This is a genomic window from Pseudarthrobacter sp. L19, assembly GCF_050859435.1.
GTDB lineage: Bacteria > Actinomycetota > Actinomycetes > Actinomycetales > Micrococcaceae > Arthrobacter.
Genome location: NZ_CP193935.1, coordinates 3,021,133 through 3,078,673, shown reverse-complemented (window position 1 = coordinate 3,078,673; position 57,541 = coordinate 3,021,133). Strand labels below are relative to the sequence as shown.

The window sequence follows — 57,541 nt, the reverse complement described above, 5'->3', positions numbered from 1 at the left end:
GGGCCGCTATGCCGGCGCGGCCATCCTCTACGGGACGCTGCCCTTCGACGCCGGAGTCCCCGTGACCCCGGGCCTGCTCGACGGGACACCCGTCTTCGTCGCCCAGGGCGAACAGGACCGGGTGATCCCCGCCGAACTGCTCGACCGCACCTGGCAGTACCTGCTGGGCGAATCATCCGCGGCCACCCGCTCCCGGCGGGACCCGGGCGGCCACGGCATCTCGGCCCGGACCCTGACGGAGCTGGGCTCCTGGATCGATGAACTCGCGGCGGGCGCCGCGCGGACAGCGGACCGTGACGCCCCGGAGGCCCCCGCCCGGGCTTAGGCTTCCCCTGAAAGAACACGGCGGTGAAAGAATACCGCGGTGAAAGAACTGCGAGGCGGGGAACTCATGAAGTGGGATGCGGCCAAATATGAACAGTTCGGCGACCACCGGGACCGGCCCTTCTTCGACCTGACCGGGCGGATCCGGGCCGAGGAGCCGCGGCAGGTGGTGGACCTCGGCTGCGGACCGGGCAACCTGACGGCCGCCCTCGCCGCCCGCTGGCCCGGCGCCGACGTGGTGGGGATCGACTCCTCGCCGGAGATGCTGGAGCGTGCGGCGGCGCTGGCCGGCGGCGGCCTCCGCTTCGAGCGGGCCGACATCGCCGGCTGGCAGCCGGGCCCTGAAACCGATGTCGTGGTCACCAACGCGGCCCTGCAATGGGTCCCGGGCCACCGGGAGCTGTTGAAGGGGTGGCTGGCCGCACTCCGTCCCGGCGCGTGGTTCGCCCTCCAGGTCCCGGGCAACTTCGACGCCCCCTCGCACGCGCTGATGCGCTCCCTGGCCGGGACGGGGGAGTGGGCCGCCCCGCTCGCCGGTGTCCTCCGGCACGACGACGTCGTCGGCCAGCCCGCCGATTACCTGAAGCTGATGCTCGATGCCGGCTGCGACGCGGACGTCTGGGAGACCACCTACCTCCAGGTGCTCCAGGGTCCGGACGCCGTCCTGGAATGGGTCCGTGGCACCGGATTACGGCCGGTCCTCGACGCACTCGACGGCCCGGACGCCGAACGTTTCGAGGCGCAGTACGGCGAGATGCTCCGTCAGGCCTACCCGCGGGGGCCGCACGGGACGGTCTTCGAGTTCCGCCGGGTCTTCGCCGTCGCCCGCAAACGAGGCGGCCCCCTCGTCGATTGACGGATGTGACACGCCGCGTGACAACTTCCGGTGAGTCGTAGGCATACAATGACAAAGCGGTCTGGGGGCGGCCGCTTGACTCTCCGCTTCCGGGTACCGTTCCGCCGCCAGGCCGGGGACGGTACCGGCCCGGCGGGCGACGGCTACGACGCCCGCCATCACGCTGCGTGACCCGACGTTGGAGGTTCTATGCTGTTTGCCCTGATCAGACGGGCGCTGGCCGCGCATCGGGGCGCGGTCGCGGCCATCATCGGGCTCCAGCTGCTCCAGACCACCGCCAACCTGCTCCTTCCCACCCTGAATGCGGCGATCATCGACCAGGGCATCGTCGCCGGCGACACCCCGGCCATCCCGCAACTTGGGGCCATTATGGCCGCAGTCGCCGCGGTGCAGGTGGTAACGGCCCTCGCCGCCGGCTACCTCGGTGCCGTCGTCGCCATGCGGGTCGCCCGGGACCTGCGCAGCGACCTCTTCGCCACCGTGCAGACCCTCTCCTCCCAGGACATCGCCGGCTTCGGCGCGTCCAGCCTGGTCACCCGGGCCACCAACGACGTCGTCCAGATCCAGAACCTCACCCTGCTGGTCCTGACCATGCTGGTGGCGGCGCCGGCCAGCTTCGTCGGCGGCATCGTGCTGGCCGTTCACCAGGACGTGGCGCTCTCCGGCATCGTGGTTGCCGTCATCCCGCTCCTGGCCGCGATTATGTTCCTGATCGTCCGCCGGCTGATCCCGCTGTACCGGGCCGGCCAGCAGCTCATCGACCGCGCCGGCCGGACGCTGCGGGAGCAGATCATTGGTGCCAACGTGATCCGCAGCTTCGTGCGGCAGGAGCACGAGATGCGGCGCTTCGACGCGGTCAACCGGGACCTCACCCGCAACAACCTGGATTCGGCGCTGCTGGTGGCCGGAATGAATCCGCTGATCATGATCGTGGTGAATCTGTCCTCGGTGGCGGTCGTCTGGTTCGGCGGGCACCGGATCGCCGCCGGGCAGATGAAGGTGGGGGCCCTGGCCGCGTTCATCGCCTACATCCTGCAGATCATGATCGCGATCGTCATGGCCATGTACGTATTCACGACGGCGCCCCGGGCGGCCGTCTGCGCCGAACGGATCCAGGCGGTGCTGGACACCGAGCCGTCCATCGCCGACCCTGGCGCCGCCGTCGTCCCCGCTGCAGTCCGGACGGCCGAACCCCGTGCCGCCGCAGGGACGGTCGAGTTCCGCGACGTCGGCTTCGCCTACCCCGGGGCCGAGAAGCCCGTGCTCTCCGGGATCAGTTTCACGGCCCGCCCCGGCACCACGACCGCAATCATCGGGGCCACCGGCAGCGGAAAGACCACGCTGGTGAACCTCCTGCCACGCTTCCTGGACACGACGCACGGCACCATCTCCCTGGGCGGGGTGGATATCGCCACGCTGCCCCTGGACCAGCTGCGCGGCAGGATTTCGCTGGTGCCCCAGCACTCCCACCTTTTCGGCGGGAGCGTGGCGCGGAACCTCCGGGTGGGCGGGCCAGACGCCACCGACGCCGAACTCTGGGAGGCGCTGGAGGCCGCGCAGGCCGACGTCTTCGTCCGGGAACTCGACGGCGGGCTCGACGCCCCGCTCAGCCAGGGCGGAGCCAACCTCTCCGGCGGCCAACGGCAGCGGCTCTGCATCGCCCGGGCCCTGCTCCGCCGCGCCGAGGTCTACCTCTTCGACGACAGCTTCTCGGCCCTGGACTACGGCACCGACCACCGGCTGCGCCGCGCCCTGCAACCCCTGCTGGCGGACGCCACCGTACTGGTGGTGGCCGAACGGGTGGCCAGCATCGCGGACGCGGACACCATCCTGGTGCTGGAGGAGGGGCGCGTCACGGCGCAGGGCAGCCACGACGCGCTGCTGGCCGGCTCCCCGGCGTACCGGGACATCGCCGCCTCCCAGCTGATCCTGGCGGACAGCCAGTGACCGCCGCCGGCGTCGACGGCGCCGAAACCGACCCGGCCGTCACCCCGCCGCCCCCGCCGCGGCGGCGGACCGCCGCCCGGCTGCTCGGTTTGCTCCGGCCCGTGCGGCTCAGGATGGCCGGCGTTGTCGCGGCGACCTGCGGTTTCGCCGCCTTGAACGTCGCCGCGCCGAAGTACCTGGGCGACGCCACCGACATCGTGGTCCGCGGCGTCATGGGCCGGGGCTTCGACGAGGCGCACCTGGGCCGGCTGCTGCTGGCGGTGGCGCTGATGTACCTCGGCGCCTCCCTCTTCAGCTGGATCCAGGGCGCCCTCACCGCCACCGCCGTGCAGCGGCTCAGCTACGGCCTCCGGGCCGCCGTCGAACGCAAGATCCACGTCCTGCCCTCCGCCCACTTCGAGGGCCAGCACCGCGGCGACGTGCTGAGCCGGGCCACCAACGACGTCGACAACGTCTCCCAGTCCCTGAACCAGCTGCTCAACCAGCTGATCATGTCCGTCCTGATGCTCACCGGCGCACTGACCATGATGATCTGGCTCTCGCCGCTGCTGGCGCTCATCGCCCTCGTCTCCGTGCCGGTGTCCACCCTGGTCACCGTCCTGGTGGCACGCCGGTCGCAGGCGCACTTCGGCGAACAGTGGAGCAGCACCGGCGCCGTCCAGGCCCACCTCGAGGAATTCTTCTCCGGGCACGAGGTGGTCAAGGCCTTCGGCCGCCAGGAGGCCGCCGCCACCGTCTTCCGCGCCGGGAACGAGCGGCTCTACCGGGCCGCCTCCAGCGCCCAGTACCTCTCCGGCATGGTGCAACCGCTGATGCTGTTCGTCGCGAACCTCAACTACATCGCCGTCGCCGTCATCGGGGCACTCCAGGTGGCCGCGGGAACCATGAGCCTCGGCGGGGTCCAGGCCTTCATCCAGTTCAGCCGGCTCTTCAGCCAGCCGATGGGCCAGATCGGCGGCATGCTCACCCTGATCCAGTCCTGCCTGGCGTCCGCCGGGCGGGTGTTCGCCCTGCTCGACGCGGACGAAATCCCCGCCGACACCGCCGGCACCGTGCCCGCAGCCGGTTCTCGCGACGGAGGGTCCCTTCCCGCCAACGCCGTCCTTCCGGCCGGACGGATCCGCTTCGAGGGGTCAGCTTCGGCTACCGCCCCGACGCCCCGGTGGTCCGCGACGTCAGCTTCACGGCCGAACCCGGCCAGACGGTGGCGATCGTCGGCCACACCGGCGCCGGGAAGACCACGGTGGTCAACCTCCTGATGCGCTTCTACGAGCCCGACGCCGGCCGCATCACCATCGACGGCGTCGACATCGCGGAACTGCCCCGGGACGTCCTCCGCGCGGGCATCGGCACTGTCCTGCAGGATGCCTGGCTCTTCACCGGCACCATCCGCGACAACATCGAGTACGGCCGGCCCGGCGCGTCCGACGCGGACGTCATCGCCGCCGCGAAGGCCAGCCACGTCGACCAGTTCGTCCGCGCCCTACCGGACGGGTACGCCACCGTGCTCGGCAACGACGGCGGCTCGCTCAGCCGCGGCCAGCGCCAGTTGATCTCGATCGCCCGCACCCACCTGGCCGGCGGCAGCATCCTGGTCCTGGACGAGGCCACCAGCTCCGTGGACAGCAGGACCGAGCTGCAGATCCGGGAGGCGATGGCACGGCTCCGGGAGGACCGGACCAGCTTCGTGATTGCCCACCGCTTGTCCACCGTCCGGGACGCTGATCTAATTCTCGTCATGGACCAAGGACGCATCGTTGAGCAGGGCACCCACCAGGAACTGACCGGACGGGGAGGCCACTACGCCGCGCTGTGCCGCGCCCAGTTCGCCGGGCTGCCGGCCGCCGAGGACGCCCTGGAGTCCGGCCGGTGACGGCTCCGTCCGCCGGCACGGCCGCCTATCCGGGCACCTGGAAGCCCAGCACCGCCAGTTCCGTCCCGCTGTTCGAGCAGCTGCGGCTGAACATCATCGAACGGGCCGACGACGGCACGCTCGCCCCGGAACCCGGCTCCCCGCCGTCCGCAGCCTGGCCGTCGAGCTGGGCGTCGCGCCGCACACCGTGGCCCGCGCCTACAAGGAACTCGAGGCCGCCGGCGTCGTCAGCACCCAGGGCCGCAACGGCACGGTGGTCTGCGCGCGGGACGAGGCCTGGGGGTCCCTCGCCGAGTCCGCCGCCGACTACGCCGCCGCCGCCCGGGCCAAGGGCGCCAGCTTCGCCGAGGCCGTCCAGCTGCTCGCCGCCGCCTACGACCGCCACTAACCGACGCTGAGCGTCGCGGACCGGAGTGCCCTAGCACACGCCCCGGCCGAATAGCGATTCGAAGAAGTTTTCGATTAGCATGGTAAGCGTGCCTAAAGCCGTAGCTGAAGAACCCGCCGTCGTTATCCAGCCTGACGCCACCGCGCCGGAGCCCGGAAAAACCGTGTCCCGGACCGAAGGAAAGACGGCCCGGGCGGCCACCGCGGTGCCGGAACGGCCCGACCTGTCCCGCCTGGTGGTCAAGGGCGCCCGCGAGCACAACCTGCGCAACGTGGACCTGGACCTGCCGCGCGACGCGATGATCGTCTTCACCGGCCTCTCCGGTTCCGGTAAGTCCTCCCTGGCGTTCGACACCATCTTCGCCGAGGGCCAGCGCCGCTACGTCGAGTCGCTCTCCGCCTACGCCCGGCAGTTCCTCGGCCAGGTGGACAAGCCCGACGTCGACTTCATCGAGGGCCTCTCGCCCGCGGTCTCGATCGACCAGAAGTCCACGAGCAAGAACCCCCGCTCCACCGTGGGCACCATCACCGAGATTTACGACTACATGCGCCTGCTCTGGGCCCGTGTGGGGCGCCCGCACTGCCCTGTCTGCGGCGAGCCCGTCACCAAGCAGACCCCGCAGCAGATCGTCGACCAGCTGCAGGAATTGCCCGAGGGCACCCGGTTCCAGGTCCTCGCACCCGTGGTCCGCGGCCGCAAGGGCGAGTTCGTCGAGCTCTTCAAGGAGCTCAGCGCCAAGGGCTACTCCCGCGCCCGGGTGGACGACAAGCTGGTGCAGCTCAGCGACCCGCCCAAGCTGGGCAAGCAGTTCAAGCACACCATCGAGGTGGTCGTGGACCGTCTGGTGGTCAAGGAAGGCATCCGCCAGCGCCTGACCGACTCGGTGGAGACCGCCCTGGGACTCGCCGAGGGCCGTGTCCTGGCCGAGTTTGTGGACCTCGACGCCGACGATCCCGAGCGGATCCGCGCGTTCTCCGAGCACCTCGCCTGCCCCAACGAGCACCCCCTCGCCCTGGACGAAATCGAGCCCCGCTCCTTCTCCTTCAACAACCCCTTCGGCGCCTGCTCGGTCTGCAGCGGCATCGGTACCCGCCTCGAGGTGGACGAGGAATTGCTGGTTCCCAATCCCGAGCTGTCCCTGGCCGAGGGCGCGATCGCCCCCTGGTCGCTGGGCGCCGCCACCACCGAGTACTGGGTCCGGCTCCTCAGCGGCCTCGCCAAGGACGTCGGCTTCTCGATGACCACCCCGTGGGAGAAGCTCTCCAAGGACGCCCGCCAGACCGTGCTGCACGGCAAGGACCACAAGGTGGTCGTGCAGTACCGCAACCGGTTCGGCCGGGAACGCAAGTACAGCACCGGCTTCGAGGGCGTCGTGCAGTACGTGCACCGCAAGCACACCGAGACGGACTCCGACTCGGCCCGCGACCGCTACGAGGAATACATGCGGCAGGTCCCGTGCCCGGCCTGCAACGGCGCCCGCCTTAACCCGGCGTCGCTGTCCGTGCTGATCAACGGCAAGTCCATCGCCGAGGTTGCCGCCCTGCCGATGCGCGAGTGCGCCCACTTCCTGGACACCCTGGTGCTCACCGGCCGCGAGGCCCAGATCGCCAACCAGGTGCTCAAGGAGATCCAGGCCCGCCTGACCTTCCTGCTCGACGTCGGCCTCGAATACCTGAACCTGGAACGCTCCTCCGGCACCCTGTCCGGCGGCGAGGCCCAGCGCATCCGCCTGGCCACCCAGATCGGCTCCGGCCTGGTGGGCGTGCTCTACGTCCTCGACGAGCCCTCGATCGGCCTGCACCAGCGCGACAACCGCCGCCTCATCGAAACCCTCACCCGGCTCCGGGACCTCGGCAACACCCTGATCGTGGTCGAACACGACGAGGACACCATCCACGAGGCCGACTGGGTGGTGGACATCGGACCCGGCGCCGGCGAGCACGGCGGCGAGGTGGTCCACTCCGGCTCCTACCAGGACCTGCTGAAGAACACCGAGTCCCTCACCGGCGACTACCTCTCCGGCCGGAAGTCCATCGCGGTGCCGAAGAAGCGCCGCAAGTACGACAAGAAGCGCGAGCTGAAAGTCGTCGGGGCCAAGGAAAACAACCTCCTCAACGTGGACGCGTCCTTCCCGCTGGGGCTCTTCACCGCCGTTACTGGCGTGAGCGGCTCCGGCAAGTCGACGCTGGTCAACGAGATCCTCTACAAGGTCCTCGCCACCAAGCTCAACGGCGCCAAGCAGGTGGCCGGCCGGCACAAGAGCGTCCAGGGCCTCGAGCACCTGGACAAGGTGGTCCACGTCGACCAGAGCCCCATCGGCCGCACGCCCCGGTCCAACCCGGCCACCTACACCGGCGTCTTCGACCACATCCGGAAGCTCTTCGCCGAGACCACGGAGGCCAAGGTCCGCGGCTACCTGCCCGGCCGGTTCTCCTTCAACGTCAAGGGCGGCCGCTGCGAGGCGTGCTCCGGCGACGGCACCCTGAAGATCGAGATGAACTTCCTGCCGGACGTCTACGTCCCCTGCGAGGTCTGCCACGGCGCCCGCTACAACCGGGAAACGCTCGAGGTCCACTACAAGGGCAAGACCATCGCGGACGTGCTGAACATGCCGATCGAGGAAGGCGCGGAGTTCTTTGCCGCGTTCTCGCCGATCGCCCGGCACCTGCGCACCCTCGTCGACGTCGGCCTCGGCTACGTGCGGCTGGGCCAGCCCGCCACCACCCTCTCCGGCGGCGAGGCGCAGCGCGTCAAGCTCGCCGCGGAGCTGCAGAAGCGCTCCAACGGCCGCAGCGTCTACGTCCTGGACGAGCCGACCACCGGCCTGCACTTCGAGGACATCCGAAAGCTCCTCATGGTGCTGCAGGGCCTCGTGGACAAGGGCAACACCGTGATCACCATCGAGCACAACCTCGACGTGATCAAGAGCGCGGACTGGATCGTGGACCTGGGCCCCGACGGCGGCTCCGGCGGCGGACGGATCGTCGCCTCCGGCACCCCCGAACAGGTCGCCAAGTCCAAGGACAGCCACACCGCCGCGTTCCTCGCCGAAATCCTCGGCTAGCAGCGGCGGGCCCTGGCGGCGGGCAATACGCACATGCCCTGTGGCACACGGAATACCGGGCGCCACAGGGCATGTGCGCGTCGCATGGCGATCGGAGCGGCGACCGGCGATCAGTTTCCCGTTCGTTTGGACGAATTTCGGCCTTCCCGGCCCTCGTGAGAAACTAAGGCCCGTGATGCCTACCCCCGTGCCCGTGATCTTCGACCTGGACGGCACCCTGGTGGACCCGGCGGGCGGCATCACCGGAGGCATCGCCGCCGCGCTGCGGCAACTCGGAATGCCCGTTCCGGCGCCCGCCGACCTGGACGCGATGGTAGGGCCCAAGCTCAGCCACTCCCTGCTGGAGATCGCCGGCGTCCCCGCCGAGCGGCTCGACGACGTCATCCGGCTCTACCGGGCGCACTACCTCGCCGAGGGCATCGCCCGCAGCCGGGTCTACGACGGGATCCGCGAACTGCTGGAGACCTTCGCCGCCGACGGCCGGCCCGCAGCCGTCGCCACCCAAAAACCCGAGCACCTGGCCCGGATCGTTCTGGACCACCACGGCCTGACCGATCTGTTCCACACCATTCGGGGCTCCGCCGCGGACGAGTCCGCCGCCGCGCATGGGCCGGCCGGGAAGGCCGGGATCGTCGCCGCCGCCCTCGCCGACCTCGGCACCGGGCATGCCGTCATGGTGGGGGACCGGGCCCAGGACGTCGCCGGAGCGGCTGCCAACGGTCTGGAGTGCATCGGGGTAGGGTGGGGTTTTGCGCTCGACGGCGAACTCGCCGGGGCGGGCGCGGTGGCGGTCGTGCACAGCACCTCCGACCTAACCGACACGATTACCCGGCTGGACGCCGTCCGGACCGGTGCCCTGCAGGCCCTGAACGAGGTGCACACCGATGGCAATGTTTGACGCGATCCGCTGGACCACGCGGGGGCTGGTCAGCTCGACCTGCCGCCCCACGGTCATCGGACTCGAGAACGTCCCCACCACCGGGCCGTTCATCGTGGCGCCGAACCACCTGTCCTTCCTGGACAGCGTGATCGTCCAGGCTTTGATGCCGCGGCCGGTGGCGTTCTTCGCCAAGGCCGAATACTTCACGACCAGCGGCGTCAAGGGCCGCCTGATGAAGGGCTTCTTCGAGGCCGTCGGTTCCATCCCGGTGGAGCGCGGCGAGCAGGCCGCCAGCGTCCAGGCACTCAAGACGCTGCTGGACATCCTCGAAGCCGGCAAGGGCATCGGCATCTACCCCGAGGGCACCCGCTCCCGCGACGGCATCCTCTACCGCGGCCGCACCGGCGTCGGCTGGCTCGCCCTGACCACCGGGGCCCCGGTCATCCCGGTGGGCCTGATCGGCACCGAGAACCTGCAGCCGGCGGACAGCAACAAGGTCCGCCCCCAGCACTTCACCATGAAGGTGGGGGAGCCGCTCTACTTCGAGAAGACCGGCCCGGACCACTCGCTCCCGGCCCGGCGCCAGGTCACGGACAAGATCATGGACGCCATTGCCGAGCTGAGCGGCCAGGAACGCGCCACCACGTACAACCAGAGCAAAACCGTCGAGTAGCACCAACCCCCAATACGGGAGTGCGCCGGCCCCGATGCGGGGGCGGGGCGTACCGCTCAGTAGAATGAACTAGTGGCACATCCAGCGAGTTACCGCCCCAAGACCGGGAAATCCCCACCAATCCGGGCGTCTACCGTTTCCGGGACCCGCACGGCCGGGTCATCTACGTCGGCAAGGCCAAGAACCTCCGCTCCCGGCTGAACTCGTACTTCGCCAACCCCGCGGGCCTGCTGCCCAAGACCCACGCCATGGTGCACACCGCCAGCAGCGTGGAGTGGACCGTGGTCGGCAGCGAACTGGAATCCCTGCAGCTCGAATACACCTGGATCAAGGAATTCAAGCCGCGGTTCAACGTCATGTTCCGCGACGACAAGAGCTACCCCTACCTCGCGGTCACCATGTCGGAAAAGTACCCGCGCGTGCAGGTGATGCGCGGCGACCGGCGCAAGGGCACCCGCTACTTCGGCCCGTACACGGCCGGCGCCATCCGCGACACCATGGACACGCTGCTGCGCGTCTTCCCGGTCCGCAGCTGCAGCCCCGGGGTGTTCAAACGCGCCGAAGCCAGCGGCCGGCCCTGCCTGCTCGGGTACATCGACAAGTGCTCCGCCCCCTGCGTCGGCCGCATCTCCCCGGAGGACCACCGGGTCCTGGCCGAGGACTTCTGCGCCTTCATGGGCGGCGAGGCCAAGCGCTTCGTCTCCCGGCTGGAAAAGGACATGGCCGCCGCGGTGGCCGAACTGGACTACGAGCTGGCGGCGCGGGTGCGCGACGACATCGTCGCCCTGAAAAAGGTCTTCGAACGTAACGCCGTCGTCCTCGCCGAGGACACCGACGCCGACGTCTTCGCCCTCTACGAGGACGAGCTGGAAGCGGCGGTCCAGGTCTTCCACGTCCGCGGCGGCCGGATCCGCGGCCAGCGCGGCTGGGTGGTGGAAAAGGTCGAGGACTCCACCACCCCGGACCTCGTCGAACACCTCCTGCAGCAGGTCTACGGCGCGGAGGGCGAGGTCCAGGGCAGGCTCCCGCGCGAGGTGCTGGTCCCCGCCGAGCCCAGCAACGCCGAGGAACTCGCCCAGTGGCTCAGCGGCCTGCGAGGCGCCCGGGTGGACATCCGGGTCCCGCAGCGCGGGGACAAGGCCACGCTGCTCTCCACCGTCCGGGACAACGCCGAACACGCCCTCAAGCTGCACAAGTCCCGCCGCGCCGGTGACCTGACCATGCGGTCCCAGGCGCTGAACGAACTCCAGGAGGCGCTGGACCTGCCGGTGGCGCTGTTGCGGATCGAATGCTTCGACATCTCGCACGTCCAGGGCACCAACGTGGTCGGTTCCATGGTGGTGGTCGAGGACGGCCTGCCGAAGAAGTCGGACTACCGCAAGTTCTCCGTCACCGGCCCCGCCGCCAACGACGACACCGCGGCCATGCACGACGTACTGACCCGCCGCTTCCGCAACTACCTGCAGGAGCAGGCCGTCACCGCCGGCTCGGACCCGGAGCCCGGCGCCGGCCCGCTGGCGGCCGCCCAGGCCGCCGCCGTTGCTCCCGCCGCCGGAGCCCCTTCAACCACCACCGGCTCCGGCCCGGTCACCGACACCACGACGCCGGCGCCCAAGGCGAAGTTCGCCTACCCGCCCAACCTCGTCGTCGTCGACGGCGGCAAGCCCCAGGTGAACGCCGCCGCCAAGGCCCTCGCCGACCTCGGCATCCCGGACGTCTACGTCGTCGGCCTGGCCAAGCGGCTCGAGGAGGTGTGGCTGCCGGACAGCGACTTCCCGGTCATCCTGCCCCGCGCCTCCGCCGGGCTCTACCTGCTGCAGCGGATCCGCGACGAGGCCCACCGCTTCGCCATCACCTTCCACCGGCAAAAGCGCGGAAAGGCGATGACCGTCTCCGTGCTCGACGGCGTTCCCGGCCTCGGCGAATCCAAGCGCAAGGCACTCCTGAACCAGTTCGGCTCGGTCAAGAGCATCAAGGCCGCCAGCATCGAGGAGCTCACCGCGGCCAAGGGCATCGGCCCCGCGCTGGCCGCCGCGATTGTGAAGCATTTTGACGCCGGCGACGGCGGGGACGAACCCGCCGCGCCCGCGATCAACATGACGACCGGCGAAATCCTGGAAACTTAGCCCGCACCGGCAAACTTGGCTAGGGTTAGAGGCTGATGCACGACGCGCGGCCGGCAGCACTTGCCCCGCGCGCCGTGCCGACGGCAGAGCAGACAGCAGAGATGGGGCACGACCGATGACAGATTCACCTGCGGGAACCGGAGCAGAGGACGACCTGACCCCGGTGAAACCCGTCGAGGGGGAGCTGCTGGTGGTCACCGGCATGTCCGGCGCCGGGCGCAGTACCGCCTCCGACGCGCTCGAGGACCACGGCTGGTATGTGGTGGAAAACCTCCCGCCGCAGATGCTCGGCACCCTCGCGGAGCTGGTTTCGCACGCCCCGGGCTCCATCTCCAAGCTCGCCGTCGTGGTCGACGTCCGCAGCAAGGACCTGTTCGCGGACATCCGCGCCGCGCTGCGCAACCTCGAGGCCAGCGGCGTGACCTTCCGGGTGCTGTTCCTCGACGCCAGCGACGACGTCCTGGTCCGCCGCTTCGAACAGGGCCGCAGGCCGCACCCGCTGCAGGGCGGCGGCCGGATCCTCGACGGCATCGCCGCCGAACGGGAACTCCTCCGCGAACTGCGCGAGTCCTCCGACATCGTCCTGGACACCTCCCCGCTGAACGTCCACGGCCTTGCGACCGCCATCACCGAACTCTTCAGCGAGACCGGTCCCGTCGCGCTGCGCCTGAACGTCATGAGCTTCGGCTTCAAGTACGGCCTGCCAGTGGACGCGAACTTCGTCGCCGACGCCCGCTTCATCCCCAACCCGCACTGGGTCCCGCAGCTGCGCCCGCACACCGGGCTGGACAAGGACGTCAGCGACTACGTGCTGGAAGCCGAGGGCGTCAGCAACTTCGTGGAACGCTACGTGCTGGCCCTGGAACCGGTCCTGGACGGCTACCGGCGCGAGAACAAGCACTACGCCACGATCGCCGTCGGCTGCACCGGCGGCAAGCACCGCTCCGTCGCCGTTGCCGTCGAACTCTCCCGCCGGCTGGCCCAGTACCCCCGGGTCACGGTCACCACGACCCACCGGGATCTGGGCCGCGAATAATGGCGCTCCTCACCGGCCCCCTGCCCCTGGTCCCGGCCGCCAGTGCCGCCTCCGCCGGCCAGCAGGACAAGGGCCCCTCCGTCGTCGCGCTCGGCGGCGGCCACGGGCTCGCCGCCTCGCTCTCCGCGCTGCGCCTGCTGACCTCCGAACTCACCGCGATCGTCACGGTCGCGGACGACGGTGGCTCCTCCGGGCGGCTGCGCGAGGAGTACGGCGTGCTGCCCCCCGGGGACCTCCGGATGGCCCTCTCCGCCCTGTGCGACGACACCGACTGGGGCCGGACCTGGCGGGACGTCATGCAGCACCGCTTCAAGCCCGGCCGCGGCACGGGCGGCTCGCTCGACGAACACGCCATGGGCAACCTGCTGATCGTGACCCTCTGGGAACTCCTCGGCGACACGGTGGCCGGGCTGCAGTGGGCCGGCGCCCTGCTCGGCGCCCGCGGCCAGGTGCTGCCGATGTCCACCACCCCGCTGACCATCGAGGGCCAGGCCCGGGTCCCCGGACCGGACGGCACCCCCGTCCTGGAAACCATCCGCGGCCAGGCCCGCTGTGCCGTCGCCGGCACCCTCGAGTCCGTGAGGCTGCTGCCGGAGGCGGCCCCCGCCTGCGTCGAGGCGCTCACCGCGATCGAGCTCGCGGACTGGGTGGTCCTGGGCCCCGGGTCCTGGTACACCTCCGTGCTGCCGCACCTGCTGCTGCCGGAGATGCGCACCGCGCTCTGCAACACCGAGGCCCGGCGCTGCCTGACCATGAACCTGGCAACCAACACCAAGGAAACCGCCGGCATGTCCGCCGCGGACCACCTCCGGGTGCTGCGCGACTACGCTCCCGACTTCACCGTCGACGTCGTCCTCGCCGACCCCGCCTCCGTGCCGGATGTCGCCGACTTCGAACGGGCGGCCGCGATGCTCGGGGCCGAGGTGGTCTTGGGTAAGGTTAGGGCGTCGAGCCGCCGGCCCGTGCATGATCCGCTGCGCCTGGCGACGGCGTACCACGACATTTTTGGAAACAGGTAGGAAGGTGCCATGGCACTGACAGCATCGGTCAAGGAAGAACTTTCCCGGCTGGACATCAAGAAATCCTCGGTCCGCAAGGCTGAGGTCTCCGCCATGCTGCGCTTCGCGGGCGGCCTCCACATCATCTCCGGCCGGATCGTGATCGAGGCGGAGGTGGACCTGGCGTCCACCGCCCGCCGGCTCCGTGCCGCGATCGCCGAGGTCTACGGCCACCAGAGCGAGATCATCGTCGTCTCCGGCGGCGGCCTGCGCCGCGGCAGCCGCTACGTTGTCCGCGTGGTGCGCGACGGCGAGGCGCTGGCCCGCCAGACCGGCCTGCTGGACGCCCGCGGCCGTCCCGTCCGCGGCCTGCCCTCCGTCGTCGTCAACGGCTCCGCCGCCGACGCCGAGGCCGTCTGGCGCGGTGCCTTCCTGGCCCATGGCTCGCTGACCGAACCGGGCCGGTCCTCGGCGCTCGAGGTCACCTGCCCCGGTCCGGAATCGGCGCTGGCCCTGGTCGGCGCCGCCCGCCGGCTCGGTATCCAGGCCAAGGCCCGCGAGGTCAGGGGAGTGGACCGCGTGGTGATCCGCGACGGCGACACCATCGCCGCGCTGCTGACCCGGATGGGCGCGCACGACGCGCTCATGGTCTGGGAGGAACGCCGGATGCGCAAGGAAGTCCGCGCCACCGCCAACCGCCTGGCCAACTTTGACGACGCCAACCTGCGCCGCTCCGCCCAGGCTGCCGTTGCCGCCGGCGCCCGCGTGGACCGCGCCTTGGAAATCCTCGGCGACGACGTCCCGGACCACCTGAAGTACGCCGGCGAACTCCGCGTGGCGCACAAGCAGGCCAGCCTGGACGAGCTGGGCCGCCTGGCCGACCCGGTGATGACCAAGGACGCGATCGCGGGCCGCATCCGCCGCCTCCTGGCCATGGCGGACAAACGGGCCCAGGACCTCGGCGTCCCCGGCACCGAGGCCAACGTGACCCCCGAGATGCTGGACGAGTAGCCGCACCCGCTGATCAGCGACAGAATCGGATCCAGGGCACGGGAATACCTCGCCGCCGGCGGAGGCTATGCCCAACGGGTCCACCCACAATCTTCCGGATGTCCAAGCATCCGGAGGCACAATCCGAGAGTTAGCAAAACCGGACCGTCGGGTCCACGACATTGGAGGATTTTGTGACCGAGTACGTACTGCCAGAGCTCGACTATGACTACGCCGCGCTGGAGCCCCACATCTCCGCGAAGATCATGGAGCTGCACCACAGCAAGCACCACGCCACCTACGTCGCCGGCGCCAACAACGCGCTGGCCCAGCTGGCCGAGGCCCGCGAAAAGGGCGACTTCGCCAACATCAACCGCCTCTCCAAGGACCTCGCGTTCCACACCGGCGGCCACATCAACCACTCCGTGTTCTGGAAGAACCTCTCCCCGGACGGCGGCGACAAGCCCGAGGGCGAGCTGGCCGCAGCGATCGACGACGCGTTCGGTTCCTTCGACGCCTTCCGCGCCCAGTTCAGCGCCGCGGCGCTGGGCCTGCAGGGCTCCGGCTGGGGCTTCCTGGCCTACGAGCCGATCGGCGGCAACCTGGTCATCGAGCAGCTCTACGATCAGCAGGGCAACGTGGCTCTCGGCACCACCCCGCTGCTGATGCTGGACATGTGGGAGCACGCCTTCTACCTGGACTACGTCAACGTCAAGGCCGACTACGTCAAGGCGTTCTGGAACATCGTGAACTGGGCCGACGTCGCCAAGCGTTTCGATGCCGCCCGCAGCAACGCGACCGGCCTCATCACCCTCTAGCCGGACCACCGGCGGAAACCCGCGTGTAACAAACCTCACATTTTGTTGCGCAAAGGGCCGAATCACGGACGGCCCGCCCCTTTTGTTGCAGGGGCGGGCCACCTTAAACGTAAGATGGATCACGGAAGGCGGTTAGCCTTCAGCAACGTGGCTGGTCGCCCTCCGATCTGGTAATCATCTCTGCCCAATGGCGTGCGGGATCTGTTAGTTGGCTTGAACGCCTACTCAACTAATCGTGCTTGAGAGAGCACCAAGGAGACTGAAAACGTGACGACACGTATTGGTATCAACGGCTTCGGCCGCATTGGCCGCAACTACTTCCGCGCCGCCCTCGCACAGGGCGCAGACCTCGAGATCGTTGCCGTCAACGACCTCACCAGCCCGGAAGCCCTGGCCCACCTCTTCAAGTACGACTCCGTCGGCGGCCGCCTGGCCCAGTCGATCGAGGTCAAGGACGGCAACATCGTCGTCGACGGCAAGACCATCAAGGTCCTGGCCGAGCGCGATCCCGCTAACCTGCCCTGGGGCGAGCTCGGCGTGGACATCGTGATCGAATCCACCGGTTTCTTCACCAAGGCCGCCGATGCCAAGAAGCACATCGACGCCGGCGCCAAGAAGGTCCTGATCTCCGCACCCGCCTCGGACGAGGACATCACCATCGTCATGGGCGTCAATGACGGCCTGTACGACAACGATGCGCACCACATCATCTCCAACGCCTCCTGCACCACCAACTGCCTCGGCCCGCTGGCCAAGGTCGTCAACGACGCCTTCGGCATCGAGCGTGGCCTGATGACCACCGTGCACGCCTACACCGCCGACCAGAACCTGCAGGACGGCCCGCACAAGGACCTGCGCCGCGCCCGCGCCGCAGCCATCAACATGGTCCCCACCTCCACCGGTGCCGCCAAGGCCATCGGCCTGGTCCTCCCGGAGCTCAAGGGCAAGCTGGACGGCTACGCCATCCGCGTTCCCGTCCCCACCGGCTCCGCCACCGACCTGACCGTCACCGTCTCCCGCGAGACCACCGTCGAGGAAGTCAACGCCGCCCTCAAGGCCGCCTCCGAGACGCCGGAACTCAAGGGCCTGCTGACCTACACCGACGAGCCGATCGTCTCCTCCGACATTGTCGGCGACCCGGCCTCGTCGATCTTCGACTCCGGCCTGACCAAGGTCATCGGCAACCAGGTCAAGGTTGTGTCCTGGTACGACAACGAATGGGGCTACTCCAACCGCCTCGTCGACCTCACGGAGCTCGTCGCATCCAAGCTGGGCTAGGGTAAGAGCCATGACATTCCACACCCTCGACGAACTGATCGCTGAAGGTGTCCGCGGGCGGTACGTTCTGGTCCGAAGTGACCTGAACGTGCCGCTCGACGGCTCTACAGTGACTGATGACGGCCGGATCAAGGCCTCCCTCCCGGTCCTCACGAAGCTCACCGACGCCGGTGCGCGCGTGCTGGTCACGGCGCACCTGGGCCGCCCCAAGGGCGCCCCGGAGGAGAAGTACTCGCTCAAGCCCGCCGTCGCGCGCCTGGCCGAGCTCGCCTCCTTCCCGGTCACCCTCGCCGACGACACTGTGGGGGAGTCCGCCACGGCGGCTGCCGCCGCGCTGTCCGACGGTGCGGCGCTGGTGCTCGAGAACGTGCGCTTCGACGCGCGGGAGACCTCCAAGGACGACGCCGAACGCGGCGCCTTCGCGGACGAGCTGGTCGCCCTCACCGGCGGCAACGGCGCCTTCGTGGACGACGCCTTCGGTGCCGTGCACCGCAAGCACGCCAGCGTCTACGACGTCGCCACCCGCCTGCCGTCCTACCAGGGCGACCTGGTCCGGACCGAGGTCGAGGTGCTGCGGAAGCTCACCACGGACACCCAGCGGCCCTACGTGGTGGTCCTCGGCGGTTCCAAGGTTTCGGACAAGCTCGCCGTGATCGAGAACCTCATCGGCAAGGCCGACACCATCCTGGTGGGCGGCGGCATGTTGTTCACCTTCCTCGCGGCCGCGGGCCACAAGGTCGCCGGCAGCCTGCTCGAAGAGGACCAGATCCCCGTCGTCCAGGACTACCTGAAGCGCGCGGCCGACGCCGGCACCACCTTCGTCATCCCCACCGACGTCGTCGTGGCCGGCAAGTTCGCCGCCGACGCCGAGCACGAGACCGTGCAGGCGGACGCGATCGAGGAGAGCCGCTTCGGCACCTCCGGCATCGGCCTGGACATTGGACCCGACTCCGCTGCAGCCTTTGCCGCGAAGATCGCCGAGGCGAAGACCGTGTTCTGGAACGGCCCCATGGGCGTCTTCGAATTCCCGGCCTTCGCCGGCGGCACCCGTGCCGTCGCCGAAGCGCTGACCAAGACCGGTGCCTTCACCGTGGTGGGTGGCGGCGACTCCGCCGCCGCGGTCCGGACCCTCGGCTTCGCCGACGACCAGTTCGGGCACATCTCCACCGGCGGCGGCGCCAGCCTCGAGTACCTCGAAGGCAAGGACCTCCCCGGCCTGAGCGTGCTGGACCGCTAGACCCTTCCGGCCGGCCGGGCGCCCCAGGGGTGCCCGGCCGGCCCCTTTTCACCGCAACGACTTTTGGAGACCTCGTGACCACGTCAACCAACGGCAAGTTCGACCGGAAGCCCTTCATCGCGGGCAACTGGAAGATGAACATGGACCATGTCCAGGGCATCACCCTGCTGCAGAAGCTCGCCTGGACGCTCTCGGACGCCAAGCACGACTACAACCGCGTGGAGGTGGCCGTTTTCCCGCCGTTCACCGACCTCCGCGGCGTCCAGACCCTCGTCCAGGGCGACGACCTGCAGGTGGCCTACGGCGGCCAGGACCTGAGCCAGTTCGACTCCGGCGCCTACACCGGTGACATCTCCGGCCAGTTCCTCGCCAAGCTGGGCTGCATCTACGTCCTCGTCGGCCACAGCGAACGCCGCACCATCCACCAGGAGACCGACGAGGTCCTCAACGCCAAGACCAAGGCCGCCTTCAGCCACGGCCTCACCCCGGTGCTGTGCGTCGGCGAAGGCCTCGAGATCCGCCAGGCCGGCACCCACGTCGAGCACACCCTCGCCCAGCTCCGCGCCGGCGTCGAGGGCCTCACCGCCGAACAGGCCGCCGAACTTGTCGTGGCCTACGAGCCCGTCTGGGCCATCGGCACCGGCGAGGTCGCCGGACCGGAGGACGCGCAGGAAATGTGCGCCGCGATCCGCGCCGAGCTCGAAAAGCTCTTCGACGGTTCCGTGGCCGCGAAGACGCGCCTGCTCTACGGCGGTTCCGTGAAGGCCAACAACGCTGCCGCTATCCTGAAGGAACGCGACGTGGACGGGCTGCTGGTAGGCGGCGCCAGCCTGGACGCGGCCGAGTTTGCTAATATTGTCAGGTTCGAGAGCCACCTCACGGCGGAGTAGTCCGCCGCAGGCACCGGTTCCCGCAATCCCCTCTTTCGAAAGGCCGTCGTGGACGTTCTTCATGTCATCCTGCAGGTGCTGCTGGGTATCACCAGCCTCCTGCTGACCCTGCTCATCCTGCTGCACAAGGGTCGCGGCGGCGGTCTGTCCGACATGTTCGGCGGCGGCATGAGCTCCGGGCTCAGCTCCTCCGGCGTGGCGGAGCGGAACCTGAACCGGTTCACGATCGTCCTCGGCGTCACCTGGGGCGTGGTCATCATCGCCCTCGGCCTGCTGATGCGCTTCAGCACCGGCTCCGACTCCTAGCGCCGCCAGCGGACCCCCTCACCGGGGCCCGCGCAGACAATTTCATACGGGCCCTCCGGCCCTGACCGCATCGGGAACTTCCTGCTTACACTGTCGCTGGCAACCGCCAACGGACCATGACAGTAGCCAGGAGTTCCCGATGCTGCATTCTGCGACAGGTTTCAGGGGTATCCGCGTCGGCGCGGTCGCCGGCGCATCCGCCCGCCACGAGCCGTTCGACGGCGGCGCCAACCCGCCCCGGGTCAGCGTGTGCTTCCGCTGCGCAAAGGGCCACGAGACATCCGTCGTCTTCGCCCGGCTCCCCGAGGACCAGATCCCGGGAGTGTGGGACTGCCGCCGCTGCGGCTGCCCGGCCACGCGGGACGAGGCGCGCTTTGCCCTCGAGGACGAGCCGGGGGACAGCTACAAGACCCACCTCGAATACGTTAAAGAGCGGCGCTCCAGCCAGGACGCCGAAGACGTCCTGGCCGGAGCGCTGGAAAAACTACGCGCCCGACGCGCTCTTCCGGACCAGCTGCTCCGGGACGCGTGAGGCCGCCTCCTCGTCGATCAGCCAGAGCGTCTCCAGCCGTCCGCGCGGTCCCGCCGCCGGGACCTGGACGGGGTTGGCGCCGGCCAGGGCCAGGCCCACGGCTCCCGCCTTGTCGTCACCGGCCACCACCATCCACACCTCATCGGCGGTATTGATCGTCGGCATCGTCAGCGAGACGCGCAGCGGCGGCGGCTTGGGGGAGTTGCGGACCCCCACCACCGTCAGCTGCTTCTCCCGGATGCCCGCCTGCTCGGGGAACAGCGAGGCCACGTGGGCGTCCGGGCCGACGCCGAGAAGAACGATGTCCAGCCGCGGGAGGGTGCCCGGCTCTTCGGGACGATCATCGGACATGTCCGCCGCGTGTTCCGCGGCGGCGGCGTCGGCCAGCCGGCGCGCGTAGTCCGCGGCCGCCTCCTCCGGGGTGTCGAATTCGTCCGAGGACCCCGGGACGTGCACCCGGGCGGGGTCCACGTCGATGTGCGCGAGCAAGGCGTCCTGCGCCTGGCGGGCGTTCCGGTCGGCGTCGTCGCGGCCGACGAAGCGCTCGTCGCCCCACCAGAAGTTGACCTTCGACCAGTCCACCGCGCGGACCGCGGGGGATTCGGCCACGGCCTTGAGCGATCCGATGCCCATGGTGCCGCCGGTCAGGACCACCGTGGCCTGGCCGTGCTTGTCCTGGATGTCCACCAGCTTGGTGATCAGCCGGGCGGCGATCGCCGCCATCAGGACCTTGGAGTCGGGGTGGATGCTAACTCTGGGCTCAACGCTCACTGGGACGGACACTCCTTAGGTTGGTACGCGGCAGTCCAATGGTAATCACTTCGCCGAAGACCTCATCCGGGTCCAGGCGCCGAAGCTCCTCGGCCAGGCAGTCCTTGAGGCTGCGCCGCGGCAACGAGATCCGCTGCACGGGCTGGCCCGGCTGGCTCAGCTCGGCCACATCCAGGCCGGGCCGGAACAACTGCACGTCCCCGCTGGTCCGGCAGAGCCGAACCCGGCGAATACCGGTTCCGGCCGGGTCGGCGACGATCGTCACCGGTGCGTCAAGGGCCAGCGTCAGCCACGCCGCCAGCAGCAGCGTGCTGGGGGAGTCGGAGGCGCCCTCGACGGCCACAGCGGTCACCGGGGAGGCATCCACCTGGTCCAGTACGGCGGCCAGCTGGATCCGCCAGTTGGTCAGGCGGGTCCAGGCCAGGTCCGTGTCGCCGGCCTTGTAGGTGCTGCGGATGTTTTCCAGCGCCGCGTACGGATCCGGCTCGTTGGCCGAGTCCGTGATGCGGCGGTGCGCGATCCGCCCGATGGAGGTCTCACAGGCGTTGCGTGGGGCACCGTGCGGCCACCAGGCCACGATCGGCGCATCCGGCAGCAGGAGCGCGGCCACCAGGGACTCGCTCTCCTCGGCCAGTTCGCCGTAGCCGCGCAGCACGATCACCTCGGAGGCACCGGCGTCGCCGCCCACCCGGATCTGGGCGTCCAGCCGGGTCGGGGCGGAGGCGCCGGCGTCGGCAAGGACGATGATCCGGCAGGGGTGCTCCCGGCTGGCCTCATTGGCCGCCTGGATGGCTTCCTCCTCCAGGCCGGACTTGGTGACCACCACCAGGGTCAGCACACGGCCCAGGGCGATCACCCCGCCGCGCTCGCGCAGCGACATGATCTCCTTGGAGATCTTGGACGTGGTGGTATCGGGAAGATTGACGATCATGGCCTTCTCCAGGTCCGCCCGTCGCGGGCAAGCAGTTCATCGGCCGAGGCGGGGCCCCAGCTGCCGGGAGCGTACGGCTCCGGTTGTTCCTTCTTGGCGGCCCAGTGTTCCTCGAACGGGTCGAGGATCTTCCAGGACAGCTCCACCTCCTGGTGCCGCGGGAAGAGCGGCGGCTCACCCAGGAGCACGTCCAGGATCAGACGCTCGTAGGCCTCCGGGCTGGACTCGGTGAACGAGTGTCCGTAGCCGAAGTCCATGGTCACGTCGCGGACTTCCATCTGCGTGCCGGGAACCTTGGAACCGAAGCGGATGGTCGCACCCTCGTCCGGCTGGACGCGGATGACGACGGCGTTCTGCCCGAAGGTGTCCTCGCCGTGGTCGCGGAACAGCAGGTTGGGGGCGCGCTTGAAGACGACGGCGATTTCGGTCACCCGGCGGCCCAGGCGCTTGCCGGCGCGCAGGTAGAACGGGACCCCGGACCAGCGGCGGGTGTTGATGTCCACCCGGATGGCGGCGAAGGTCTCGGTGTTGGAGTCCTTGGGTATGCCCTCTTCCTCCAGGTAGCCGAGCACCTCCTCGCCTCCCTGCCAGCCGCCGGCGAACTGGCCGCGCGCCGAGTGGGCGGACAGGTCCTCGGGCAGCCGGACGGCGGCCAGGACCTTTTCCTTCTCCGCGCGCAGGTCGTCGGCGTTGAAGGAAATAGGTTCCTCCATGGCCGTCAGCGCCAGCAGCTGCAGCAGGTGGTTCTGGATGACGTCGCGGGCCGCGCCCACGCCGTCGTAGTAGCCCGCGCGGCCGCCGGTGCCTATGTCCTCGGCCATGGTGATCTGCACGTGGTCGACGTAGTTGGCGTTCCAGAGCGGCTCGAACAGCTGGTTGGCAAAGCGCAGCGCCAGGATGTTCTGGACCGTTTCCTTGCCGAGGTAGTGGTCGATGCGGAACACGGCGTCCGGCGGGAAGACGGACTCGACGATGTCGTTGAGCTGCCGGGCGGACTCCAGGTCGTGGCCGAACGGCTTCTCGATCACCACGCGGCGCCACTTGTCGCCCTCGGCCTGGGCCAGGCCGTGCTTGGACAGCTGCCGGCAGACCAGCTCGAACGCCTTCGGCGGGATCGAGAGGTAGAAGGCGTGGTTGCCCTGGGTGCCGCGCCGTTCATCGAGCTCGTTGATCGTCTCGCTCAGCCGTTCGAACGCCTCGTCGTCGTCGAATTCACCCTGGACAAAGCGGATGCCCTCGGACAGTTGCTCCCAGACGGTCTCGTCGAACGGGGTGCGGGCGTAGCTCTTGACGGACTCCTTCACCTCGGCGGCGAAGTCCTCGTCCTCCCACTGCCGCCGGGCGAAGCCCACCAGGGCGAAGCTGGGCGGAAGCAGTCCGCGGTTGGCCAGGTCGTACACGGCCGGCATGAGTTTCTTGCGGGCCAGGTCACCGGTGACGCCGAAGAGCACCAGGGATGAGGGGCCGGCGATGCGGTTGAGTCGGCGGTCCCGCGGGTCGCGGAGCGGATTGCGCCCCCGGCCCGCGGCCTTCTGACCGCCGTTGTGCGTGGATGGCATGGTTGGTCTGGTGCCTTAGCTTTCGGTGGACGAGGGGAGTGGCCGGTGCCTGCGGCGCCGGGCAGCGAGCGGACCAGCTGCTGGAGCTGGGCGACGCCGGCGGCCCGGTCGGTCAGGTGCAGCCGCAGGACGGGACGGCCGTGCTCGGAGAGCACCTGGGCGTCGCCCGCGGCCTGGGCGGAGATGAGTTCGCCGAAGCTGAACGGCCGGTCCGGGATGGCCAGGTCCGTCGCGGAGGCCGCGGTGACCTGCAGGAACACGCCGATCGCGGGGCCGCCCTTGTGGAACTGACCAGTGGAGTGCAGGAAGCGCGGGCCCCAGCCGAAGGTCACCGGCCGGCCTGTGGCCGCGGCGAGCTCGTCGCGGACGCCCTCCAGCGGCGCGTAGCTGAGCCGGTCGAAGTAGGCCTGGACGCTGAGGTAGCCGTCGGAGGCGAGCTGGCCGAGCAGCGCGGTGACGGCCTCGGCGGCCGTCCCGGCTCCGCCCAGCCAGTCCCCGCCGCGGACCTCGATGGCGCCGTCGGTGAAGTTGGCGGGCGTCGGTTCGGGCTGGGCGTCCAGCAGGCCGCGGGCGGCCACCTTGGCGGCCTCCACGTCGGGCTGGTCGAACGGGTTGATGCCCAGCAGCCGGCCGGCGACGGCGGTGGCGAATTCCCAGGTCATCATCTGGGCGGCGAGGCCGCCGGCGATGGCGGCCTGGTCGCCGGAGAGTTCGACGTCGGCGTCGGCCGTCACGAGGCGGACGACGAGCACGTCGGCGGCGCCGGAGGTGACCTCCGGGGCGTGGGGGCCGGCGACGACGGGCAGCACGCCCGTGCCCAGCTTGCCGGTGGATTCGGCGATCAGCTGCTCGGCCCAGTCGGCGAATCCCTTGATCCCGGAGCCGTCCTCGGCGATGACGATCTTGTTCCGCAGCGGGCTGGTGCCGCCCAGGGCGGCGCCGAGGGCCAGGCCGATGTTGTCCTCGCTGTCCTCGTTGAGGATCTCCGCGGTCTCCTCGGCCTCGTCCAGGAACGCCTGGATGTCGACGCCGGCCAGGCCGGAGGGGACCAGGCCGAACGCGGTCAGTGCCGAGTAGCGGCCGCCGACGTTGGGGTCGGCGTTGAACACCGCACGGTAGCCGGCCTCGCGGGCTGACTTGTCCAGCGGCGAGCCGGGATCCGTGACGATGATGATGCGGCTCTTGGCGTCCAGGCCGGCCTCGGTGAAGGCGTGCTCGAAGATCCGGCGCTGCGAGTCGGTCTCCAGCGTGGAGCCGGACTTGGAGGAGACCACGATCGCGGTCTCGGCCAGGCGGTCCGCGAGGGCGGCGGAGACCTGTTCGGGGTCGGTGCTGTCCAGGACCGTCAGCTCGACGCCTGCGGTGCCCGCGATGACCTCGGGGGCCAGCGAGGAGCCGCCCATGCCGCAGAGGACGATGCGCGTCACCCCCTCGGCGTGGAGCTCGTCACGAAGGGCCAGGATGTCCTGGACCAGCGGCTGGGATACCGTGGCGGCCTCCACCCAGCCGAGCCGGACCGACGCCTCGGACTCGGCGTCGGCGCCCCAGAGCGTGGGGTCCTTGGCGAAGATCCGGGTGGCGACCCGGTCCTCCAGCAGGGCGGGCAGGTGCTGTTCGTGGGCCGAGCGGGCTGCTCCCGCGGCGTCGTAGCTGAGAGTGGTCATGGGGACTAGGCGTCCTTCCGTGCAGCGGCGAGGGCGCCCTCGACGTCGGCCAGCAGTTCCTTCCAGCTTGCCACAAACTTCTCCAGGCCCTCGGACTCGAGTTGGGCGACGACCTCGTTGTAGGAGATCCCCAGTTCGTCGAGGGCGTTGAGGGTGGCGTTGGCGTCGTCGTAGCCGCGGGTGACGGTGTCGCCGGTAACGGCGGCGTGGTCGAAGGTCGCGTCCAGGGTTTTCTCCGGCATGGTGTTCACGACGCCGGGGGCGACGAGCTCGGTGACGTAGAGGGTGTCCGGGTAGGCGGGGTCCTTCACGCCGGTGGAGGCCCAGAGCGGACGCTGCGGGCGGGCTCCGGCGTCGGCGAGGAGTTCCCAGCGTTCGGTGGAGAACAGTTCCTGGTAGACCTGGTAGGCCAGGCGGGCGTTGGCCAGGCCGGCCTTGCCCTTGAGTGCCTTGGCCTCGTCCGTGCCCATCGCGTCGAGCCGCTTGTCGATCTCGGAGTCGACGCGGGAGACGAAGAAGGACGCCACGGAGTGGATCGTGGAGAGGTCGTGGCCGTTCTCCTTGGCCTGCTCGAGGCCGCTCTGGAAGGCGTTGATCACGGCGCGGTAGCGCTCGAGGGAGAAGATCAGCGTGACGTTGACGCTGATGCCGCTGGCGAGCGTTGCGGTGATGGCCTCGAGGCCCTCAAGCGTGGCGGGGATCTTGATCAGGACGTTGTCCTTGTTGACCCGCTCGTAGAGTTCCTTGGCCTCGGTGATGGTGCCCTGGGTGTCCCAGGCCAGGCGCGGGTCGACCTCGATCGAGACGCGGCCGTCGACGCCGTGGGTGGCCGCGGCGACGGGGGCGAAGAGATCGCAGGCGTCGGCGACGTCGGAGGTGGTGATCGAGAAGATCGTGTCCTCGACGTTCGCGCCGGCGGCGGCCTTTTCCTTGATGATCTCGTCGTAGTCGTGGCCGGAGGTGATGGCGGCCTGGAAGATGCTCGGGTTGGTGGTGACGCCAACGACGTTCTTCTCTTCGATGAGCTTGCGCAGGGTGCCGGTGGTGAGGCGGCCGCGGGAGAGGTCGTCAAGCCAGATGGAGACGCCGGCGTCAGACAGCATTTGCGTGGGGGTAGAGGTGGGGGTGGTGTTCATGGGTTACTCCTGAAAAATCTGGGGCCGCCGCCGGTGGGCGGCGGCCCAGGGGATGAAGAGTGTTAGGCCGTGAGGCCGGCCAGGGATTCCTTGGCGGCGGCGGTGACGGCTTCGGCGGTGATCCCGAACTCCTGGAAGAGGCGCTTGTAGTCGGCCGAGGCACCGAAGTGCTCCAGGCTGACGGACCGGCCGGCGTCGCCGACGTAGCTCCGCCAGGTCAGGGCCAGGCCGGCCTCGACGGAGACGCGGGCCTTGACCGCGGCGGGCAGCACGGATTCGCGGTAGGCGGCGTCCTGGCGTTCGAACCATTCGACGCAGGGCATGGAGACCACACGGGTGGGGATGCCCTCGGCCTGCAGCGCCTCGCGGGCCGCAACGGCCAGCTGGACCTCGGAGCCGGTGCCGATCAGGATGACCTGCGCCTCGGCGGTGGCGCCGTCCTTGGACGCTTCGGCCAGGACGTAGCCGCCCTTGGCGACCCCGGCGGTGGAGGCGAAGGTATCGCCCTCGGCCTCACCGGTGCCACGCTCCCAGGTGGGGATGTTCTGACGGGTCAGCACGATGCCGGCCGGGTTGGCGTGGTTGGTCAGCATCGCCTGCCAGGCCGCGGAGACCTCGTTGGCGTCGCCGGGGCGGACGACGTCCAGGCCCGGGATGGCGCGCAGGGAGGCAAGCTGCTCCACCGGCTGGTGGGTGGGGCCGTCCTCGCCAAGGCCGATCGAGTCGTGCGTCCAGACGTACAGGGACGGCACGCCCATCAGGGCGCCGAGCCGGATCGCGGGGCGCTGGTAGTCGGAGAAGATCAGGAACGTGCCCGAGAACGCCCGGGTGGGCCCGGCGAGGGTGATGCCGTTCACGATCGACGCGGCGGCGTGTTCGCGGATGCCGAAGTGCAGGACGCGGCCGTAGGGGTTGCCCTTCCACGCCTCGGTCTGCCGGGACGCGGGGATGAAGGAGGGGGAGCCCTCGATGGTGGTGTTGTTCGACTCGGCGAGGTCGGCGGAGCCGCCCCAGAGTTCGGGCATGACCGGGCCGATCGCGTTGAGCACCTTGCCGGACGCGGCACGGGTGGAAACGTCCTTGCCGGCCTCGAACACCGGCAGTGCGGCGTCAAAGTCTTCGGGCAGGGATTGGGACTCGACCCGCTGCAGCAGGGCGGCGGACTCCGGGTAGGCGGCCTGCCAGGCGTCAAAGCCTTCCTGCCAGGTCTTACGCTCCGCGGCGCCGCGGTCGGCCACGGCACGGGTGTGGGCCAGGACCTCCTCGTCGACCTGGAAGGACTTCTCCGGGTCAAAGCCCAGGACCTGCTTCAGGCCGGCGACCTCGTCGGCGCCGAGGGCGGAGCCGTGGATCTTGCCGGTGTTCTGCTTCTTCGGTGCGGGCCAGCCGATGATGGTGCGCAGCGAGATGATGGAGGGCTTGTTCGTCTCGGCCTTTGCAGCGAGGAGGGCGGCGTGGAGTTCGGCCACGTCCTCCTTGTACTCACCGGTGCGGGTCCAGTCGACGCGCTGGGTGTGCCAGCCGTAGGCCTCGTAGCGGGCCAGAACATTCTCGGTGAACGCCACGTCCGTGTCGTCTTCGATGGAGATGTGGTTCTCGTCGTAGATCACCACGAGGTTGCCCAGTTCCTGGTGTCCGGCCAGCGAGGACGCCTCCGAGGTCACGCCCTCCTGGAGGTCGCCGTCGGAGGCGATGACCCAGACGGTGTGGTCGAACGGGCTCTCGCCGGCGGGAGCCTCGGCGTCGAACAGGCCGCGCATGCGGCGCTGGGAGTAGGCGAACCCGACGGCGGAGGCCAGGCCCTGGCCCAGCGGGCCGGTGGTGATCTCCACGCCCTTGGTGTGCCTGTACTCCGGGTGGCCCGGGGTCAGCGAACCCCAGGTCCGGAGCGCCTCAAGGTCCTTCAGCTCCAGGCCGTAGCCGGAGAGGAAGAGCTGGATGTACAGCGTGAGGGAGGTGTGCCCGGGGGAGAGGATGAACCGGTCCCGGCCCAGCCAGTGCGGATCCGACGGGTCGTGCCGCATCAGCTTCTGGAAGAGCAGGTACGCGGCCGGGGCCAGGCTCATGGCCGTGCCCGGGTGGCCGTTGCCGACCTTCTCCACCGCGTCCGCGGCCAGGACCCGGATGGTGTCCACGGCCTTCTGGTCCAGGCTGGTCCATGACAGTTCTTGCTCTTCCAAATGTGGCACGTAAACCGGGCCCCTCTCTGTGCTGACGGCCGGAGGTACGGGGCATGGCCTCGAGAGGCGTCCGCCGGAGCACACGAGGTGCCCGCGTGGGTGTACCAGCCGTTCACCATCGAAACGTTGATCTATCACTCAGTCGCAAGCGCAGGGGCGTGGAGCGCCGCCGGGGCGGTATGCCCGCGCGAGCCGATCTGTCAGCCAGCTTAGTCCCATTCGGGCGGCCCTGAGGCGTATATGTCGGGATTTGGACGGGTTTCCCGCGTAGCTGAATTTGAGCTGCTTCCCGCCCGGCCGGGGCGGCGGTGGCGGCGGGCGGGTCGGGGACCGGCGCGCCGCCACGGTATGATGGTCGAAGGCTCCGGAAGGGGCGCTATTTGGCCTGCGCGCCGCGCGGTTCCCGGCGGGAACCGGGCCGCGCCCGGGCATCGTCGGCCGCCGTCCGGTCCGTGGCTCTTCCTTAGGTCCCGGCTCCCGGGTCTGGCCGACTGATCCAGCAGACAGAACAGCAGACAGAACAGAGTGACTGCCACCGTGAGCACAACAGAAACGCCGTTGAGCGTCCCCCAGGCCCGGATCGGCTTCCGCCGAAAGGCCAAGGCCTACCTGGCGCTCACGAAACCGCGGGTCATCGAGCTCCTGCTGGTCAGCACCCTCCCCACCATGATCTACGCCGAGCGCGGCTTCCCGTCGCTGGGCCTGATCCTGGCCACCCTGGTGGGCGGCGCCTTCGCCGCCGGCAGCGCCGGGTCCTTCAACTGCTATATCGACCGGGACATCGACAAGCTGATGCACCGGACCGAAAACCGCCCGCTGGTCACCGGCGAGGTGACCCCCGCGAGGCGCTAATCTTCTCGTGGCTGCTGGGCGCCGCGGCGATCGTGATCCTTTGGTTCGGCGCGAATCCGCTCTCGGCCTGGCTGGGCCTGGGCGCCATCGTCTTCTACGTGGTGATTTACACCATGATCCTCAAGCGCCGGACCGCGCAGAACATCGTCTGGGGCGGCGCCGCCGGCTGCTTCCCAGTGCTGATCGCCTGGGCCGCGGTGACGAACACCGTTCAGTGGCCCGCCGTCGTGCTGTTCATGGTGATCTTCCTCTGGACCCCGCCGCACTACTGGCCGCTGTCCATGCGCTACGGCGAGGACTACCGGAACGCCAACGTCCCCATGCTCGGCGCGATCGCCGGCGCCCGCGTGGTGTCCGTCCAGGTGGTGCTCTACGCCTGGGCCATGGTGGCCTGCTCGCTGCTGCTGATCCCGGTGGGCGGCGCTGGCTGGGTTTACACCATCACCGCCATCGCCGCGGGCGCCTGGTTCCTCTACGAGTCGCACGCCCTCTACGCCCGCGCACAGGGCGGCGACGTGTCCAACAAGGGCGCCATGAAGGTCTTCCACGGCTCCATCAGCTACCTGACCCTGCTCTTCATCGCCCTCGCCGTGGACCCGTTCGTGGGCTCCGCGCTCGTCGGTTAGGGCTCCCGGGTAGGGACTCCGCTGCCAGGACACCCAAGGCCGCGCTCGTCGGCTAGGACTCTTCGGAGGCCGCCGGTTCCGGTTCCTGCCGGGCCCTGCGGGAGCGCCGCAGGTGCCAGATAATGAGGCCGGCGATTCCCAGCGCCACGATGACCGCGGTGATGTCCTGCCCGGCTGCCTTGGCGACGGCGTCGTAGGAGTTGCCCGCGAAGAAGCCCAGCAGCACGAATCCCGCGCCCCAGACCAGGCCGCCGGCGGCGTTGAAGGCCAGGAACCGCGGGTAATGCATCCGTGAGGCTCCGGCCAGCGCCGGCATCACGGCGCGGAAGAACGCCACGAACCGGCCCAGGAAAACCGCCGAGCCGCCGCGCCGGCGCAGGAACGCCTGGGCCTTGGCCAGGCCGCGGCGGCGCCGCTTCATGATCCGTATGTCCAACAGCCGCGGGCCCACATGCTTGCCGATCTCGTAGCCCACGGTGTCCCCGGCGATCGCGGCGGCGACGACGACGGCGGCCATGCCCCAGAGCGGGACCTCGCCGCGGCTGGAGATGACGCCGCCGAGGACGGCCGCGGTCTCACCCGGGATCACGAAGCCCACGAAGATGGCGTCCTCGGCGAAGACGAGGCAGGCCACGATGGTGAAGGCCAGCGCCGGGCTGATGTTCAGGATTCCCTCGACGACCGCGCCCACATTCCCTGCCCTCCTCCGCCGTGATTCCGGCGGTTACAGGGTCAGGGTACCGGGTCAGGCCCGGGGGCTGCTGTGAGCCAGGTCCGCTGCGTTGGTGGAGGCCGCCATCAGCAGGGCGGCGCCGAGCATGTGCGCGGCCACCAGGAGCGCGGGGATGCCGTTGTAGTACTGCGTGAAGCCGATGACCGCCTGCAGGACCGTGACACCCAGGAGCAGGAACGCGGCGGTCCGGAACGGCCCGGTGATCCTGCCGCGGAGCACCAGGTAGACGCCGAAAAGGGCGCCGGCGGTGACCAGGTAGGCCGGGACGGCGTGGATGTGGGAGACGAGGTCCCAGTCGAGGTTGTTGCGCGGGGCGTCGGCGTCACCGGCGTGCGGCCCGGCACCGGTCACCACGACGCCGAGGCAGACGGCGACGGCGGAGAACAGGGCGGCGGCGGTCAGCACCGGCCGCGCGGCACCCGGCAGGGCCGGGAGGGTTCGGTTGCGGGCCCGGCCGGTCCGGCCGTAGGCGCGGTTGACGAGCAGGGTCGCGAGCACCACGAGGGCCATCGAGACCAGGAAGTGCAGGCCCACCACCCAGGGGTTCAGGCGGGTCAGGACGGTGATGCCGCCGATGATGGCCTGCGCGGGGATGCTGGCCAGCAGGCCCAGGGCCAGCAGGAACAGGTCGCGGCGGTCCTTGCGGAGGTTCCACAGGTAGACCAGCATGGCGACGGCCACTGCGGCGAGGGCGAAGGTCAGGAGCCTGTTGCCGAACTCGATGAAGCCGTGGATGCCCATCTCCGGGGTGTTGACCAGGGAGTCGCTGGTGCAGCGCGGCCAGGTGGGGCAGCCGAGGCCGGAGGCGGTGAGGCGGACGGCGCCGCCGGTGACCACCAGGACGGTCTGGCCGATTAGCGACAGCAGCGCCAGCCGGCGGATCGCCGGGTTGACGGTGGTGGGCAGCCGGGAGGACATCCGGGACAGGATCCGGGCGGGGCGGGATACCGTGCTCACATCATTCTCAATTCCACTTGAACCAACGGGCCGCCGCGGCGCCGGCGAGGGCCGTCCACAGCAGCAGGATAAGGACGGCAAAACCATTGACGGTGCCGGTCAGGAGTGCATCGCGCAGCGCCTGGCCCAGCGCGCCGGAGGGCAGGAAGTGCACCACCGCCTGGGCCAGGGCGGGGAGCCGTTCGGCGGGCAGGACGATGCCGCCGAGCGCGCCGAGGAGGATCCAGAGCAGGTTGGTGATGGCCAGCGTGGCCTCCGGCCGCACGGTGCCCGCCACCAGCAGGCCGAGCGAGGTGAAGGCGGCAGCACCCAGGACCAGCAGCAGCAGGGCGGGCAGCAGCCCGGCGGCTTCGGGACGCCAGCCCATCGGCAGGGCGACGGCGGTGACCACCAGCACCTGGACCACCAGCACGGCCAGCACGGCCAGGATCTTGCCGACGATCAGCCCGGTGCGTCCCAGGGGCGTGCTGGAGAGGAAGCGGAGGACCCCGTACCGGCGGTCGAAGCCGGTGGCGATGCCCTGCCCGGTGAACGCCGTCGACATGGCGCACAGGGCCAGGATGCCGGGCACGGCTATGTTGACCCGGCTGTGGCCGAGGCCGTCCAGCAGGGGAGTGACGGCCAGGCCGATCAGGGCCATCAGCGGCAGGATGACGGCCAGGATCAGCTGTTCGCCGTTGCGCAGCATGGTGACCGTCTCATAGCGGCCCTGCAGCAGGATGCGGCGGACCAGCGGCGCCGGTTCGCTGCCCAGCGGGGCGGGCGCCGTGGCGGCCTGCGGGGCGGGGGCGGAGCTCATCGGGTCTCCCTTCCGGAGATGTCGAGGAACACGTCCTCCAGGCTGCGGGCGGCCAGGCTCATCGAGGCCGGCATGATGCCGCGGGCTGCCCACCAGGCGGTGACGGCGGCCAGGTCGGCCGGGGTCAGGGCGCCGGAGACGCTGTAGCTGCCGGCCCGGGTCTCGCGGACGTCGACGGCGGCGGGCAGCACGCCGGTCAGGTCCAGGCCCGGCTCGGCTTCGAAGAGCAGGGTGCGGACGTTGCCGCCGGGGGCGTCGGGGGTCAGTTCGTGGCGCAGGAGCTGGGCGACGGTGCCCTCGGCGACGTTGCGGCCGTTGTCGATGATGTAGACGTAGTCGGCCAGCCGCTGCGCGTCATCCATCAGGTGGGTGGTGAGGATGATGGCCATGCCGCCGTCGCGGAGCTCGCCGATCAGGTCGAAGACCAGCTGGCGGGACTGGGGGTCCAGGCCCGCGCTGGGCTCGTCGAGGAACAGGACCTCGGGCCGGCCGGCGAGGGCGGCGGCGAGGGCCAGCCGCTGCTTCTGCCCGCCGGAGAGGCGCCGCACGCCGGTGCGGCTGAAGCTGTCGATGCCCAGCCGGGCGACGAGGTCCTCGACCGGCCAGGGGTCGCGGTACATCCCGGCGATGTGGTGGAGCAGGGGGATGGGACGGGCCGACGGCGGGAGGCCGCCGTCCTGCAGCATTACCCCCACCCGGGAGCGCAGCTCGGCGCCCGCGGTGTCCGGGTCCTGTCCCAGCAGGCTGATGGTGCCCCCGGTGCGCTTCTGCATTCCCTGGGCGCACTCGATGGTGGTGGTCTTGCCCGCGCCGTTGGCGCCCAGCAAGGCCGTCACCTGGCCGCGCTCGGCCACCAGGGACACGTCGCTGACCACGCGCAGCATCTTGCCGTCCAGGCTGGGGACGGGGCCAACATCCTTGATGAGACCCTGAATGGTCAGGGCGGGGGATTCGGGAGATCGCACCGGAACATTCTACGGGATGTAGTAGGTCGCGAAGCTGGGAGCGGGCCGGGGACCGGGTCGTGAGGTTCGCCGCCGCCGGGGAAGCCATGCCTTACTGGAACGCCGGACTAAATTACGACATGATTGTGTTGTGTATTCCATGAGTTCTGTGACTGCTTCCGCCGCGCCTCCCGCGCGTGGGGATCAGGCGCGCCCGGTCCCCGGGCCGCGGGAGACTCCAGTGCCGCCGGTCACCGCCGCGGACGCCGAGGAGCGCACCCGGGACCGCGTGCTGAGCGCGGTACTGGAGCATGGCCCGATCAGTGCGGCCGAGCTCGGCGAACTGCTGGGCTTCACCCCGGCCGCCGTCCGCCGGCACCTGGACCACCTGTCCCGCCGCGGTGTAATCGAGGTCAAGCGCGTCGCGCGCGCGGGCGCCGGGGCCGGCCGTCCCGCCCGCCGCTACGTGCTGAGCTCCCAGGGCCAGTCCAGCCTCGGCAACGACTACCTGGACATCGCCGCCTCCGCCCTGCGCCGCCTCGGCGCGGCCGCCGGGGACGACGCCGTCCGGGAGTTCGCCGTCGAACGCTTCGAGGCAATGGAGCGCCGCTACGCCCCGGCGATCGAGGCCGCGGGCAGCGACATCACCGCCCGCGCCCAGGCACTCTCCGACGCCCTTAGCCGGGACGGCTTCGTCGCCTCCGCCCAGACGATCGAGGCCAAGGCGCCCCTGCCTGCGGCGCTCTCCAGCGTGCAGCTCTGCCAGGGCCACTGCCCGATCCAGCAGCTCGCCGCCCAGTTCCCCGTGTTCTGCGACGTGGAGACCGAGGTGTTCTCCCGGCTGGTCGGCGTCGACGTCCGCCGGCTCTCCACCCTGGCCCGCGGCGGCCACGTCTGCACCACCCACATACCTACGGGCCGTCCGGCCAGCGTCGGGACCACCGGTCCCGACGCTCCGGGCAACCCGGACGAAGTATCCAACCATCTGCAAGAAAGGCCGTGATGACGGACCAACTATCAGAGAAGAAGGTTGCTGAATCCACTGTGATCTCGGAGATTCTGGAAAAGAACCCCGAGCTGCACGGAATTGGCACCTACGAGTACGGCTGGGCCGACAAGAACGACGTCGGCGCCAACGCCCGCCGTGGCATCGATGAGGAGGTCGTCCGCGATATCTCGGCCAAGAAGAACGAGCCCGAATGGATGCTCGACCTTCGCCTCAAGGGCCTGAAGTACTTCGACCGCAAGCCCATGCCCACCTGGGGTGCGGACCTCTCCGGCATCGACTTCGACAACATCAAGTACTTCGTGCGGTCCACCGAGAAGCAGGCCGCCAGCTGGGAAGACCTGCCCGAGGACATCCGGAACACCTACGAGAAGCTGGGCATCCCGGAAGCCGAGCGCAGCCGCCTGGTCTCCGGCGTCGCCGCCCAGTACGAGTCCGAGGTTGTCTACCACCAGATCCGCGAGGACCTCGAGGCCCAGGGCGTCATCTTCCTGGACACCGACACCGCCCTGCGCGAGCACCCGGAGATCTTCCAGGAGTACTTCGGCACCATCATCCCGGTGGGCGACAACAAGTTCGCCTCGCTGAACACGGCCGTCTGGTCCGGCGGTTCCTTCGTGTACGTGCCCAAGGGCGTCCACGTGGACATCCCGCTGCAGGCCTACTTCCGGATCAACACCGAGAACATGGGCCAGTTCGAGCGGACCCTGATCATCGCCGACGAGGACTCCTACGTCCACTACATCGAAGGCTGCACCGCGCCGATCTACACCTCGGACTCGTTGCACTCCGCCGTCGTCGAGATCGTCGTCAAGAAGGGCGCCCGCGTCCGCTACACGACCATCCAGAACTGGTCCAACAACGTGTACAACCTGGTCACCAAGCGCGCCATCTGCGAAGAGGGCGCCACCATGGAGTGGGTCGATGGCAACATCGGCTCCAAGGTCACCATGAAGTACCCGGCCGTTTACCTGGTCGGCGAGGGCGCCAAGGGCGAGACCCTCTCGATCGCGTTCGCCGGCGAGGGCCAGCACCAGGACACCGGCTCCAAGATGGTCCACATCGCGCCGAACACCAAGAGCTCGATCATCTCCAAGTCTGTGGCCCGCGGCGGCGCCGCGCCGCCTACCGCGGCCTGGTCCAGGTCCGCGAAGGCGCCAAGCACTCGGCCAACACCGTGCGCTGTGACGCCCTGCTGGTGGACACCATCAGCCGCTCGGACACCTATCCCTACATCGACATCCGCGAGGACGACGTCGTCATGGGGCACGAGGCGACCGTCTCCCGCGTCAGCGAAGAGCAGCTCTTCTACCTGATGTCCCGCGGCATGCGCGAGGACGAGGCCATGGCCATGATCGTGCGCGGCTTCATCGAGCCGATCGCCCGTGAGCTTCCCATGGAGTACGCGCTGGAGCTGAACCGCCTGATTGAACTGCAGATGGAAGGATCGGTCGGTTAATGACTGACATCACTACTGAAAAGGCCCGCATCGGCGCGCCCTCGACCCAGCCGCTGATCGACGGCTTCACCGAGGAGGGCGAAAACCTCTCCCCGCTGAACACCGCCGATTCCAAGGCGCCGCTGGGCGGGGACGCCGTCAAGGCCCACTCGCACGGCGGCGGCGTCGGCGTCCCGGACAGCTCGCGCGCCGGCCGTCTGACCTCCTACACGCTGGCGGACTTCAAGCCGCTGACCGGCATGGAGGAGGACTGGCGGTTCACCCCGCTCAAGCGGCTCCGCGGCCTGCACACCGAGGTCCTGAACGGCGCGGCCCCGGCCGTTGCCGTCACCGCACCGGACAGCGTCCGGGTCGAGACCCTGGACCGCGGCGACGCCCGCATCGGCTCCGCAGCGATCCCGGAGGACCGGGTCTCCGCCAACGCCTGGGAGAACTTCGCCGGCGCCACCGCCGTCACCATCCCGGCCGAGGTCCAGGCCGAGGGTGAGGTCACCCTCGTGCTCACCGGCCAGGGCGACGCCCCGGCCGCGCAGCACATCGTCATCACCGCGGAGAAGTTCTCCAAGGCCGTCGTCGTCCTGGACCACCAGGGCAGCGCCGTCGTCTCCGAGAACGTCGAAATCCTGGTCGAGGACGGCGCCGAACTGACCGTGATCTCGCTGCAGGAATGGTCGGACGACTCCGTCCACGCCTCCTCCCAGCAGGCCAAGCTCGGCCGCGACGCCAAGTTCAAGCACATCGTCGTCAGCCTCGGCGGCGACCTGGTCCGCGTCACGCCGTCGGCCCGCTTCACCGCCCCCGGCGCCGAAGCCGAAATGTACGGCCTGTACTTCGCCGACGCCGGCCAGCACCTGGAGCAGCGCCTCTTCGTCGACCACGCCGTCGCGAACTGCAAATCCAACGTGCTCTACAAGGGCGCGCTGCAGGGCAAGAACGCGCACACCGTGTGGGTGGGTGACGTCCTGATCCGCAAGGAAGCCGAAGGCACCGACACGTACGAGGCCAACCGCAACCTGGTCCTCACCGACGGCGCCCGCGCCGACTCCGTGCCGAACCTGGAAATCGAGACCGGCCTGATCGCCGGCGCCGGCCACGCCAGCGCCACCGGCCGTTTTGACGACGAGCACCTGTTCTACCTGATGGCCCGCGGCATCCCGGAGAAGGTGGCCCGCCGCCTGGTGGTCCGCGGCTTCCTGAACGAGATCATCCAGCAGATCAAGGTCCCCGCCATCGAGGAACGCCTCACGGCCGCCGTCGAGCGCGAGCTCGCCGCGACGGACAACTAGGGCGCGGCAGCGGCGGACACGGAACAGGACGGACACATGACGGAACAGGCCAAGGGCGAGCTGGTATGCACTGCCAGCGAAATCCAGGTCAAGCAGGCCCTGCGGATCCTGATCGACGACTACCCGGTAGCCGTGGTCAAGGATTCGATGGGGGAGATCCACGCTGTCGGGGACACCTGCTCGCACGCGGACATCTCCCTCTCGGAGGGCGAGGTGGAAGGGTGCGCGATCGAGTGCTGGGGCCACGGCTCCCAGTTCGACCTGCGCTCAGGCCAGCCGCTGCAGCTGCCCGCCTACGACCCGGTGCCCGTCTTCGCCGTCACGATCGCCGACGGCAACGTCTACGTTGACGTCAGCACCGTGCTGAACGGCGCCGAGGCGCCCAACGCCGGCTGACCGCCGCCGCACCGCACCCCACCGCATCAGGCAGTACCCACACTTTTTCGACGAGAACCATCCGGCCGCAGAGGCAGCCGGACAGAGGAGAACACGACACATGTCCACTCTTGAGATCAAGGACCTGCACGTCAGCATTGACACCGAGCAGGGCACCAAGGAAATCCTTAAGGGCGTCAGCCTGACCATCCGGACCGGCGAGATCCACGCCATCATGGGCCCCAACGGCTCCGGCAAGTCCACCCTGGCCTCCACCATCGCCGGCCACCCGCGCTACAACGTCACCAGCGGCACCATCACCCTCGACGGCGAAGACGTCCTGAAGATGAGCGTCGACGAGCGCGCCCGCGCAGGCCTCTTCCTGGCCATGCAGTACCCGGTGGAGGTCCCCGGCGTGAGCATGACCAACTTCCTGCGCACCGCCAAGACCGCCATCGACGGCGAGGCTCCCAAGCTCCGCACCTGGACCAAGGACGTCAAGGCTGCCATGGAGCAGCTGCGCATCGACGCCGACTTCACCCAGCGCAACGTCAACGAGGGCTTCTCCGGCGGTGAGAAGAAGCGGGTGGAGATCCTCCAGCTCGAGCTCTTCAAGCCGAAGTTCGCCATCCTCGACGAGACCGACTCCGGCCTCGACGTCGACGCCCTGAAGGTCGTCTCCGAGGGGTTAACCGCGCCCAGTCCGGCGGCAACATGGGCACCCTGCTGATCACGCACTACACCCGGATCCTGCGCTACATCGAGCCGGAATTCGTGCACGTGTTCGTCGACGGCAAGGTTGTCGAGGAGGGCGGCCCCGAGCTGGCCGACCGCCTCGAAGAAGAAGGCTACGACCGCTACGTCCAGGGTGCCGGAGCCGCAACCATCGCTGCCGACGCGGCAGCACAGGTCTAGTAAGGACTACGCCATGACCGAAACGAATACGGCCCGCACGGGCCTAGAGGACGTCGAGGAGGCGCTCAAGGACGTGATCGACCCCGAACTCGGGGTTAACATCGTGGACCTTGGCCTGCTCTACGGACTGAAGTACTCCGACGACGACGGCGCCCTGCTGATCGACATGACGCTGACGACGGCGGCGTGCCCGCTCACCGACGTGATCGAGGAGCAGGTGGGCCAGGCCCTCGACGGGATCGTCGACGACTGGCGGCTGAATTGGGTCTGGATGCCGCCGTGGGGTCCGGAACGGATCACCGAAGACGGCCGCGACCAGATGCGAGCCCTCGGGTTCAACATCTAGGTCCCGACCGCCTCCGGGCACCGGCTTAACGACGACGGCGGCCGCCCACCTTCACTGCGAAGGTGGGCGGCCGCCGTCGTCATGGGCCGGGAGGCTGCCGTCAGGGGGCGGCGACCTTGAAGGTGTCGCACTGGTTGATGTCTCCGGTGGTGTAGCCCTGGTAGAACCACTTCTGCCGCTGGGCGCTGGAGCCGTGCGTCCAGCTCTCCGGTGAAACGCGGCCGGTGGCGGCCTTCTGGATCCGGTCATCGCCCACGGCGGAGGGCCGCGGACAGCGCGTCCTGCAGGTCCTTGTCCGTGACGGCCGCGAGGAACGGCTGGCCCGAGGCGGGGTCCTTGGTGGTGGTGGCGTGCTTGACCCAGAGGCCGGCGTAGCAGTCGGCCTGCAACTCAACGCGGACGCCGCCGGACTGCGGGCCCTGCGGGTCCTGCTGCGCCCGGTCGATGGTGCCCAGCAGGTTCTGGATGTGGTGGCCGAACTCGTGCGCGACCACGTATTCCTGCGCGAGGGGTCCGCCGGAGGACCCGAACCGGTCCACGAGTTCCTGGAAGAAGCCGGGGTCGAAGTAGGCGGTGCGGTCCACCGGGCAGTAGAACGGGCCAACGTCGGAGGTGGCGTTGCCGCAGCCGGTGCTGGTCGCGTTCTCGAAGATCACTGTCTTGGGCCGGGGGTACTGCTTGCCGTACTGGGCCAGGTAATCCGGCCAGAACGCGTTGAGGCTGTTGACGGTGCCGTTAATCCGGCAGTCGAGCCGCCTATTGGCGTCCGCGCCGGTGGTGCAGGCCGGCGCGGTGCCCTGGCTCTGCGTCTGGTCCTGGGTGCCGGAGGTCAGGCCGCCGAGGACGTTCGGGATACCGAACAGGAGGGCCAGCAGCAGGACGACGCCGCCGCCGATCCCGCCGCCGATCTTGAGGCCGGAGCCGCCGCCGCGCCGGTCCTGCACCTGGGACGGGTCAAGCTGGACGTTGTCATTGAAGCTCATGCAAGTCACAGTAGCCGCTCCCGCCCGCGCGGGGGCCCCGTCCCGGTAAAGTTGCCCCGATGCCTTTTCTCGACCGACTCCAGCGCTGGGCCGACCGCCGCCCCGACGACACCGCCGTCGTCGTCGGCGGCGCGCGGCTGACCTGGGCGCAGCTGCGGGACCGGGCCGCCGGCCTGGTCGCGTCGGCACCGCCGGTGTCCGTGCTGGCCGAACCCAACTCCACCGGATTCGTCGCAGCCTTTGCCGCCGCCGTCGCGGGGTCCCGCCGCTGCGCCGTCCTGGACGCCACCTGGCCGGCGGCGTTGCGCGCCGCCATCACGGAGCGGATCGGGGAGTACGCCGCCGGCCTGCCCGACGCGCCCGGCCATGCGGCCGACGGCGCCCCTGCCGGCGACCTGGTCGATGGGCCGCCCGACACCCCCTTCCTGATCGGGCTTACCTCCGGCACCACGTCCCTGCCCAAGGCCTTCACCCGGTCCCGCCGGTCCTGGCAGGTCTCCTTTGAGTCCTCGATTGAGTTCTTCGGCCTTCGGCCCGGCGACCGGACGCTCGCGCCCGGGACCATGGCCGCCAGCCTGAATCTTTATGCCCTGGCCGAGTGCCTCTACGCCGGCACCGAGTTCCACACCCTGACCGGCTTCGACGTCGGCGACGCCCACGCCGCCATCAGCCACGACGGGATCACCCGGCTGGTCCTGGTCCCCACCATGCTGCGGCTGCTCAGCGAACGCGGCCTGGCCGGCGGCGTGGATGCTTCCGGGCTGCGCAGCATCATCTGCGCCGGCTCGAAGCTGGACGCCCGCACCCTTGAGGCCGCCCGGCGCTGGGCCCCCAACGCCACCATCTTCGAGTACTACGGCGCGGCGGAACTAAGCTTCGTGGCCGGCGGCGGCCTCTGCCCGGGCGGCTCCGCGGCGGCCCCGCCCGCCGGGACCCTGATCGGCACGCCGTTTCCCGGCGTCGAACTCAGCGTCCTGGACGAGGTTGGGAACCCGGTCCCGGACGGAACCCCCGGCGACGTCTGCGTGCGCAGCGGCATGGTCAGCGACGGCTACCTCTGGGGCGACGACGGCGCGGCCCTCCGGACCGTGAACGGCTGGTACACCGTCGGCGACCAGGGCTACCTCCAGGACGGTGCCCTGCACCTGCTGGGACGCCGGTCCGAGATGATCAACACCGCCGGCACCAACGTCTACCCGCACGAGGTGGAGCTGGCCCTCGCCTCCATTCCCGGTGTCGCGTCCGCCGTCGCGGCTGGACAAGCCGACGAGGTCCGCGGGCAGCGGCTGGTGGCGGGCGTCGTTCCGGCCCACGGCGGTCTATCCGCCACGCAGCTGCGCACCGGGCTGGAGTCAATGCTGCCGCGCAGCAAACGTCCCCTGGACTACTACCTCCTGGCGGAACTGCCGCTGACGGACCGCGGCAAGCCCAGCCGGGCGCTGCTGTTGTCCTGGATTGCCGACGGCGACCCGCGGGCCCGGCGCCTTGGCTGAGCCGTGCCCGGCGCTGCCCCCGGAGCGGCAGCCGGTGATCATCGGGGCGCTCCGCACTCCTGTACGCCGTGCCCACGGCGCGTTCGGCCGGCTCGAGGCGCACCGGCTCCTCGCCCCGTCCTGGGCCGGCTGCTGGCCGACGCCGGCGTCCCCGCCGCGCAGGTCAGCGATGTCGTGATCGGCAACGCGGTGGGCGGCGGCGGGAACGTCGCGCGGCTCGCCGCCCTCGAGGCTGGCCTTCCCGTTACCGTGCCCGGCCTCACCGTCGACCGCCAGTGCGGCTCCGGTCTGGACGCGATCGTGCTGGCCTCCCGCCTGGTCGCTGCCGGGGACGGCACGGAGCTATACCTGGCCGGCGGCGTGGAAAGCATTAGCGCCGCGCCGCTGCGCGCCCGCCGCGGCCCGGACGGCAAACCCGTCTTTTACCGCCGCGCCCGGTTCGCGCCGGAGCGGTTCGGCGACCCTGACATGGGCGCCGCCGCCGAGAACGTGGCGGAGGCCTGCGGCGTCGGCCGGGAGCGGCAGGACGAGTTCGCGCTCCGCAGCCACCGCCGGGTCCTGGCGGCCGCCGCGGCGGGAGCCTTCGACGCCGAAACCGTCCCGGTGGACCTGCAGCCGCACGGCGGGACCGGCACGGTGACCGACGACGACGGGCCGCGCGCCTCCCTGACACCAGCCGTCCTCGCCCGTTTCCCGGCCGCGTTCGTTTTCGGCGGGACGGTCACGGCCGGGAACTCCTGCTTCGACGCGGACGCCGCGTCCGCCGTCGTGGTCACCTCCCTGGCCCGCGCCCGTGAGCTGGGCGCCCACGACGGGCTGCTGGTGCTCGGCACGAACACAGCGGGGGTGGACCCACGGCTCCTGGGCCTGGGCGCCGCCGACGCGGCGGCCCGGCTGCTGGACCGGACCGGAACAGTGGCGGACGCGGTGGACCTGGTGGAATTCAACGAGGCCTTCGCGTCCCAGACCCTGGCCTGCCTGGACCGGCTGGGCATCGACGCGAACCGCGCCAACCGGGACGGGGGAGCCCTGGCACTGGGCCACGCCTACGGAGCGTCCGGGGCCGTGCTCGTGACCCGGCTGCTCGCCCAGGCACGGCGCGCCGGCACAGACGGTCAACTGGCGCTGGCGATGATCAGCATCGCCGGCGGCATGGGCACGGCGGCACTGTTCCGCTACCGGAGGCTCGCCTAGCCGGCGTCGGCGTCGCCCAGGCCGCGGGCGGCCAGCGCCTCACCGGTCTGCCGGGCGAAGGCCACCGTGGTGATGAAGACCGGCAGGACCAAAGCCCGGGGATTGCGCTCCAGGCCGCGGGCCCGGGCGGAGTCCCGGACGTCGGCGAACGCCCCGGCGATGAAGGGGATGCTGCGCACCATGATGGCGATCGTCAGCGCGAAGCGCTCCGGATCCGCGCCGAACCGTTCCAACGGCCGGGCGAGGAGGCGGCGCCGTCCAGCAGCTCCCGCACCGGGGTCGTGGCCGTCACGATCGAGGCCGCCACCACGCAGACCAGCACATTCAGCACGATCCGCGCCGCGGTGGGGCCGCCCAGCTGCCACCACTGGAACGCGCTCACCAGCGCCAGTACCGGCAGCACCGGACGGACCGCCGTCGCCAGCCGCCGGACCCCGGCACCGCTGGCCAGGAAGACGGCGGACAGCAGGGCCAGGGCTGCCGCGGACACGGCCCAGTCGGAGACCAGCCAGGACCCCGCGCCGCAGAGCAGCACCAGCAGGAACTTCGTCCACAACGGGGCACGGTGCACCATCGAGCGGCCGGGAACGTAGCCGGCCAGGAGGAAGCCGTGGCCCCTCACGGCCGCGCCGGCATCCCGCACAGGGCGCGGTAGCGGTCCACCGCCTCCGGCGCCGCACCGTCGAAGACCACCGTCCCGGCGTCGATCACCAGCACGCGGTCCATGTCCGCCGCGATCTCCAGGTCGTGGGTGGAAAGGACCACCTGCTGCCCGAGTCCGGCCAGGGTGGTACGCAGCAGCTCACGGTTCCGCAGATCCAGCAGCGTGGACGGCTCGTCCAGCACCAGGATCTCCGGCTCCACGGCCAGCACGGCGGCCAAAGCCGCGAGTTGCCGCTCCCCGCCGGAGAGTTCGTAGACGCTCTGGTCCGCCAGGCCCAGCAGGCCGAAACGGTCCAGCACAGCTTCGGCCCTGGCATGCCGTTCCGCGCCGTTGCGCACCAGGCGGCGCAGCGAGAGCTCCACGTCCTCCCGCGGCGTGGGCATCACCAGCTGGGAGAGCGGGTCGGTGAAGACGAATCCCACCCGGCGGCGCACCGCCCGCACCTCCCGGGCCGTATCCAGGCCGCCCACGGTGACCCGGCCCGCGGTGGGAAGCACCAGGCCGTTCAGCAGCCGCAGCAGCGTCGACTTCCCCGACCCGTTGGCGCCGATGATCCCGATCCGGTGCTCGGCCAGGGTCAGCGCGGGCAGCTCCAGCAGGGTCTTCGGTTCGGCCCGGCCATCGACGTCAATCCGGACCGCGGGACGGTCCAGGACGATGCTCACGGCCGGGCGGCGCCGCGCCGCACCCGGCGCAGCAGCAGGTCCGGAAACGCCCGGTGCAGGGCCAAGGCGATGATCACGGCGAGGACGTTCTTGATGATGTCCCCGGGGTAGAACGGCAGGTCTGCCAGGAACGCAGCCGTCAGGCTCAGCTTGGCGTTGACCATCATGCCCAGGATGCCCAGGCCGTGGATGAAGACGATGCTGGCGGCCATGGCGGCGCAGAACAGCAGCACCGGGCGCAGTGTGCCGCGTCGGCCCGCACCCGCTACCGCGGAGGTCCGGCGGAGGACGACGGCGGTCAGGGCGCCGACGGCGGTGGCGCCCAGCAGGAAGCCGATGATGTAGCCGCCGGAGGGCCCGGCCAGCACGCCCAGGCCGGCGCGGCCGCCGCTGAAGATAGGCAGGCCGGCGAAGCCCAGCAGCAGGTAAAGGCCGACGGCGGCGAACGCCCGGGCCGGCCCCAGGGCCAGGCCGGTGAGGATGACCGCCAGCGTCTGCAGGGTGATGGGCACGCCGAGCCCGCCTACCGGGATGGCCGCGACCAGGGCGGATCCCGCCACCAGGGCGGCAAAGACGGCCACCAGGGCCAGGTCGGTGGCGTCCCAGCGGCGGCGTGCGGCGGGTGCCGGGGCGCCGTCGTCAGTGGATGGCTGCGCGTGAGCAGAGGGCGCGGCGGGGGTGCCGGTCGGGGCGGAGGTGTTCTCGGTGCTGGCCATGCTATGTCCTGTTCGTGACGGAATTCGGGTCCTGACTCCGACGGTACGTCCTGCGCGGGGACCCGTTTTTGTAGCCCCTCCACTAGTGGTGGGCCCCGGCGCTGGGGGACTCCGCCAAAGGTGGCCGGCCTGGCTGCCCACCGCTCCGATGCGGGCCGTCGGGGGTGCTGCCGGTAGACTGGAAAAGGCCGTGTTCTCGGCCCCACCGCCCCGGCGCCTTGCAGGCATGACCGCCGCGCCGCGGCGTTCCCTTTGTGAAAGGCCTTAGCTGCATTGATTACCGTCCAGGATCTCGAACTGCGCGCCGGCGCCCGCCTCCTTATGGACCAGGTGAGCTTCCGGATCGACAAGGGAGACAAGATCGGCCTCGTAGGCCGAAACGGTGCAGGTAAGACCACGCTGACCCGTGTGCTCGCCGGCGAGGGGCTGCCGGCGGCCGGCAAGGTGACCCGCAGCGGCGAAATCGGCTACCTGCCGCAGGATCCCCGCACCCCGGACATGGAGCAGCTGGCCCGCGACCGGATCCTCTCCGCCCGCGGCCTGGACATCGCCGTCGGCAAGCTCCGCACCGCGCACGAGGAAATGGCCAGCGAGGACCCTGCCATCCAGCGCAAGGCCATGAACCGCTACGACCGGTTGGAGTCCGAGTTCCTCGCCGCCGGCGGGTACGCCGCCGAGGCCGAGGCCGCCGCGATCTGCTCCAACCTCGCCCTGCCGGACCGGCTGCTGAACCAGCCCCTAAAGACCCTCTCGGGCGGCCAGCGCCGCCGCGTGGAGCTGGCCCGCATCCTGTACTCGGACGCCGAGACCATGCTCCTGGACGAACCGACCAACCACCTCGACGCCGACTCGATCGCCTGGCTCCGGGACTTCCTCAAGAACCACCAGGGCGGCCTGATTGTCATCAGCCACGACACCGAGCTGCTCGAGGCCACGGTGAACAAGGTGTTCCTGCTCGACGCCAACCGCGCGCAGATCGACATCTACAACATGGACTGGAAGCGCTACCTGACCCAGCGCGAGACCGACGAGCGGGCCCGCAAGCGCGAACGCGCCAACGCCGAAAAGAAGGCCCAGGTCCTGATGGACCAGGCCAACAAGATGCGTGCCAAGGCCACCAAGGCGGTTGCCGCGCAGAACATGGCCAAGCGCGCCGAGCGCCTCCTCGGCGGCCTCGAGGCGGTCCGCGAGAACGACCGGGTGGCCGCCCTGCGCTTCCCGGACCCGTCGCCCTGCGGCAAGACCCCGCTCACCGCCGACGGGCTCAGCAAGTCCTACGGCTCCCTGGAGATCTTCACCGACGTCGACCTCGCGATCGACCGCGGCTCCAAGGTGGTCATCCTGGGCCTCAACGGCGCCGGCAAGACCACCCTGCTGCGGATGCTCGCCGGGGTGGACAAGCCGGACACCGGCAAGGTGGTCGCCGGCCACGGCCTCAAGGTGGGCTACTACGCCCAGGAACACGAGACCCTGGACGTCGACCGCACCGTCCTGCAGAACATGCGCTCCGCGGCGCCGGACATGAACGACTCCGAGGTCCGCGGCATCCTGGGCTCGTTCCTGTTCTCCGGGGACGATGTTGACAAGCCCGCCGGCGTGCTCTCCGGCGGTGAGAAGACCCGACTGGCGCTGGCCACCATCGTGGCCTCCAGCGCCAACGTGCTCCTCCTCGACGAGCCCACCAACAACCTGGACCCCGCGAGCCGCGGCGAAATCCTGGGCGCCCTGCGCAATTACACGGGCGCCGTCGTCCTGGTCAGCCACGACGAGGGGGCCGTCGAGGCGCTGAACCCGGAGCGGGTCGTCATGCTGCCCGACGGCGTCGAGGACCTCTGGAACGAGGACTACCTGGACCTGATCACGCTGGCGTAATCCGAAGGAGGGGGTCTTCGCCTCCTTCGGTTTCGCCATCTGACGCGAATGGCCGCTACCCGTCCGGGGTAGCGGCCATTCGCGTCAAACGGGTGGCAGTCGCCGTGGCTACGGCGTCGGAAGCCGTGTTTCTTTCGCTCAGAACCCCTGGGCGTCGAGGATGGCGTCTTCCTCTTCCTCGGCCGTGGCGTTCTTCCGCTTCCGGGGAGCCGGACGACGGCGGGGCGCATTCGCGGCGGAGTGGTACGCCGCCTCGCCCCGGGCCTCTGCCTCCTCGGCGTCTTCGGCGTCGATCGCGGCGTTGCGCGCCTGCTGCCGGGCGGCGTAACCGAAGGCGAAGAACATCAGCACGCCGAACGCGAACCACTGCAGCGAGTAGGACAGGTGGGTGCCCTCGTCCGTGGACGGCTTCGGGAAGCCCAGCGGCATGGTCGCGGCCGCAGGACTCTCGCTGGCCACTTGTCCGTACGCGCCGGTCAGCACCGGGTAGCCCAGCTGTCCGGCATACGTGGGCAGGTCGATGGAGGCCAGCTGCCCCTCCGGGGCCCCGCGCTGCAGGGTCGGCTCCGAAGGCTTGAGCCGGGCGACGACCGTGACGTTGCCTTCGGGCGGCGCCGGCACCGAGTCCGGGCTGCCGGGGGTCTTGTTGCCGATCGGCAGCCAGCCGCGGTCGATCACCACGGTGTCGCCGTTGTCGAGCTTCAGCGGGACCACCACCTCGTAGCCTGGCTGACCGTTCAAGGGCCGGTTGCGCACCACCCGCTGGCCGGCGGTGTCGTAGACGCCGTGCAACTCCACCTGAGTCCATTCGCGCTCCGGATCCAGCCGGACAAACTCATTACGTACCTCGGTGAACGGCAACGGGGTGGCCGAGTAGTTCGAGACGACGCGGTTGATCTCGGCCAGCGTCTCGGCCCGGCGGTCCATCTGCCAGCGGCCCAGGAACACGCAGGCCGTGGCGAAGATGGCGGCCAGCAGCAAATACCCCAGCCACTTGCTGGAAAAGAGAAAGCGGTACATTCAGGCGGCCCCGCCCGGGGTCGCGGGGGACTCGTCAGTCACGAGGGGGAGGGTTTCCTTCCAGAGGCCGCGGGTCCGGAGGTAGTCCTCCAGCCACTCGCGGTGGTCCCCGCACGCCAGCCAGGTCTTGCGCCGGTCGGGGGTATGGATCTTCGGGTTGTTCCAGAGCAGCCGCCATTGGGCCCCGGCACGGCACGCCTTGCGCGAGCAGATGGCGGTCTCCGGCGTGGCGGTCCCGCCGGCCAGGTCGAGGAGGTTCATGAAGCGGCCCGTCTGTGGTCTTCGTCGTCATCGTCGTCGTCGATGATCTCGCCCTGGAGCAGGGTGACCGGCCCGTCGTCGTCGGGCATGTCGCCGAAGGACTCCGCCGGCGGCGGCCCCTCGAGCTGGCCCAGCGGCACGTAGTCGATCAGCGACTCGCTGTGCACCTCCGCCTGGTCGTTGCCGTTGGCGACCACCACCGCGAACCAGGGCAGGAACACCGCCCCGATCACCGGGAGGATTTTGAACCAGCCGTCCACCACGAAGATCAGAACCAGGCAGACCATGCGGATGCCCATGGCCAGGGCATACTTGACCATCCGCGAACGCATCTCTTCCGAGTGGGCGGTGGCGGCGTCGGTGATGCTGTGGACCTCGGTGTCCTCGAAGTCCTCGCCGGGCGTGGTGCCGCCGGGCCGGTTCTTGTTTGTCACAGCTGTCAGATCACGCTCCATAGGCTCACCGTCAATTCTCGCACCATCGGCGGAAGCGCCCAAACGGCGCGGGCCCCGGAACACTGGCTAAGATCGAAGGCAGGAAACCCAGCCCCGAGCGGCGCCACTGAGCCGCAGAATCCCGGAGACCACCATGACCGAAGCAAGCTCCACGGGACGCAGCGTCCTCATCACCGGCGGCAACCGCGGGATCGGACTGGCCATCGCCGAGTCCTTCCTCGCCAACGGCGACAACGTTGCCGTGACCTACCGCAGCGAATCCGCCCTCCCCGAGGGCATCCTGGGCGTCAAGGCCGACGTGACGGACGAGGCCTCCGTCGACGCCGCCTTCGCCGAGGTCGAGGCGGCCCACGGCCCGGTGGAGGTGCTGGTGGCCAACGCCGGCATCACCAAGGACACCCTGCTGATGCGGATGAGCGAGGACGACTTCACCTCCGTCATCGACACCAATCTCACCGGAGCCTTCCGCGTCATCAAGCGCGCGTCCAAGGGCATGATCCGGGCGCGCAAGGGCCGTGTGGTGCTGATTTCCTCCGTCTCGGGCCTCTACGGCGCTCCCGGCCAGATCAACTACTCCGCCTCCAAGGCCGGCCTCGTGGGCATTGCCCGCTCGCTGACCCGCGAACTCGGCGGCCGCGGCATCACCGCCAACGTGGTGGCCCCCGGCTTCATCAACACGGACATGACCGCCGAACTGCCGGAGGCCACCCAGAAGGACTACCTGACCAAGGTTCCCGCCGGCCGCTTCGCCGAGGCGTCCGAGGTGGCCAACGTCGTCCGCTGGATCGCCAGCGACGAGGCCGCCTACATCTCCGGCGCCGTGATCCCGGTCGACGGCGGCCTCGGGATGGGCCACTAGCCTTCTTCCCCGGGCACGTCCGGGAGTGGACGACGGCGGCGCCGGACCCTGCGGGGACCGGCGCCGCCGTCGGCCTTTGGCCCTAGCCGCCCCGCCTGCGCCGTCATGTACTGGACGCACGGCCCCCACCACACCGAGGCGGGGCGTGCACCCAGGAGGAAAGATCGTGACCGAACTCAGCAAATGGGCTCCCTCGGACATGCTGGAACCCGTCCGCCGGTTCCTCGACGGTGACCTGTCCATGACGCCGTCCATGAAGGTCGAGCAGTTCCAGGACGGCAGCACCCTGGTGGTCCGCGCGGAGGTCCCGGGCATCGACCCGGACAAGGACGTGGACGTCTCGGTCAGCGACGGCATGCTGCACATCCGGGCCGAACGCGAGGAGAAGTCCGAGCACAAGAGCAAGAACGGCTACCGCTCCGAATTCCGCTACGGCTCGTTCTCGCGCAGCGTTGCCCTGCCGGCCGGCGCGAAGGAAGAGGACATTACGGCCACCTACAAGGACGGGGTGCTCGAGGTCCGCGCGCCCGCCCCGGCAACGGCCACCGCGGAAGCCAGCAAGAAGATCCGGGTAGACCGGGGTTAGGTTTCCGACGGTGTGATCCGACCGGCGGTCCGTCTCTCCGGGCGGGCCGCCGGGCGCAGCTGCCTTGTCCCGGGAACGCCGCCGGGCGGACCGGCCGAACTAGGCTGCTCCGGCTTCTTTGTGGGTCCCGTACAACCGCTTTGCCCGGCGTCGCTGGCATGATGGACAGCAGACCCCACGCAATTTGGATGGATGGAACAAAGGAGCTCGAATGGGACTGCTGGAGAACAAGACCGCGATCGTCACCGGTTCGTCGCGCGGCATCGGCGCTGATGTGGCCAAATTCCTGGCCGCCGAGGGTGCCGCCGTGATCGTGAACTACCGCCAAAAGGCACCGCGGGCCAACAAGGTCGTCGCGGAGATCGAGGCCGCCGGCGGCCGGGCCGCCGCGGTGGGCGCGGACCTGACCACCCAGGAAGGCGTCCAAGCCCTTGCCAGCGCCGCCATGGAGAACTTCGGCTCCCTGGACCTGCTGGTCCTCAACGCCTCCGGCGGCATGGAAAGCGGCATGGAGGAGGGCTACGCGCTCAAGCTCAACCGCGACGCCCAGGTCAACATGCTCAACGCCGCCGTGCCGCTGATGCCGGAGGGTTCCCGAGTCGTGTTCGTCACCAGCCACCAGGCCCACTTCATCGACACGGTTCCCACCATGCCCGAGTACGAGCCGGTGGCCCGCAGCAAGCGCGCCGGCGAGGACGCGCTGCGCGAGCTGGTCCCGAGCCTGGCCGACAAGGGCATCTCCCTGGTGGTCGTCTCCGGTGACATGATCGAGGGCACCGTCACCGCCACCCTGCTGGACCGCTCCAACCCCGGCGCCATCGAGGCCCGCCGCGCCGAGGCCGGCAAGCTGTACTCCGTCAACGAATTCGCCGCCGAGGTCGCCAAGATGGCCACCGCCGACGTCGAGAGCGGCCACACCGAGTACGTCGGCGGCTCCGACTACTTCGAGAAGAGCGGCAGCAACTAGCCGATTCTCCAGCGCGGAATCTACCGCGGACACGGCAAAGGCCGGGGCAGGCGCCCCGGCCTTTGCCGTGTGCAGTGTGTTCGGGACCAGACCCCGGTTAAACCCCGCGATGTGCCGGACGGTGTCGAGGTAGGGCATGTCGACGGCGGCGTCCGCCGCGGCGCGGACGGCGGGCTTGGCGTTGAACGCCACTCCGATGCCGGCGGCGCCGAGCATGTCCAGGTCGTTGGCGCCGTCGCCGACGGCGATCGTGTGCTCCAACGGGATGCCCTCGTCCGCCGCCCACTCGCGGAGGTACTTTTCCTTCGCCGCCCGGTCGACGACGTCTCCCAGGACGCGGCCGGTGAGCGCGCCGTCGACGATTTCGAGCTCGTTGGCGATCCAGTGGTCCAGCCCCAGGCCGGCCGCCAGCGGGCCGAGGATCTGGTTGAATCCGCCGGACACCACCGCCACGGCATGTCCGGCCGCCTTGAAGGCCGCCACCAGCTCCGCGGCCCCCTCGCTGAGGCTGACCTCGGCACGGACATCGTCCACGACGGCGGCCGGCAGGCCGGCGAGCACGGCCACGCGCGCGTGGAGGCTCTGGGCGAAGTCAAGCTCGCCGCGCATCGCGGCCTCCGTCACGGCGGTGACCTCCTCGCGCTTGCCCGCGTAGGCCGCCAGCAGTTCAATCACTTCCTGCTTGATCAGGGTCGAATCGACGTCCATCAGCAGGAGCTTCCGCGGCGCGGTCCGCAACGCCTCCGGCACCAGGGCGGTGCCGAACCCGGCGCCGACGGCGGGGGAGACGGCCTCCCGCAGTCCGGCCAGTGCGGCGTCGGTCAGCGGTTCTGGGGTCATGCACTCGGCGGTGTGCACCGTGTAGCGGCCGTCGCCGGCGGTGTCCTCGGCGGTGATGGCCAGGCCGGCGGCGGCCAGGGCGCCGCGCACCTGCCGGAGGTCGTCGTCGGACAGGGCGGGGCCGTAACTGACCGCGGTCACGTGGGAAATCATGGCCCCAATCCTATCGAGCGGGCGGGTGCCGGCCCGCATCCATGACGCCGCGAAGGAGCCGCGGTGACGCCGGTCACGGCCCGGGCGGAGCGCTGCCGGGCCACTGGTCAGGCCACTGGGCCGGGCACGGACGGTGGCGCCGGGGAGGTGCGCCGCTCCGGTTATCAATCGTCAGCTTTTTTGTCCTAGTGTCTACTCCTATGAGTGAAGTTCTTGAATTGGCCGCCGTCAGCGTTGTCCGCGGGGCGAAGACGCTCCTGGACAAGGTGGACTGGCAGGTCAAGGAGGGCGAACGCTGGGTGGTCCTCGGCCCCAACGGCGCCGGCAAGACCACGCTCCTGCAGGTCGCCGCGGCCCGCCTGCACCCCACCTCCGGGAAGGCCGGCATCCTCGACGAGGTCATGGGCGCCGTCGACGTCTTCGAACTTCGGCCCCGGATCGGCCTGTCGTCCGCGGCGCTGGCCAACCAGATCCCTGAGCACGAAAAGGTCCTCAACGTCGTCGTGACGGCCGCGTACGGGGTCACCGGCCGCTGGCGAGAGGGCTACGAGAAGGACGACGAGCGCCGCGCCTTCGCCCTGCTCAACGAGTGGGGGATGGGCCCGTTGCTGAACCGCCCCTTCGCCTCCCTCTCCGAGGGCGAACGCAAGCGCGTCCAGATCGCCCGCGCCCTCATGACGGACCCCGAACTGTTGCTCCTCGACGAACCGGCCGCCGGCCTGGACCTCGGCGGCCGCGAGGACCTGGTGCAGCGGCTGAGCGAGCTCGCCGCGGACGAGGACGCCCCCGCCATCGTCCTGGTGACCCATCACCTCGAAGAGGTGCCGCCGGGCTTCACGCACGCCCTGCTGATCCGCGACGGCGGCATCGTCGCGGCCGGCCCGCTGCGCGAGACGCTCACCGCGGAGAATCTCGGCGAGACCTTCGGCGTCGAGCTGGATGTCACCGAAACCGGGGGCCGCTACACCGCCACCGCCCGCCGCTAAGCGGGGTCCCTGAACGCGCGTGGACCTTCTCGGCAGCATCTTTGTCTTCTTCGCAGGCCTCTGGGCCGGCACCATCAACTCCGTGGTGGGCTCCGGTACGCTGGTGACCTTCCCGGTGCTGATCGCCCTCGGCTTCGCGCCGGTCACGGCCTCGATCAGCAACGCCACCGGACTGGTTGCCGGCAACGCCGCGGGCGCCTGGGGTTACCGCAAGGAACTCGCCGGCCGCCGCAGCCAGCTCATCCGCCTGCTCCCGGCCTCGCTGTTGGGCGGCATCACCGGCGCCTACCTGCTGCTGCACCTTCCCGAGGTGGTCTTTCAGTACGCCGCCCCGGCGCTGATCGTCCTGGCCCTGCTCATGGTGGCCTTCCAGCCCCGGCTGCAGCGCTGGGTGCAGAGCCGGGAATCGGACCCCGAAACCGCAGCCAGGGACAAGCGGCACAGCGTCCTGCTGGTGGTGCTGGTCTACCTGGCCGGGGTCTACGGCGGCTACTTCGTGGCCGCGCAGGGCATCCTCCTGGTCGGGATCCTCGGCGTGTTCATGGCCGGAACCATCCAGAACGCCAATGCCATGAAGAACATCCTGGTCCTCGGCGTGAACATCGTCGCTGCGGCGTCCTACCTGCTCTTCGCGTTCGACCGGATCAGCTGGCCCGCCGTGGCACTGATCGCCGTCAGTTCCCTGATCGGCGGGTTCATCGGCTCCAAGGTGGGCCGCCGGCTCCCGCCCAACGTGCTGCGCAGCGTCATCTTCACCCTTGGCCTGGTGGCCCTCGGATTCATGATCGCGAAGCTGGTGAACTGAGATGCCCCTGCACCACCTCGAGTCCGCGGACGATCCCCGCGTCTCCGACTACACCCAACTGACCGACGTCCACCTCCGCAAGATCCGCGAACCCGCCGAGGGCCTCTACATCGCCGAGTCCTCCCGCGTGCTCCGCCGGGCCCTCGCCGCCGGCCACCGGCCCCGGTCCTTCTTCCTCGCGGAAAAGTGGCTGGCGGACCTGGCCGACGTGTTCGAGCAGTACCCGGACGTCCCGGTCTATGTGGGTCCGGCCGCCCTGCTGGAGGAGATCACCGGCTTCCACCTGCACCGCGGGGCCATGGCCGCCATGCACCGTCCTCCCCCGTGCCGTTGCCCGAGCTGCTTGCCGGCGCCCGCCGCGTCGCCGTGCTCGAAGACATCGTGGACCACACCAACGTCGGGGCCATCTTCCGCTCCGCCGCGGCCCTGGGCCTGGACGCGGTGCTGGTGACGCCGCGCTGCGGGGATCCGCTGTACCGCCGCAGCGTCCGGGTCAGCATGGGCACTGTCTTCCAGGTGCCCTGGGCGCGGCTGGAGAACTGGCCCGCGGACCTTGCCGTCCTCCGGGATCACGGCTTCACCGTGGCCGCCATGGAGCTCACGGACGACGCCGTCGACGTCGACGAACTCGCCGCCCGGAATCCGGAGAAGCTGACGCTGGTCCTCGGCACCGAGGGTGCCGGCATGAGCCCGGAAACCCTCGCCGCCGTCGACCTCGCGGTGAAGATCCCAATGCGTCCCGGCGTGGATTCGCTCAACGTCGCCGCCGCCTCCGCCGTCGCGTTCTGGGAACTCCGCGCCCGCTAAGGCTGCACCCTGGCCTGCACAGGTATCAGGCGTCGGCGCCCGCGGTCCCGCGTTCGCGGGAGGTCCGGGACTGCGGTATCATTGACAGCTGGCCGTGCCGTGTGATCGGCACGCCAAATCCAACTCATACCTGGCAGCTGGCAAAATCCAGTTGCGCGAACAAAGGTCCAATTATGCAGGCAGATATCCACCCGAAGTACGAAGCTGTTGTTTTCAACGACCTGGCTTCCGGCGTCAAGTTCCTGACCAAGTCCACCGTGTCTTCCTCGAAGACCATCGAGTGGGAAGACGGCAACACCTACCCGGTCATCGACGTCGAAATCTCCTCCGAGTCCCACCCGTTCTACACGGGCAAGCAGCGCATCATGGACTCCGCAGGCCGCGTCGAGCGCTTCAACGCTCGCTTCAAGGGCTTCGGCGGCAAGAAGTAATTCTGCTCCAAGGTCTTGGGAGGCCCGCACCTGCAACGGTGCGGGCCTTTCGCGTCACCGCCGTCCCGCCCCGCCGCCGCGCGCGTGGCAGGATTGAGGCTATGACTTCCTCCTCTTCCACCCCCGCAACGGCAGACGGAAACGGCGACGGCGGCCGCCGCCACGGCGAATACAAGGTCCCCGGCGGCAAGCTGGTGGTCGCCGACCTCGAGGTGGACAACGGCGTGCTCAGCCACGTGTCCATCAGCGGCGACTTCTTCCTCGAACCCGACGAGGCGCTGCCGGAGATCAACCGGGCCCTCACCGGGCTCCCCGCGGACAGCCCGGCGGCCGACCTCGCCGCCGCCGTCACCGCGGCACTGCCCGAGGGCACCGTGCTGTTCGGCTTGTCCGCCGAGGCCATCGCGATCGCCGTGCGCAGGGCCTTGGCCAAGGCCACCGGCTGGGGTGACCACCACTGGAACGTCATCGCCCCCACGGTGCTGCCCACGCACGTAAACGTCGCCCTGGACGAGGTCCTCACCGAAGAGGTCGGGGCCGGACGCCGCAACCCCACCCTGCGGTTCTGGGACTGGGAGGAGCCCTCCGTGGTGATTGGCAGCTTCCAGTCGGTCCGCAACGAGGTCCAGCCCGAGGGCGTGAGCCGGCACGGCATCAGCGTGGTCCGGCGGATCAGCGGCGGCGGCGCCATGTTCATGGAGGCCGGCAACTGCATCACCTACTCGCTCTACCTCCCGCAGACCCTGGTGGACGGGCTGAGCTTCGCCGATTCCTACGGCTTCCTGGACGCCTGGGTCCTCGCCGCCCTGGAGAAGGTGGGCATCAACGCTTTCTACGTCCCGCTCAACGACATCGCCACGGACCAGGGCAAGATCGGCGGCGCCGCGCAGAAACGGCTCGCCAACGGCGGCATGCTGCACCACGTGACCATGAGCTACGACATCGACGCCGACAAGATGGTCGAAGTGCTCCGGATCGGCAAGGAGAAGCTTTCCGACAAGGGCACCACCAGCGCTAAGAAGCGCGTGGACCCGCTGCGCCGGCAGACCGGCCTGAGCCGGGCCGACATCGTGGCGGCGATGATCGAGGTGTTCACCGACCGGTACGGCGCGACGCCGGCCGAGCTCACCGACGTCGAACTTGCCGCCGCGCGGGCGCGGGTGGAGGCCAAGTTCGCCACCGAGGAGTGGCTGCACCGGGTCCCGTAGCCCGCACCCGCAGCGTCGACAGCCTGCAGGTGGCAGGCTGCCGTTGCTCGCCGGGGTGCGTTTGCCGGCGGGGGCGCTAGCCGACTGCTTGCGCGGTGAGCGCCCGCAGCAGGTGGCTGCGCTGCTCGATGACGATCCGGCGCAAAGCCCGCGGCGCGTCCGCGTGATCGGTGAGCCAGCGGTCCGTCCGGACCACCACCGGGTGCTCCGCCGGGGCGTGGCCGCCGAGGTCCTGGCCCGCCGGGTACAGCCCGCGGACGATCCTGCTGGCGATCTCGATGCTGCGGGTACCCCAGACGCGCTCCAGCGCCTCAAAGTAGGGCTCCACGAAGCCGGCCAGCAGTTCCGCGGGCGCCGTGGTGAAGCCGGCGATCGTAGCGCTGAGCTGCTGGTTGGACAGGTCCGTGCCGTTGACGGCCGCCTCCCACGCCTTGGCCTTGACCTGCGGATCGGGCCGTGCGGCCAGGGCCGTGGCGTGGCCCGAGCGGCCGGAGGCGGTGTTGTCGTGGGAAAGTTCTGCGTCGAGCTCGTGCGGGTCGGCCTGGCCGTTGGCGGCGAGGGCGTGCCAGAGGTTCCAGCGGAGTTCGGCGTCGACCGCCAGCCCCTCGATCACGGTACTGCCGTCCAGCAGGCCCCGCAGCAGGGGCAGCCGACTGTCGTCATAGCGGCTGGCCGCGGCCACGGTGCGTGCCCAGGCCAGCTGCTGGTCCGAGCCGGGGCCGGCCTGCTCGAGCCGGGCGACGGCGGCGTTCAGGAAGGTGCGGCGCACGGCATCCCGCTCCGCGGCGGGGACGTACCGTTCGACGGCGGTGGCGGCATTGCCCAGGATCGCGAGCAGCACGCCGATGCCGGTTTCCGCCGGTCCGAACCGCTGCACGGCGGACACGTAGTCCGCGGCGGGCGTGACGGCGTCCCGGGCCGAGTCCCAGAGTGCGGTCCAGCAGAGCGCGCGGGCCATCGGGTCGGTGATGCGGTCCAGGGATTCCCGGACCGTGGCCTCGGACACCGGATCCAGCCGGACCTTGGCGTAGCTGAGGTCCTCGTCGTTGACCAGCAGCAGCTCCGGCCGGTGCTTTCCGGTGAGGTCCGGGATGGCGGTGTGCCCGCCGTCGACGTCGGTCTCCACGCTGTCGGTGCGGACCAGCGCGCCGTCGGCATCCCGGTTGTAGAGGCCGATCCGCAGGCGGTGCGGGCGGGGTTCGGGGGAGCCGGTCACCGGGTCGGTGGCATCCTGCCGCACGCTCACGGCGGTCAGCATCCCGTCCTCGTCCGTGATCTCGGGGGTGAGCGTGGAGATCCCGGAAGTCTGCAGCCACTGCCGGGCCCAGGGGCCGAGGTCCCGGCCGGAGGCGGCGCTGAGAGCGGTCAGCAGGTCGGCCAGGGTAGTGTTGCCAAACTCGTGGTCGCGGAAGTAGCGGCGTGACCCGGCGATGAAGTCCTCGAACCCCACGTAGGCCACCAGCTGCTTGAGGACCGAGGCGCCCTTGGCGTAGGTGATGCCGTCGAAGTTCTGCTTGGCGGCCTCCAGGTCGGGAATGTCCGCCACGATCGGGTGCGTGGTGGGCAGCTGGTCCTGGACGTACGCCCACGCCTTGCGGTTGTTGGCGAAGTTCACCCAGGCAGTGTCCCAGTCCGTGGTCCGGTCCACGCCCAGGGTCCCCATGAAGTCGGCGAATGATTCCTTGAGCCAGAGGTCGTTCCACCACTGCATCGTCACCAGGTCGCCGAACCACATGTGCGCCATCTCGTGCAGCAGGGTGTTGGCGCGGCCCTGGTACTGGGAATCCGTGGCCCGGGAGGTGAACACGTAGCTCTCGGTAA

At 69.9% G+C, this 57,541-nt stretch carries 44 protein-coding genes and 11 pseudogenes (2 of these 55 running past the window's edge); 36 read left to right on the top strand and 19 right to left on the bottom strand.

Annotation, left to right across the window (positions count from 1 at the left end):
• The 18 genes and pseudogenes from ACRQ5B_RS14720 to ACRQ5B_RS14635 form a co-directional block, all read left to right on the top strand.
• Positions 1-325, top strand: partial view of an alpha/beta hydrolase gene (locus tag ACRQ5B_RS14720; protein ID WP_432395106.1) — the 3' portion only. Its footprint begins 356 nt before the window's first position; the window shows 325 of its 681 coding nt (coding positions 357-681); its start codon lies beyond the left edge, outside the window; its stop codon occupies positions 323-325.
• 66 nt (positions 326-391) lie between these two features.
• Complete coding sequence (locus tag ACRQ5B_RS14715; protein ID WP_432398775.1) at positions 392-1,180, top strand: trans-aconitate 2-methyltransferase; 789 nt, start codon at positions 392-394, stop codon at positions 1,178-1,180.
• Between the two features lie 189 nt (positions 1,181-1,369).
• Positions 1,370-3,127, top strand: coding sequence for an ABC transporter ATP-binding protein (locus ACRQ5B_RS14710; RefSeq protein WP_432395103.1), 1,758 nt, complete (start codon positions 1,370-1,372; stop codon positions 3,125-3,127).
• A 113-nt stretch (positions 3,128-3,240) separates the two neighbouring features.
• Positions 3,241-5,000, top strand: a pseudogene (locus ACRQ5B_RS14705) (ABC transporter ATP-binding protein).
• A pseudogene (locus tag ACRQ5B_RS14700) lies at positions 4,997-5,388 on the top strand (GntR family transcriptional regulator). The pseudogenes ACRQ5B_RS14705 and ACRQ5B_RS14700 overlap by 4 nt, the downstream one beginning before the upstream one ends.
• An 88-nt stretch (positions 5,389-5,476) precedes the next feature.
• Positions 5,477-8,452: an excinuclease ABC subunit UvrA gene (gene uvrA, locus ACRQ5B_RS14695; protein ID WP_432395101.1), complete on the top strand. Its 2,976-nt coding sequence runs from the start codon at positions 5,477-5,479 to the stop codon at positions 8,450-8,452.
• Between the two features lie 175 nt (positions 8,453-8,627).
• Complete coding sequence (locus ACRQ5B_RS14690) at positions 8,628-9,350, top strand: HAD hydrolase-like protein (protein WP_432395098.1); 723 nt, start codon at positions 8,628-8,630, stop codon at positions 9,348-9,350.
• Positions 9,337-10,005 carry a lysophospholipid acyltransferase family protein gene (locus ACRQ5B_RS14685; RefSeq protein ID WP_290257928.1) on the top strand — a complete coding sequence of 223 codons (669 nt, stop codon included), beginning with the start codon at positions 9,337-9,339 and terminating at the stop codon, positions 10,003-10,005. The genes ACRQ5B_RS14690 and ACRQ5B_RS14685 overlap by 14 nt, the downstream gene beginning before the upstream one ends.
• Before the next feature lie 110 nt (positions 10,006-10,115).
• A complete protein-coding gene (uvrC, locus tag ACRQ5B_RS14680) occupies positions 10,116-12,131 on the top strand; it encodes an excinuclease ABC subunit UvrC (RefSeq protein ID WP_432398774.1) in 2,016 nt (671 codons plus the stop codon).
• Between the two features lie 115 nt (positions 12,132-12,246).
• Positions 12,247-13,167, top strand: coding sequence for an RNase adapter RapZ (rapZ, locus tag ACRQ5B_RS14675; protein WP_432395095.1), 921 nt, complete (start codon positions 12,247-12,249; stop codon positions 13,165-13,167).
• Positions 13,167-14,186, top strand: coding sequence for a gluconeogenesis factor YvcK family protein (locus ACRQ5B_RS14670; protein WP_432395092.1), 1,020 nt, complete (start codon positions 13,167-13,169; stop codon positions 14,184-14,186). Before rapZ ends, ACRQ5B_RS14670 begins: the two co-directional genes overlap by 1 nt.
• A 9-nt stretch (positions 14,187-14,195) precedes the next feature.
• The gene (whiA, locus tag ACRQ5B_RS14665; RefSeq protein WP_290257924.1) at positions 14,196-15,176 is read left to right on the top strand and encodes a DNA-binding protein WhiA; all 981 of its coding nucleotides are present in this window, start codon (positions 14,196-14,198) and stop codon (positions 15,174-15,176) included.
• 173 nt (positions 15,177-15,349) lie between these two features.
• A complete protein-coding gene (locus ACRQ5B_RS14660; protein ID WP_364137436.1) occupies positions 15,350-15,973 on the top strand; it encodes a superoxide dismutase in 624 nt (207 codons plus the stop codon).
• Between the two features lie 267 nt (positions 15,974-16,240).
• Positions 16,241-17,251 (top strand): type I glyceraldehyde-3-phosphate dehydrogenase, encoded by a 1,011-nt coding sequence (gene gap / locus ACRQ5B_RS14655; RefSeq protein ID WP_412882902.1) that lies wholly within the window; start codon positions 16,241-16,243, stop codon positions 17,249-17,251.
• A 10-nt stretch (positions 17,252-17,261) separates the two neighbouring features.
• Positions 17,262-18,488 (top strand): phosphoglycerate kinase, encoded by a 1,227-nt coding sequence (locus tag ACRQ5B_RS14650; RefSeq protein WP_432395088.1) that lies wholly within the window; start codon positions 17,262-17,264, stop codon positions 18,486-18,488.
• Between the two features lie 74 nt (positions 18,489-18,562).
• Positions 18,563-19,378 carry a triose-phosphate isomerase gene (gene tpiA, locus ACRQ5B_RS14645; RefSeq protein WP_432395085.1) on the top strand — a complete coding sequence of 272 codons (816 nt, stop codon included), beginning with the start codon at positions 18,563-18,565 and terminating at the stop codon, positions 19,376-19,378.
• 48 nt (positions 19,379-19,426) lie between these two features.
• Positions 19,427-19,684, top strand: coding sequence for a preprotein translocase subunit SecG (gene secG, locus ACRQ5B_RS14640; RefSeq protein ID WP_432395082.1), 258 nt, complete (start codon positions 19,427-19,429; stop codon positions 19,682-19,684).
• A 139-nt stretch (positions 19,685-19,823) separates the two neighbouring features.
• The gene (locus ACRQ5B_RS14635; RefSeq protein WP_432395079.1) at positions 19,824-20,216 is read left to right on the top strand and encodes an RNA polymerase-binding protein RbpA; all 393 of its coding nucleotides are present in this window, start codon (positions 19,824-19,826) and stop codon (positions 20,214-20,216) included.
• On the opposite strand, the gene pgl is transcribed toward ACRQ5B_RS14635, so the two are convergent.
• The 6 genes and pseudogenes from pgl to tkt form a co-directional block, all read right to left on the bottom strand.
• The gene (pgl, locus tag ACRQ5B_RS14630) at positions 20,169-20,987 is read right to left on the bottom strand and encodes a 6-phosphogluconolactonase (protein WP_432395076.1); all 819 of its coding nucleotides are present in this window, start codon (positions 20,985-20,987) and stop codon (positions 20,169-20,171) included. The two genes, ACRQ5B_RS14635 and pgl, sit on opposite strands and share 48 nt — an antisense overlap.
• Positions 20,977-21,918, bottom strand: a complete 942-nt coding sequence (locus ACRQ5B_RS14625) for a glucose-6-phosphate dehydrogenase assembly protein OpcA (protein ID WP_432395074.1) — start codon at positions 21,916-21,918, stop codon at positions 20,977-20,979. Before ACRQ5B_RS14625 ends, pgl begins: the two co-directional genes overlap by 11 nt.
• Positions 21,915-23,477: a glucose-6-phosphate dehydrogenase gene (gene zwf / locus ACRQ5B_RS14620; RefSeq protein WP_290257915.1), complete on the bottom strand. Its 1,563-nt coding sequence runs from the start codon at positions 23,475-23,477 to the stop codon at positions 21,915-21,917. Before zwf ends, ACRQ5B_RS14625 begins: the two co-directional genes overlap by 4 nt.
• A gap of 44 nt (positions 23,478-23,521) precedes the next feature.
• A pseudogene (locus ACRQ5B_RS14615) lies at positions 23,522-25,141 on the bottom strand (glucose-6-phosphate isomerase); the annotation flags it as partial.
• A 5-nt stretch (positions 25,142-25,146) separates the two neighbouring features.
• Positions 25,147-26,277 carry a transaldolase gene (gene tal / locus ACRQ5B_RS14610; protein WP_432395070.1) on the bottom strand — a complete coding sequence of 377 codons (1,131 nt, stop codon included), beginning with the start codon at positions 26,275-26,277 and terminating at the stop codon, positions 25,147-25,149.
• A gap of 62 nt (positions 26,278-26,339) precedes the next feature.
• Positions 26,340-28,457 (bottom strand): transketolase, encoded by a 2,118-nt coding sequence (gene tkt / locus ACRQ5B_RS14605; protein WP_432395067.1) that lies wholly within the window; start codon positions 28,455-28,457, stop codon positions 26,340-26,342.
• 525 nt (positions 28,458-28,982) lie between these two features.
• Here tkt and ACRQ5B_RS14600 point away from each other — a divergent pair.
• Positions 28,983-29,935: pseudogene (locus tag ACRQ5B_RS14600) on the top strand (heme o synthase).
• A 52-nt stretch (positions 29,936-29,987) separates the two neighbouring features.
• Here the strand turns inward: ACRQ5B_RS14600 and ACRQ5B_RS14595 are convergent.
• From ACRQ5B_RS14595 to ACRQ5B_RS14580, 4 genes are read right to left on the bottom strand one after another with little or no spacing between them, the layout of a single operon-like run.
• A complete protein-coding gene (locus ACRQ5B_RS14595) occupies positions 29,988-30,626 on the bottom strand; it encodes a DedA family protein (RefSeq protein WP_432395064.1) in 639 nt (212 codons plus the stop codon).
• 54 nt (positions 30,627-30,680) lie between these two features.
• The gene (locus tag ACRQ5B_RS14590) at positions 30,681-31,625 is read right to left on the bottom strand and encodes a COX15/CtaA family protein (protein ID WP_412882912.1); all 945 of its coding nucleotides are present in this window, start codon (positions 31,623-31,625) and stop codon (positions 30,681-30,683) included.
• A gap of 7 nt (positions 31,626-31,632) precedes the next feature.
• On the bottom strand, positions 31,633-32,424 hold the full coding sequence (locus tag ACRQ5B_RS14585) for an ABC transporter permease (RefSeq protein ID WP_412882913.1): 792 nt from the start codon (positions 32,422-32,424) through the stop codon (positions 31,633-31,635).
• The gene (locus tag ACRQ5B_RS14580) at positions 32,421-33,389 is read right to left on the bottom strand and encodes an ABC transporter ATP-binding protein (RefSeq protein WP_432395060.1); all 969 of its coding nucleotides are present in this window, start codon (positions 33,387-33,389) and stop codon (positions 32,421-32,423) included. Before ACRQ5B_RS14580 ends, ACRQ5B_RS14585 begins: the two co-directional genes overlap by 4 nt.
• 139 nt (positions 33,390-33,528) lie before the next feature.
• On the opposite strand from ACRQ5B_RS14580, the gene ACRQ5B_RS14575 reads away from it, so the two are divergent.
• The 6 genes and pseudogenes from ACRQ5B_RS14575 to ACRQ5B_RS14550 all read left to right on the top strand — a co-directional run bounded on the left by ACRQ5B_RS14575 (position 33,529) and on the right by ACRQ5B_RS14550 (position 38,755).
• Positions 33,529-34,371 (top strand): helix-turn-helix transcriptional regulator, encoded by an 843-nt coding sequence (locus ACRQ5B_RS14575; protein WP_432395058.1) that lies wholly within the window; start codon positions 33,529-33,531, stop codon positions 34,369-34,371.
• Positions 34,371-35,833, top strand: a pseudogene (gene sufB, locus ACRQ5B_RS14570) (Fe-S cluster assembly protein SufB). The gene ACRQ5B_RS14575 and the pseudogene sufB overlap by 1 nt, the downstream one beginning before the upstream one ends.
• A complete protein-coding gene (gene sufD / locus ACRQ5B_RS14565; RefSeq protein ID WP_412893297.1) occupies positions 35,833-37,119 on the top strand; it encodes a Fe-S cluster assembly protein SufD in 1,287 nt (428 codons plus the stop codon). Before sufB ends, sufD begins: the two are co-directional and overlap by 1 nt.
• Before the next feature lie 36 nt (positions 37,120-37,155).
• A complete protein-coding gene (locus ACRQ5B_RS14560; protein ID WP_432395055.1) occupies positions 37,156-37,515 on the top strand; it encodes a non-heme iron oxygenase ferredoxin subunit in 360 nt (119 codons plus the stop codon).
• Between the two features lie 100 nt (positions 37,516-37,615).
• A pseudogene (gene sufC / locus ACRQ5B_RS14555) lies at positions 37,616-38,409 on the top strand (Fe-S cluster assembly ATPase SufC).
• A gap of 13 nt (positions 38,410-38,422) precedes the next feature.
• Positions 38,423-38,755, top strand: a complete 333-nt coding sequence (locus tag ACRQ5B_RS14550) for a metal-sulfur cluster assembly factor (protein ID WP_290257901.1) — start codon at positions 38,423-38,425, stop codon at positions 38,753-38,755.
• Between the two features lie 100 nt (positions 38,756-38,855).
• Here ACRQ5B_RS14550 and ypfJ read toward each other — a convergent pair.
• Positions 38,856-39,738: pseudogene (gene ypfJ / locus ACRQ5B_RS14545) on the bottom strand (KPN_02809 family neutral zinc metallopeptidase).
• A gap of 59 nt (positions 39,739-39,797) precedes the next feature.
• Here ypfJ and ACRQ5B_RS14540 point away from each other — a divergent pair.
• Together ACRQ5B_RS14540 and ACRQ5B_RS14535 are read left to right on the top strand one after the other, a co-directional pair.
• Positions 39,798-41,231, top strand: a complete 1,434-nt coding sequence (locus ACRQ5B_RS14540) for a class I adenylate-forming enzyme family protein (protein WP_432395051.1) — start codon at positions 39,798-39,800, stop codon at positions 41,229-41,231.
• Positions 41,224-42,425, top strand: a pseudogene (locus ACRQ5B_RS14535) (thiolase family protein). Before ACRQ5B_RS14540 ends, ACRQ5B_RS14535 begins: the two are co-directional and overlap by 8 nt.
• Here ACRQ5B_RS14535 and ACRQ5B_RS14530 read toward each other — a convergent pair.
• The 3 genes and pseudogenes from ACRQ5B_RS14530 to ACRQ5B_RS14520 all read right to left on the bottom strand — a co-directional run bounded on the left by ACRQ5B_RS14530 (position 42,422) and on the right by ACRQ5B_RS14520 (position 44,470).
• A pseudogene (locus ACRQ5B_RS14530) lies at positions 42,422-43,047 on the bottom strand (energy-coupling factor transporter transmembrane component T family protein). The pseudogenes ACRQ5B_RS14535 and ACRQ5B_RS14530 overlap by 4 nt on opposite strands.
• A complete protein-coding gene (locus ACRQ5B_RS14525; protein ID WP_432395048.1) occupies positions 43,044-43,754 on the bottom strand; it encodes an energy-coupling factor ABC transporter ATP-binding protein in 711 nt (236 codons plus the stop codon). The pseudogene ACRQ5B_RS14530 and the gene ACRQ5B_RS14525 overlap by 4 nt, the downstream one beginning before the upstream one ends.
• A complete protein-coding gene (locus ACRQ5B_RS14520) occupies positions 43,751-44,470 on the bottom strand; it encodes a biotin transporter BioY (RefSeq protein ID WP_432395045.1) in 720 nt (239 codons plus the stop codon). The genes ACRQ5B_RS14525 and ACRQ5B_RS14520 overlap by 4 nt, the downstream gene beginning before the upstream one ends.
• Positions 44,471-44,743: 273 nt before the next feature.
• Here ACRQ5B_RS14520 and ACRQ5B_RS14515 point away from each other — a divergent pair, with 273 nt between their 5' ends.
• Entirely contained in the window at positions 44,744-46,342 is a 1,599-nt protein-coding gene (locus ACRQ5B_RS14515; RefSeq protein ID WP_432395042.1) for an ABC-F family ATP-binding cassette domain-containing protein, read from the top strand.
• Positions 46,343-46,480: 138 nt separating this feature from the next.
• Here the strand turns inward: ACRQ5B_RS14515 and ACRQ5B_RS14510 are convergent, their stop codons facing one another.
• From ACRQ5B_RS14510 to ACRQ5B_RS14500, 3 genes are read right to left on the bottom strand one after another with little or no spacing between them, the layout of a single operon-like run.
• Positions 46,481-47,362: an SURF1 family cytochrome oxidase biogenesis protein gene (locus ACRQ5B_RS14510; RefSeq protein ID WP_290258901.1), complete on the bottom strand. Its 882-nt coding sequence runs from the start codon at positions 47,360-47,362 to the stop codon at positions 46,481-46,483.
• On the bottom strand, positions 47,363-47,623 hold the full coding sequence (locus tag ACRQ5B_RS14505; protein WP_432395038.1) for a hypothetical protein: 261 nt from the start codon (positions 47,621-47,623) through the stop codon (positions 47,363-47,365). It lies immediately after the preceding gene.
• Positions 47,620-48,078: a DUF3099 domain-containing protein gene (locus ACRQ5B_RS14500; RefSeq protein WP_432395035.1), complete on the bottom strand. Its 459-nt coding sequence runs from the start codon at positions 48,076-48,078 to the stop codon at positions 47,620-47,622. Before ACRQ5B_RS14500 ends, ACRQ5B_RS14505 begins: the two co-directional genes overlap by 4 nt.
• A 133-nt stretch (positions 48,079-48,211) precedes the next feature.
• Here ACRQ5B_RS14500 and ACRQ5B_RS14495 point away from each other — a divergent pair, with 133 nt between their 5' ends.
• From ACRQ5B_RS14495 to ACRQ5B_RS14485, 3 genes are all read left to right on the top strand, one after another.
• The gene (locus ACRQ5B_RS14495; RefSeq protein WP_432395032.1) at positions 48,212-48,937 is read left to right on the top strand and encodes a beta-ketoacyl-ACP reductase; all 726 of its coding nucleotides are present in this window, start codon (positions 48,212-48,214) and stop codon (positions 48,935-48,937) included.
• Positions 48,938-49,103: 166 nt separating this feature from the next.
• On the top strand, positions 49,104-49,523 hold the full coding sequence (locus tag ACRQ5B_RS14490; protein ID WP_432395029.1) for an Hsp20/alpha crystallin family protein: 420 nt from the start codon (positions 49,104-49,106) through the stop codon (positions 49,521-49,523).
• A 211-nt stretch (positions 49,524-49,734) separates the two neighbouring features.
• Positions 49,735-50,490 (top strand): SDR family oxidoreductase, encoded by a 756-nt coding sequence (locus tag ACRQ5B_RS14485; protein ID WP_377970570.1) that lies wholly within the window; start codon positions 49,735-49,737, stop codon positions 50,488-50,490.
• Between the two features lie 102 nt (positions 50,491-50,592).
• On the opposite strand, the pseudogene serB reads toward ACRQ5B_RS14485, so the two are convergent.
• Positions 50,593-51,483: pseudogene (serB, locus tag ACRQ5B_RS14480) on the bottom strand (phosphoserine phosphatase SerB); the annotation flags it as partial.
• A 200-nt stretch (positions 51,484-51,683) separates the two neighbouring features.
• On the opposite strand from serB, the gene ACRQ5B_RS14475 reads away from it, so the two are divergent.
• From ACRQ5B_RS14475 to ACRQ5B_RS14455, 5 genes and pseudogenes are all read left to right on the top strand, one after another.
• Entirely contained in the window at positions 51,684-52,469 is a 786-nt protein-coding gene (locus tag ACRQ5B_RS14475; RefSeq protein WP_364137387.1) for an ABC transporter ATP-binding protein, read from the top strand.
• A 19-nt stretch (positions 52,470-52,488) separates the two neighbouring features.
• Positions 52,489-53,274 (top strand): sulfite exporter TauE/SafE family protein, encoded by a 786-nt coding sequence (locus ACRQ5B_RS14470; RefSeq protein WP_432395025.1) that lies wholly within the window; start codon positions 52,489-52,491, stop codon positions 53,272-53,274.
• Position 53,275: 1 nt separating this feature from the next.
• A pseudogene (locus ACRQ5B_RS14465) lies at positions 53,276-54,081 on the top strand (TrmH family RNA methyltransferase).
• A 173-nt stretch (positions 54,082-54,254) separates the two neighbouring features.
• Entirely contained in the window at positions 54,255-54,512 is a 258-nt protein-coding gene (locus ACRQ5B_RS14460) for a type B 50S ribosomal protein L31 (RefSeq protein WP_290258891.1), read from the top strand.
• 101 nt (positions 54,513-54,613) lie between these two features.
• The gene (locus tag ACRQ5B_RS14455; RefSeq protein ID WP_432395021.1) at positions 54,614-55,720 is read left to right on the top strand and encodes a lipoyl protein ligase domain-containing protein; all 1,107 of its coding nucleotides are present in this window, start codon (positions 54,614-54,616) and stop codon (positions 55,718-55,720) included.
• Positions 55,721-55,796: 76 nt separating this feature from the next.
• Here the strand turns inward: ACRQ5B_RS14455 and pepN are convergent, their stop codons facing one another.
• Positions 55,797-57,541: the 3' portion of an aminopeptidase N gene (pepN, locus tag ACRQ5B_RS14450; RefSeq protein WP_432395018.1), read on the bottom strand. 859 nt of this gene lie beyond the right edge of the window; only the last 1,745 of its 2,604 coding nucleotides appear in the window; its start codon lies off the right edge, out of view; its stop codon occupies positions 55,797-55,799.

Excerpts from the sequence above, each read along its gene's own strand:
- ACRQ5B_RS14485 (WP_377970570.1), top strand. The coding sequence starts at position 49,735 with ATGGGACTGCTGGAGAACAAGACCGCGATCGTCACCGGTTCGTCGCGC.
- ACRQ5B_RS14475 (WP_364137387.1), top strand. The coding sequence starts at position 51,684 with ATGAGTGAAGTTCTTGAATTGGCCGCCGTCAGCGTTGTCCGCGGGGCG.
- tal (WP_432395070.1), bottom strand. The coding sequence starts at position 26,277 with ATGAACACCACCCCCACCTCTACCCCCACGCAAATGCTGTCTGACGCC.
- ACRQ5B_RS14715 (WP_432398775.1), top strand. The coding sequence starts at position 392 with ATGAAGTGGGATGCGGCCAAATATGAACAGTTCGGCGACCACCGGGAC.
- ACRQ5B_RS14670 (WP_432395092.1), top strand. The coding sequence starts at position 13,167 with ATGGCGCTCCTCACCGGCCCCCTGCCCCTGGTCCCGGCCGCCAGTGCC.
- ACRQ5B_RS14510 (WP_290258901.1), bottom strand. The coding sequence starts at position 47,362 with ATGTACCGCTTTCTCTTTTCCAGCAAGTGGCTGGGGTATTTGCTGCTG.
- ACRQ5B_RS14455 (WP_432395021.1), top strand. The coding sequence starts at position 54,614 with ATGACTTCCTCCTCTTCCACCCCCGCAACGGCAGACGGAAACGGCGAC.
- ACRQ5B_RS14635 (WP_432395079.1), top strand. The coding sequence starts at position 19,824 with ATGCTGCATTCTGCGACAGGTTTCAGGGGTATCCGCGTCGGCGCGGTC.
- rapZ (WP_432395095.1), top strand. The coding sequence starts at position 12,247 with ATGACAGATTCACCTGCGGGAACCGGAGCAGAGGACGACCTGACCCCG.
- ACRQ5B_RS14550 (WP_290257901.1), top strand. The coding sequence starts at position 38,423 with ATGACCGAAACGAATACGGCCCGCACGGGCCTAGAGGACGTCGAGGAG.
- ACRQ5B_RS14710 (WP_432395103.1), top strand. The coding sequence starts at position 1,370 with ATGCTGTTTGCCCTGATCAGACGGGCGCTGGCCGCGCATCGGGGCGCG.
- ACRQ5B_RS14650 (WP_432395088.1), top strand. The coding sequence starts at position 17,262 with ATGACATTCCACACCCTCGACGAACTGATCGCTGAAGGTGTCCGCGGG.
- ACRQ5B_RS14460 (WP_290258891.1), top strand. The coding sequence starts at position 54,255 with ATGCAGGCAGATATCCACCCGAAGTACGAAGCTGTTGTTTTCAACGAC.
- ACRQ5B_RS14685 (WP_290257928.1), top strand. The coding sequence starts at position 9,337 with ATGGCAATGTTTGACGCGATCCGCTGGACCACGCGGGGGCTGGTCAGC.
- ACRQ5B_RS14585 (WP_412882913.1), bottom strand. The coding sequence starts at position 32,424 with ATGAGCTCCGCCCCCGCCCCGCAGGCCGCCACGGCGCCCGCCCCGCTG.
- ACRQ5B_RS14690 (WP_432395098.1), top strand. The coding sequence starts at position 8,628 with ATGCCTACCCCCGTGCCCGTGATCTTCGACCTGGACGGCACCCTGGTG.
- ACRQ5B_RS14505 (WP_432395038.1), bottom strand. The coding sequence starts at position 47,623 with ATGAACCTCCTCGACCTGGCCGGCGGGACCGCCACGCCGGAGACCGCC.
- whiA (WP_290257924.1), top strand. The coding sequence starts at position 14,196 with ATGGCACTGACAGCATCGGTCAAGGAAGAACTTTCCCGGCTGGACATC.
- ACRQ5B_RS14500 (WP_432395035.1), bottom strand. The coding sequence starts at position 48,078 with ATGGAGCGTGATCTGACAGCTGTGACAAACAAGAACCGGCCCGGCGGC.
- ACRQ5B_RS14495 (WP_432395032.1), top strand. The coding sequence starts at position 48,212 with ATGACCGAAGCAAGCTCCACGGGACGCAGCGTCCTCATCACCGGCGGC.
- ACRQ5B_RS14625 (WP_432395074.1), bottom strand. The coding sequence starts at position 21,918 with ATGATCGTCAATCTTCCCGATACCACCACGTCCAAGATCTCCAAGGAG.
- ACRQ5B_RS14575 (WP_432395058.1), top strand. The coding sequence starts at position 33,529 with ATGAGTTCTGTGACTGCTTCCGCCGCGCCTCCCGCGCGTGGGGATCAG.
- ACRQ5B_RS14540 (WP_432395051.1), top strand. The coding sequence starts at position 39,798 with ATGCCTTTTCTCGACCGACTCCAGCGCTGGGCCGACCGCCGCCCCGAC.
- ACRQ5B_RS14520 (WP_432395045.1), bottom strand. The coding sequence starts at position 44,470 with ATGGCCAGCACCGAGAACACCTCCGCCCCGACCGGCACCCCCGCCGCG.
- zwf (WP_290257915.1), bottom strand. The coding sequence starts at position 23,477 with ATGCCATCCACGCACAACGGCGGTCAGAAGGCCGCGGGCCGGGGGCGC.
- ACRQ5B_RS14560 (WP_432395055.1), top strand. The coding sequence starts at position 37,156 with ATGACGGAACAGGCCAAGGGCGAGCTGGTATGCACTGCCAGCGAAATC.
- sufD (WP_412893297.1), top strand. The coding sequence starts at position 35,833 with ATGACTGACATCACTACTGAAAAGGCCCGCATCGGCGCGCCCTCGACC.